This window comes from Aeromonas sp. 102P (genome assembly GCF_051920345.1).
In the GTDB taxonomy this organism is placed as follows: Bacteria; Pseudomonadota; Gammaproteobacteria; order Enterobacterales; family Aeromonadaceae; genus Aeromonas; species Aeromonas veronii.
The window spans coordinates 737,501-795,171 of the sequence record NZ_JBQBCZ010000001.1 but is presented as its reverse complement, the minus strand read 5'-3'; the positions used below and the strand labels follow the sequence as shown (position 1 = coordinate 795,171).

Here is a 57,671-nt window from a genome sequence, read left to right as displayed (position 1 = left end):
ATGCGCTGGCCCGCCAGCTTGAACAGTTGCTCGCGGTCGCTGTGGGTAGCCAGCATGGAGCCGTTGCCCGGCTGGGAGAGGCCGAGCGCCTCGGTCAGACAGTTCATGGAGTTGGCGGTAAACATGCCGGAGCAGGAGCCGCAGGTGGGGCAGGCACTGCGCTCGATCTGATCGCTCTGGGCATCGGAGACCTTGGGGTCGGCGCCCTGGATCATGGCATCCACCAGATCCAGTTTGATGATCTGGTCGGAGAGCTTGGTCTTGCCCGCTTCCATCGGGCCGCCGGAGACGAAGATCACCGGGATGTTGATGCGCAGGGCGGCCATCAGCATCCCCGGGGTGATCTTGTCGCAGTTGGAGATGCAGACCATGGCATCGGCGCAGTGGGCATTGACCATGTACTCCACCGAGTCGGCGATCAGCTCCCGCGACGGCAGGGAGTAGAGCATGCCGCCGTGGCCCATGGCGATGCCGTCATCCACGGCGATGGTGTTGAACTCTTTGGCGACGCCACCCGCAGCTTCGATTTCGCGCGCCACCAGCTGGCCCAGATCCTTGAGGTGGACGTGACCCGGCACAAACTGGGTAAAGGAGTTGACCACGGCGATGATGGGTTTGCCGAAATCCTGATCGGTCATTCCGGTGGCGCGCCACAGGGCGCGGGCCCCGGCCATGTTACGTCCGTGGGTGGTGGTGGCGGATCTCAACTTCGGCATTGTCTCTACTCCCTGAATGCCCATATGGGCTCGATGCGTTATGCGGTGATGATACGAGTGGATCGGAATCGATCCTGGTGAAGGCTCCTCTGGGAAGCTCTCACCGGAAGCGACTCGGGGAGGCACAGCGCCTCCCCTCTCTCATCAGTCGTTGACGGGCGTCAGCCAACCCCACTTGTCCTCGGTCTTGCCATTGAACAGGCCGAAGAAGGCGTTCTGCAGCTGCTCGGTCACCGGGCCACGGCTGCCAGCGCCCACCTTCATCCGATCAACGGAGCGCACCGGGGTCACTTCGGCGGCGGTGCCGGTCATAAAGATCTCGTCGGCGACATAGAGCGCCTCGCGGGGCAGCGCCTGCTCACGCACCTCGTAACCCAGATCGCGGGCCAGCGTCATGATGGTGTCGCGGGTGATGCCGGGCAGGATGGCAGCGGTAGCAGGCGGGGTGAACAGCACGCCGTTCTTCACCAGAAACAGGTTCTCCCCCGCCCCTTCACTCAGATAGCCGTTCACGTCCAGCGCCAGCCCCTCGGCAAAGCCGTTGCGCTTGGCCTCGCGGCTGATCAGCTGGGATGACAAATAGTTGCCGCCCGCCTTGGCGCCAGTGGGAATGGTGTTGGGAGCGAGCCGGTTCCATGAGGTGACGCACACATCCACCCCGTTTTTCAGCCCCTCTTCCCCGAGGTAGGCGCCCCACGGCAGGGCAGCTACCATCAGGTCAGCCTTGGCATCCAGCGGCGGATGCAGCCCCAGCCCCACGTTGCCGACAAAGGCCAGCGGGCGCAGGTAGCCGCTTTTCAGGCCGTTCTCGCGCACCACGGTGCGGCAGGCTTCATTCACTTCGGACTCGCTGTAGGGGACGTCCATCCAGTAGATCTTGGCGGAATCGAACAGGCGGCGGGTGTGCTCCTGCAGACGGAAAATGCAGGTGCCTTTGGGGGTATCGTAGGCGCGTACCCCCTCGAACACCGAGGAGCCGTAGTGCAGGGCGTGGCTCATCACGTGCACCTGGGCATCCTGCCAGGGCACCAGTTTGCCGTTGAACCAGATGTATTGGGGGTGAGTGGCGGATTGGGAAGGCTGCGACATTGGCTTGGCTCCTTAAGCTCTGATCCGGGGTTGCTGTTCCAGTGCATCGACCCGGGAAACGTCCACCAACTTCACCAGCTGGCTCCACAACTGCTGGATGGGACGCACCGACTCGACAGTAACCGTGATCCGCAGCTGTTGGCAATCCTGCTCCATATTCAAGGCGCAGAGATTGAAGCCGCGGTGGCGCACCACCCGCAGAACCCGCTCCATCACTTCGGGTCTGGGCTGGGCGTGGATATGCAGGGTGTGTTGTGCAAATGCTGGCTGGGCAAGGGTGTGCGGGTTCATGGGCGTTGCTCCATCATCTTGTGGTTGGCGACTCCCGGCGGAACCAGGGGCCAGACGTTTTCTTCCTCTGAAATAGCCACATGCAGCAGGTAGGCACTCTCGCTTGCCAGCAGGCGATCGAGGGCTCCGGCTATCTGCTGCTTGCATGTGATGGTCTCACCCGGAATGCCGAAAGCGGCAGCCAGGGCGACGAAATCGGGGTTGTCGGAGAGGATGGTCTCGCTGTAGCGGCCGTCGAAGAACAGCTCCTGCCACTGGCGCACCATGCCGAGGCGCTGGTTATCCAGCAGCACCATCTTCACCTTGAGCTGGGCGCGGCGGATGGTGCCGAGCTCCTGCACGTTCATCATGAAAGAGCCGTCACCGCTTACCAGCACCACTTCATCCTCCGGGCGCGACATCTTGGCGCCGATGGCGGCGGGCAGACCGAAACCCATGGTGCCGAGACCGGCGCTGGAGAGGTGGTTGCGCGGGCTGGTGAAGCGCATGTGCTGGGCCACCCACATCTGATGCTGACCCACGTCGCAGGCCACCACGCTGCTCTCCGGCAACTTGGCAGAGAGCTGCTTGAGCAGGGCTGGAGCGTAGATGGCCTGACCCGGGTGGTCGTAGCGAAACGCATACTCGCAAGCCATGGCGGCACAGTGTTCACGCCAGGGGTCGATCGCAAGGGACATGGCGAGGCGCGGCAGCACCTGTTTGAGATCCGTGGAGATCCCCACCTCGGCGGCGCGGCGCTTGCCGAACTCGGCGGCATCTACATCGAGATGGATCACCTTGGCTTCGGGGGCGAACTCCTCCAGCTTGCCGGTCACCCTGTCGTCGAAACGGGCACCCACCACCAGCAGCAAGTCGCACTGCTGCACCGCATAGTTGGCCGCCTTGGTGCCGTGCATGCCGAGCATGCCCAGATAAACAGGGCTGTCAGGATCGAGCGCACCGATCCCCTTGAGAGTGGTGACCGCAGGCATGCCGGTGGCGGCAGCAAAGTCGCGCAATTGCTGCTCGGCATTGGCCATGCCCACCCCGCCACCGACGTAGAGCACCGGACGCTCGGCAGCGGCCAGCAGGGTGCGGGCTGCGGTCAGCTCCGAGGGGTTGAGCGCTTCCGGCTCTTCCACCGCAAACAGCGGGCTCTGAGTAGGCACTGCGGCCAGCTGCACATCCTTGGGGAGATCGATCAGCACAGGGCCGGGGCGCCCTTCGGTGGCGATGGCGAAAGCCTCTGCCAGCACCCGCCCCAGATCGGCAGCATCGGTCACCATGAAGGAGTGCTTGGTGCAGGAGAGGGACATGCCGAGCACGTCGACCTCCTGAAACGCATCGGTGCCTATGGCGGAACAGGGCACCTGACCGCTGATGGCCACCAGCGGCACCGAATCGAGCAGCGCCTCCGCCAGACCGGTCACCAGATTGGTGGCGCCGGGGCCAGAGGTAGCGATACAGACCCCCACCTGACCGGAGGCGCGGGCATAACCCACCGCCGCCATGGCAGCGCCCTGCTCGTGGCGGCAGAGCTGATGGGCCAGACCACCGTCATACAGGGCATCGTAGACCGGCATGATGGCTCCGCCCGGGTAACCAAACACCTGGGTCACACCCTGTTTCTTGAGAGCCTGTACCAAAAACTGCGCGCCGTTCATGTGGAAAATCCTGTCCTTTGGTCGAAAAAAAAACCCCCGAGCTGTGAGGCTCGGGGGTCGCTTGTTTCGTTCTGTCCGGTGGTGGGTCTATCCCTTGTTCCGTGCAGCTAAACGAGCCCCGAGCGGTGAGATAATAATCACCACTAGGACCACAATAATGCTGACGAAACGGGAGGCCATGTTCATAGTTACAACCGGAAATCCTGTGAAATTGGGGCGGTTTCTACCGCGAATGGCTATTAGAACTAGCACGGTGATTTTTATTGGGCAAGCCTTTTTTCTGTGACAACCCACTGATTTTGGCTATTCCTCAGCCGGAACTCTGGAATAAAAAACCAACAACAAGCAGTTAGTCAGAACATATATCAACTCAAGGACGGGATTTATGTCATTAGCTGTGGTTTATAGCCGTGCCAGCCTCGGGATCGCGGCCCCGCAAGTTACAGTGGAAGTTCACCTCTCCAACGGCCTGCCCGCCTTCAACATGGTCGGCCTGCCGGAGACCTCGGTGAAGGAGTCACGAGATCGGGTGCGCAGCGCCCTGCTCAACGGCAATTTCGAGTTCCCGAGCAAACACATCACCGTCAATCTGGCCCCCGCCGACCTGCCCAAGGAGGGGGGCCGCTTCGATCTGGCCATCGCCATCGGCATTCTCGCTGCTTCCAAGCAGATACCGGCAAAATACTTGCTCGATCATGAATTTTTGGGGGAGTTGGCCCTGACCGGCGAAATTCGCCCCGTGCTCGGGGTGCTGCCCGCCGTGCTCGCCTGCCGGGATGCGGGGCGCACTCTGCTGGTACCGCGGGAGAACGGCCCCGAAGCGTCCCTCATTCAGGATGCCGAAGTGCGCACCGCCCACCAACTGCTGGCCGTCACCGCCTGGCTGGCGGGTCAGTACGAACTGCCGCTGCCGGATCCCCAGAGCACGGAGAGCCTGCCAGATGTGCCGGACCTGCAGGATGTGATCGGCCAGTCACAGGCCAAGCGGGCGCTGGAGATCGCCGCCGCCGGCAGCCACAACCTGCTGTTCATCGGCCCGCCCGGCACCGGCAAGAGCATGCTGGCGAGCCGATTGCCCGGCATCTTGCCGCCGCTGAGCGAGCAGGAGGCGCAGCAGACCGCCGCCATCCACTCCATCGGTGGCCTCACCCCGCGCGCCGGTCACTGGCACCACAGGCCATACCGCACGCCCCACCACAGTGCCTCGGCAGTGGCGCTGGTGGGCGGTGGCAGCCACCCGCGGCCCGGCGAAATATCGTTGGCCCACAACGGGGTGCTGTTTCTGGATGAATTGCCCGAGTTCGAGCGCAAGGTGCTCGACTCCCTGCGCGAGCCGCTGGAGACGGGCCACATCACCATCAGCCGGGCCGCCCGTCAGGTAGATTTCCCCGCCTGCTTCCAGTTGGTCGGCGCCATGAATCCCAGCCCCTGCGGCCATTATGGCGATGGCCAGACCCGCTCCAGCCCGGATCAGATCCTGCGCTACCTCGGCAAGCTCTCCGGCCCCTTTCTCGACCGCTTCGACCTGACGGTGGAGGTGCCGCTGCTGCCCAAGGGGAGCCTCACCGGCAAGGCGGAGCGGGGGGAGTCGAGCCAGCAGATCCGCGCTCGGGTACTGGCGGCGCGAGAGCGCATGCTGAGTCGTAACGGCAAGCTCAACAACCTGCTGGATAGCCGTGAGATAGAGGATATTTGCCGCTTATCACCGCAAGATGCCGAATTTTTGGAGAACGCCATCCAGAAGCTGGGGCTCAGCATCCGGGCCTGGCATCGCATCCTGCGGGTGTCACGCACCATCGCCGATCTGGCCGGGCAACCCGCCATCGGCAAGGAGCATCTTATCGAGGCACTCGGTTACAGGGCCATGGACCGGCTGCTGTCGCGACTGCGCAGCAGCTGACAGGAGGGAAAAGGGTGAGTCCAACCCAGTAACGGCTCTGAATGGTCTCACGGGCAATCGGCTGATATTATGGCCACAGATCTGACCACTTGATGGCCCTTTATCGACAGCAAGACGGACCCGACTCATGCCCAACAAGCTGACAGAGCGACTGCGCGGCAGCCTCTCCACCCTGCTCTATTTTTTCAACACCCTCTTCTGGTTTGTCCCCATCTTCTCGCTGGGTCTGCTCAAGCTCCTGCTCCCCCTCAAGGGGTGGCGCACCCTCTGCAACTGGCTGCTGGATGGCTGTGCCAGCTGCTGGATCGGTTTCAACAATCTGATCCAGAAAACCATCATCAAAACCCCTTTCGAGGTGGTCGGAGTGGACAAAGGGCGCCGGAATGAGTGGTATATGGTGATTGCCAACCATCAATCCTGGGTCGACATACTGGTACTGCAGCGGGTTTTTAACCAAAAAATCCCCTTCCTGAAGTTTTTCCTCAAGAAAGAGCTGATTTGGGTACCTTTTCTCGGTCTGGCATGGTGGGCGCTCGACTTCCCCTTCATGCGGCGATATTCCAGAAAATTTCTGGAAAAACATCCCCATCTGAAGGGAAAAGACATAGAGACAACCCGTAAGGCCTGCGCCAGGTTCCGCCACATTCCGGTGAGTGTGATGAACTTCGTCGAAGGCACCCGCTTCACCGGCAGCAAGCATCAGAAACAGGGCTCGCCCTATCGTCATCTGCTGCTCCCGAAAGCGGGGGGCATCGCCTTTACTCTGGCCGCCATGGGTGATCAGTTGCATCAACTGGTGGATGTCACCATCGCCTATCCGGACGGCATCCCCAGCTACTGGGACTTCATGTGTGGCCGGGTCAGGCAAATCAAGGTTCAGGTCCGCTATTTGCCGATCGACCGCAAGCTGGTGGGGGATTACTTCAATGACCCCGAGTTCCAACAAGAGTTTCAACAGTGGTTGAACGGGATCTGGCACGAAAAGGACCAGACCCTGAGCCAACTGCTGGCAACCAAGGCGCAGTAAACATTCATGCTATCCCTGCTTCCCGGCCCGCTGGTGCTGATCATCAGCGCAGGCCTGACCATCCTTTTCACCGCCTTGTGCGCCAGCCTGATCCTGCTGGTGTCGCTGGCCAAACTAGTACTGCCGCTCCCGGCATTTGGCCGCGCCTGCAGCCGCCTCAACAACCGCTTCATGCGTCTGTGGCTGGCCTGCAATGCGCTGGTGATCCACCTCACCACCCGTATTGACTGGCAGGTGGAGGACAATACCAAGCTGCGCAAGGATGGCTGGTATCTCATCATCAGCAACCATATGAGCTGGACTGATATCGTGGTGCTCGGCCACCTGTTCCGGGATCGGTTGCCGGTGCCCAAGTTCTTTATGAAGCACGAGCTGATCTATATCCCGCTGCTGGGGCTCGCCTGCTGGGGGCTCGATATGCCCTTTATGCGCCGCTATTCACGGGAATTCCTGCTGCGCAACCCGCACCTGCGCGGCAAGGATATCGAGACCACCCGCAATGCCTGCGAGAAGTTTCGCCACACCCCTACTACCGTCATCAACTTCGTGGAAGGGACCCGCTTCACCGAGCAGAAACGGGACGCATCACGCTCCCGCTATCGTCACCTGATGCCCCCCAAGGCGGCGGGGCTGGCCTTCACGCTGGCCGCCATGGGCGAACAGTTCGACAGTCTGATCAACGTCACCATCCGCTATCCGGACAACGCCGAGACCCCGTTCAAGGACTTCCTGATGGGACGGGTAAAACGCATTCAGGTGCGGATTGAGGAGCTGCCGGTGAATGAACAGCTGATAGGAGATTACTTCAACGACAAGCAGTTCAAGCGCGGTTTTCAGGAGTGGCTAAACCAGCGCTGGCAGGAGAAGGACGAGGTGCTGGAGGGGTGGCAGAGCGGTCAGGTGCCGCTGCCGGTTGCCGCCAAATCCGGGGAGGAATCCAAAGAGAGCGCAGAAGCCAACTCGGCCAACTGATCTTCGGAAAAGACTGCAATCCCGTGGCGGCGCAGCAGGGCAGTGGTCTTGCCCTCGCCCGCTACAGAAACACCTTCGAAGCGGCCGTTATAGATACGGCCGCTGCCACATGAGGGGCTCCCCTCTTTCAGCAGGGCGAAGCGAATGCCCTGCGCCTGACAAATAGCCAACGCCAGCTCGGCGCCGCGATCAAACTCGGCAGTCACATCCAGCCCGCTCGCCGTCACTACCCGCTCGCCCTGCCGCTCGGCAGGAGGGCGCGGGGTCGGCAGACCGCCCGCCACTTCGGGGCAGAAGGCCAGCACCCGCCCCTCGGCACCCAGCGCACTCAGCCAGTCGCTGACAATCCCCTTGCTCTGGCCATCGTAACGCACCGGCTGACCCAGCAGGCAGGCACTCACCAGCACCTTGTGCACGCTGGTCTTACTCATGCTTCCGCTCCATGCATCACCTGATCGAACATCACGCAGCAGGGACTCTCCAGCCGATAGAGAATGGCGGGGCGCTGTTTGCCGGTGCGCTTGCGGCCGGTATCCACCAGAATGTCGGCGCGATGGATCCGCTTGCGAAAGGCGGCCGTATTCATGGGTGTTTGCAGGATGATTTCGAAGGCGCGCTGCACCTCGGAGAGGGTGAACTCGGGCCCCAGCAGTTGCAGCGGCAGGGTGCTGTAGCGGCTCTTGATCCGCAGCCGCTCCAACCCCTTGGCGATGAGCTGAACATGGTCGAAGGCGAGGCTCAGCCCCGGCAGGTTGGCGAGCGGATGCCAGCAACCGTGGATCGCTTCCACTTCCGGATCCACCAGACAGAGATAGACCAGGGTCGTGGACCAGCCGCGGGGATCCCGCTCCAGATTGCCGAGGGTGCAGACCTGCTCGCTGTAGCAGTGACCGAGCCCCCACTCCGCCAGCAGGCGGCGCTGGGCGGCATCCAGATCCCGATCCCGGGTCTCGTCGATGCGCAGCGCCGGCAGTTGCCAGCAGTGGGCAAAGGGGGGGCGATCGCGGGTCTCGAGGAGCAGCTCGAGCCGCTCCTCATGCAACCGCAGCACCACCATATCCAGACTCATTCTCAGCATGCCGATCGCCCTGCTCGCCTTCCATTAATGTTTGGTAGATAATATCACACGAATAGTATGTGCAGGAGCCAATCATGGGAACCGTCGCCAGCCTGGATATTGATGCGCAGAAGGGCTTTACTCCCCTCTGCCCGAACGAACTGCCCGTCGCGGGCGGTGATGATATTGTGGCTGCGCTCAACGCTCAGGCCACCCTCGCCACGCTGCGGATCGGCAGCAAGGACTCTCACCCCGCCAATGCCGATTGGGCCGTCTCTGACCCCGCAGGCATGCTGTTGCCGCTGGATCTGCCCAACGCCGACCTCACCTGGCCGGTGCACTGCGTTCCGGGTAGCAAAGGCTTCGAGCTGCTCGACGGCCTGCCCGCTCCCATCGACTATGACTTCTTCGTCTGGAAGGGGGTCGAGCCTGATCTGCATCCCTACGGCACCTGCTTCCACGACCTGGCCGAACGGCGCAGCACCGGACTCATCGAATTTCTGCAAGCCCGCCAGGTCGATACCGTACTGGTCGGCGGCCTCGCCACCGACTACTGTGTCAAAACCAGCGTGCTGCAACTGCGCCGCGCCGGTTTCCGGGTGATCGTCCATCTCGATGCCTGCCGTGGCATCGCCCCCGCGACGGTTGCCAGCGCCCACACCCAGATGATCGAGGCTGGCGCCGAACTGGCCCAGACCCTGATCGATGTACAACGCCTGCTGGACGCCTGATATGCCACCGATTCTTACCAGCCTGCTCGACACCGACGCCTGCACGTTACATATGCGGCAGGGGAGCTCCATCGTGCTCACCAGTCTGCGAGGAGCCTGATATGCCCCCAATCCTCACCAGCCTGCTCGACACCGACGCCTACAAGCTGCATATGCAGCAGGCGGTGTTCCATCGCTATCCGGATGCCGAGGTGGTGGCCGAGTTTCACAGCCGCAATGAAGAGGATCTGCTGCCCATGATGGGGCAGATCGAGGAGCAACTGCGCCTCGCCGGATCCCTGCGACTGATCAAGCCAGAGCTCGATTTTCTGGCCGAGCGTCCCTTCTTCACCCCTGACTACCTCGACCACCTGCGCCGCAAGCCGCTCGACGCCTCGCTACTCAAAGTGTTCGAGCAGGATGGCCGCATCAATGTGCGGGTCGAGGGCCCCTGGCAGGATGTGATCCTGTGGGAAATCCCGGTGCTCGCCATCATCAGCGAGATGCGCAACCGCTTCCGCTATCCCCAGTTCGGCGTCAGCCACGCACTGGAGCGGCTCGATCAGAAGATCGACAAGCTGGAGAAGGAGCTGAGCAGCGATGAGATGAGCGAGTTCAACCTCATCGACTTCGGCACCCGCCGCCGCTTCTCTCACGCGGTACAGGATGCGGTAGTGGGTCGCCTCAAGGAGCGGCTGCCGGCGTTTCGCGGCACCAGCAACTACATGCTGGCCCAGAAGTACAAGCTGCCCGCGGTCGGCACCCAGGCCCATGAGTGGTTCCAGGCGCACCAGCAGCTCGGCTTCCCGCTGGAGCACAGCCAACGCGCTGCCCTCACCAGCTGGCTGGACGAGTTCACCGACCATCTCGGTATCGCCCTGACCGACTGCATCACCATGGATGCCTTCCTGCGGGACTTCGACTTCGAGCTGGCCAGCAGCTATCAGGGCTTGCGTCACGACTCCGGCGATCCCGTGGTGTGGGGCGAGAAGGCGATCAGCCACTATCAGCGCCTTGGCATCGACCCCACCGACAAGACCCTGGTCTTCTCCGACGGGCTCAACCTCGACAAGGCGGTGCAGCTGTTCCGTCACTTCCGTGGCCGCATCAACACCAGTTTCGGCATCGGCACCAAGCTCACCTGCGATCTGCCCGGTGTCAACCCGATGAACATCGTCTTCAAGCTGATCGAGTGCAATGGCGGCCCGGTCGCCAAGATCTCCGACAGCCCGGGCAAGACCCTCTGTCGGGATGCGGAGTTTATCCGCAACCTCAAACAGGCGTTCCACGTCGGGGTCTGATCTTCCCGAACACCAGAAAACAAAAAGCCCGCCGGTTCGCACCGGCGGGCTTTTTTATCGACTCAAGGGGTATCAGTCTTTCTTGGCCAGCAGGAACTGCACCAGCTTGTTGAACTGCTCTTGAGAGGTGATGGATTCAATCTTCACCATGTACTTGCCGTTCACCAGGAAGGCCGGTACACCGCGAATGTTGTAGCTCTCGGTGTTGCGATCGAACTGGGAGACCATGCCGGAGACGGCGAAGCTGTCGACGGCACCGTCGAACTCTTCAGCCGGCACGCCGTTGTCCACGAAGATCTTCTTTACATCGTCACGGCTCATCGGCGGCTGACGCTGGGTGTGGATCTTGTTGAAGATGGCCGGAGTCAGCTTGGCTTCGGCGTTGAGCAGGCTGGCAACGGCATAGGCACGCTGCATCTCGGGGCCCATTTCGCGGCCGAGGAAGGCAACCGGGTTCTTCTTGAGGGGCACACCCTCTGGCAACCCGGCCTTCAACTGTTCAACGATCGGTTCGAAGGTGGCGCAGTGCGGGCAGTAGTAGGAGAAAAACTCCATCACTTCCGGCTGGGCACTGCCAGTCTGTTTGACCACATCGTAGTTGACGCCTTCCTTGAACTCGGGGGCGGCGTGAACCATGGGGATCATCAGCATGGCAGCAAGGAAAAATAGAACTTTTTTCATGATGTTTCCTGTTAAGGGATCACTGTGAGGCACGCCCGGCGAACCGAAGCAGTGCCAAGCCTATTGTTTCGCCATGCTGACGTCAATGGTCAGGGCCGGAGATCGAGTCCCGCTTTCCTCGCAAGATCCCTTCTATTTCACCAGTTTGGCATCAGGCTCAACGGTGGCGCCTTGAGTGCCTCCAGCTGATCGTGCAGGGTCGCTATCTGTTGACGCCAGTAGTGATCGGTATTGAACCAGGGGAAGTGACGGGGGAAGGCGGGATCTTCCCAACGCCGTGCCAGCCAGGCCATGTAGTGGACGATGCGCATCGCCCGCAGCGGCTCGATCAGCGCCAGCTCCCGCGAGTCGAACTCCATAAACTCCTCGTAGCCCGCCAGCAGGGTGTCGAGCTGGATCTGCTGCTCATGGCGCTCGCCGCTCAGCATCATCCAGAGATCCTGAATCGCGGGGCCGGTGCGGCAATCATCGAGATCGACAAACATGGGGCCATCGCGCCAGAGGATGTTGCCCGGGTGGCAGTCGCCATGCAGGGAGATCTGCGCCACATCCAGGGTCATGGCGTCGCTCACATGCTTGATCAGCTCGTCCAGCACCCCGAAGAATTGCTTAGCCAGCCCGCTTGGCAGCCACTCGCCAGACGCCAGCAGCTGACGCGGTTCGTGCAGCATGCTCTCCACATCGAGTCGCACCCGATGGTGGAACGGCTTGCTGGCGCCGATCTGATGAATGCGACCGAGGAAACGCCCCACCCACTCCAGCTGATCGAGGTTATCCACCTCGAACTGGCGACCACCGACGCTCTGCCAGATGGCAAAGGGGTAGCCCTCGTGCTCCAGCAGGGTCTCGCCCGCGCAGGCGAGCGGCGCGGCGACCGGGATCTCCGCCTCTGCGAGACGGATGGCAAACTCGTGCTCCTCGAGGATCTGGGCCCGACTCCAGCGGCCGGGACGGTAGAACTTCACCACATAGCGGCGACGATCCTCATCCTGAAACTGGTAGACCCGGTTTTCGTAGCTGTTGAGCTCGATAAGACCGGAGTCGAGCCGCAAGCCACTGAGATCGAGCGCATCCATGATGAGGTCGGGATTGAGGTCGGAATAGTTGAAACGCATGTCATCCACCATAAGAAAGGGGCGCCGTTGCGCCCCATTCTATCACTACTACCCGGCATTGCCGTGCTCGCTGGTGACCGGACTGGTGTCACGCCCCGCCCGTAGCCACACGCAGCTACAACCGGCTGATAAACTTACTGCCCTGGCGCAGGTTGCCCTTGCTGTCATCGGGCGCCGCCCCCTCCCGTTTCAGCACGAACTGGATATCCAGCGCCGGCCGTTTCAGGTTGTAGGGATCGACCGCCAGACTGACCGGCAGGGTGTAGATCTCGCCCGCCTTCAGGGTCACTTCACGGGGGCCGAACCACTGATACTCGGGCAAGCCCTCCACATCCAGCTGGTAGGTCTGGGACTGCAGGGTCTTGTTGAGGATCTTGAGGGTGTAGGTGTTCTCAATCAGCCCCTCGCTGTTTTCGCGGAACAGCTGGTTGCGATCCCGCAGGATATCGAGCCCCATCGGCATGATGGACATGGCGTTGTAGACAAATACCCCCAGCATCACCGCCATCACCAGCCCGTAACCAATCAGCTTGGGCCGCGCCACATGGGTGGAGTCGTTGGCCAGCTTGTGCTCGGTGGTGTAGCTGATGAGCCCTTTCGGGTAGCCCATCCGCTCCATGGTCTGGTCGCAGGCATCGACGCAGGCGCCGCAGTTGATGCACTCGTACTGCAGGCCATCGCGGATATCGATACCGGTCGGGCAGACCTGCACGCAAAGATCGCAGTCGATACAGTCGCCCAGCCCCATCGCCTTGGGATCCGCCTTGCGGGAGCGGGCGCCACGGGTCTCGCCACGCTTGGTGTCATAGCCGACGATGAAGGTGTCCTTGTCGAACATGGCGGACTGGAAGCGGGCATAGGGGCACATGTGGATACACATGATGGCACGCATCCAGCCAGCGTTGCCGTAGGTAATGATGGTGAAGAAGAGCACCCAGAACAGCACCCATCCGCTGGCCTGCAGGGTGAAGAGATCCGGCACCAGTTCAGTTACATCCTGGAAGTAGGCGACGAAAGTCAGGCCGGTCACCAGCGAGATCGCCAGCCAGGCCAGATGCTTGGCTCCCTTGCGGGCCAGCTTCTCGCCGCTCCAGGGCGCCTCGTCCAGCTTGCGCCGCTTGTTGGCGGGCCCTTCCAGCTTCTCTTCAAACCAGATGAACATGAAGGTCCAGACTGTCTGCGGGCAGAGATAGCCACACCAGACCCGACCGAGGAAGGTGGTAATAAAGAAGAGTCCGAAGGCGGCGATCATGAAGAGCCAGGCGAGCAGGGTCAGATCCTGCGGCCAGATGGTGGCGCCAAAGATATGGAACTGCTGGTGACCGAGGTCGAACAGCACCGCCTGTCGCCCGTCGTAACGCAGCCAGGGCAGCAGCACGAACAGCGCCACAAAGAACCAGCCCATGGCCTTGCGCATCCGCTGCCAATACCCTTTCTGGGCCCGCACATAGATGCGGTTACCCGGGTTGAATCTGTCGTCGCTGGCTTTGAACGTATTGGGGTTGAAGGTCCCGGTTACGCCCTTGTCGGTGACGTCCTTGATATCGATTTTATCGTGGTCGGCCATTGCAAGACATCGCTCCCTTATTTGTTATGGAGCGGATTATATCTTAAACAGCATGCTAATTGTGTGGATTAGATGTATCTAATATTGGGGTTGGATCGCAATTTTCGGCAACAAAAAAGCGCATCACCCCGAGGTGATGCGCTTCCGCTAAAGATTCACTTGATTCCACGTGCCTTGAGCAGTGCCTCTTTGAAATCGGGCACATGATCCTTGGCCAGACCGGGGATCATCGCCTGCTTGTCGGATTCCCGCATTTTGAGGTGATAGATCAGCATGTCGTCGGTCAGCTCGGACAGAGGCCCTTCAAATCCCGCTTCTTGGGCCAGTTTGGCAACAAACTGCACCAGGCTGAGATCCTGTTCCTTGATCCAGGCAGGCTGCAACAACTCCAGCAGCTCTTCGATACGATGACATTGCATAGACAACCTCTTTAATCTGTCACGTTAAATTCAGGCAACCTTACCCATCAAGGCTACTTCGATTCGATCCCGCCCATTATGCTTGGCCTGATAGAGTGCCGCATCCGCTTTTTGGATCAAATCGGCGATTTTCATGCTGTTGTCCGGTATCAGTGTCGCAACACCAAAACTACATGTGACCCGACCGGAGACCAGTGACTTCTGGTGCGGGATGGCCAGCTCCTTGAGCGCCTGCCGCACATTGTCCGCCACCTGCAGTGCCCCCTGCATGCCGGTGCAGGGCAGCAGCAATGCAAACTCTTCGCCACCGTAACGGGCCGCCAGATCATCCTCGCGCCGCTCCACCTCGGCCAGCAAGCCAGCCACCTGTTGCAGGCAGTCATCCCCCAGCTGATGGCCGTAGAGATCGTTGAACTGCTTGAAGTAATCCACATCCACCAGCACCAGCGACAACGGCGCCCGGGCGCGGTGACAGCGCCGCCAGGCCCGCTCCAGAGAGTCGTCGAGATGGGCGCGGTTGGCGATACCGGTCAGGCCGTCGAGGCGGGAGGTGAGACGCAAATGCTCGGAGACCGCCTTCAGTTCGGCAACCAGTTCGGCGTTCGAGAAGCGGTGGTGGAGCGAGGCGATCTGATCCCGCCGCATCCGGCGCAACAGGGTCGGCAGAAAGACAAAAAGATAGCCCGCCAGCATGCAGGAGACGATCCGCTCCTGCTCGTTGCCATTACCCAGCTCGAACAGCATCGCCATGCCCAGCGGCAGGGCGGAACCATAGAGGGTACGGCGGCTGCCAAACAGCATGATGGCGCTGCCGGTAAGAATGAGGCTGGAGAGCATCATCATGGCGGCCCGGTAGGTATCGGGCAGCTTGTCCATGTAGAGCAGCACCCCGAGGGCCCAGATGATGGAGGTGATGGTGGCTCCGATAAAGAGCTCCCGCTCCAGCACCGGCAGCGGTGTCTGGTGCAGGCGGGCTCGACGCCAGCGCAGGTGCCAGCCCCGCCCCAGCAACCACAGGAAAGTGCCTGCCAGCCAACCGAGCGCTTCGATGGCGGGTAGATAGTCGTGAAACAGCAGACTCCAGCCAAATGCCAACACGCCCAAACAGGGGAGACTGAACGATGCATGGGTATAGAGCTGGGCCATGATGGCCTGCTTAACCTGGCGTGTCACACTCTGGGTCAACTGAGTACTCCTGTACAAGAGCAGAGCAGTCTACCATTACCCCCTGACCCGCAACAATAAAGCGCCGCTTATTAAGAAGTTAATCAATCAATAACGATTTCTTCTGCGCTGACAGGTGAGTCCTTGCTCACCCCTTCTCCAATTCGTCGAGGATCGGACACTCGGGATTTTCATCCCCGTGGCAGCAACAGACCAGCCCTTCCAAGGAGGTAAGCATGGCCTGCAAACCGGCAATGCGAGCGCGCAGATCGACGATCTTCTCCTGCGCCAGCTTCTTCACCTGGGCGCTGGTTCTGTGCTCGTCCCGATAGAGTGCCAGCAGCTCCTGACACTCCTCCAGATTGAAGCCGGTCTCCCGCGCCCGCTTGACGAAGCGCAGCTCGCGCAACGCCCCCTCGGTGTAACTGCGGTAGCCGTTGTCGCTGCGCACCGGCGCCGAGATGAGGCCGATGCTCTCGTAGTAACGGATAGTCTTGGCGGTCAGTCCCGTGGCCTTGGCTACCTTGCTGATGTTCATGGATGACTCCTTAACGGTTCGATTGGGTGCTGACATTGTGGCTGACCTGGGCCATTGCCCGCGGCTGCCAGCGTTTCAGTAACAGGGAATTGCTCAAAACTGTGATGCTGCTCAGGGCCATGGCCGCCCCCGCCAGCTCGGGGCTAAGGTAGCCCAGTGCCGCCAACGGAATGCCGATGATATTGAACACGAAGGCCCAGAACAGATTCTGCTGGATGGTGCGCCAGGTCGCCGCCGAGATATCGATGGCATCGGCCACCAGCCGTGGGTCGGATCGCATCAGGGTGATGGCGGCGGTCTCCATCGCCACATCGGAGCCGGAGCCCATGGCGATGCCGACATCCGCCGCCGCCAGCGCGGGGGCGTCGTTCACCCCGTCCCCCACCATGGCCACCAGCCCGCGGGTTTGCGCCCGCAGCGCCGCGACCTTCTCCACCTTGCCGGCCGGCAGTACGGAGTCGAAGGCCCCGTCCAGCCCCAGCTTGGCGGCGATATGGGCCACCGGCGCCGGTGCATCGCCGCTCACCAGCCAGCTGGCGATGCCGCGCTGGCGCAGGGTGGCGATGGCTTCCGGGCTCTCGGGGCGCAGGGTATCAGCCAGCGCCGCGATACCAGCCACCACGCCGTCGATGGCCACCCAAACCCGGGTCGCCCCATCGGCGGCTTGTTCATCCTGTTGCGGCGGTTCAATGCCGAGCTGGGCCAGCAGGGAACCATTACCGATGGCGACCCTGTGACCAGCTACCTGACCGACAATACCGGCACCGACCCGTACTTCCACCGCGTCGGGCTGGGGCAGCGCCATCCCTTTGCCGACCGCCTCGCGCATCGCCAGTGCCAGCGGGTGTTCGCTCACCTGCTGCAGGGCGGCGGCGAGGCGCAGTTGTTCGTCATTGCCGCTCCAGCTCGCCAGCACGGGCTTGCCTTGAGTGAGCGTGCCGGTTTTGTCGAAGATGAGCGCCTTGATGGCGTGAGCCTTCTGCAGGGTATCGACATCCTTGATCAGGATGCCGTGACGGGCCGCCACCCCGGTGCCGGTGACGATGGCGGCAGGGGTCGCCAACCCCAGCGCGCAGGGACAGGCGATCACCAGCACCGCCACAGCCGCCAGCAGCGCCTGGCCGAAGTCGTTGCTGATGGCGTACCACACCAGCAGGGTGAACAGGGCGATGGCCATCACCACTGGCACGAACACGGCAGAGACCTTGTCCACCAGCTGCTGCAGCGGGGCCTTGCCCATCTGGGCGCTCTCCACCAGTGCGATGATCTTGTTGAGGCTGGAGTCCTCCCCCACGGTAGTGGCCTCGATCTCCAGCACGCCGGAGCGGTTGATGGCACCGCCCAGCACCTTGCCGCCCTCACTGCGCGGCACTGGCAGGCTCTCGCCGGTGAGGATCGACTCGTCCAGTTCGCTGGCGCCGCTCACGATTTTGCCATCCACCGGCACCCGCTCACCCACCAGCACCCGCAGCCGATCGCCACGCAGCACCTCGTCGATAGCGACGCTCTGCCAGCTCTCGCCACGCCAGACGGTGGCAGTTTCCGGTCGCAGCGCCATCAGTTCGCGAATGGCGGACTGGGTGCTGCGGCGGGCTCTCGCCTCCAGCAGTTTTCCCAACGAAATCAGGGTGATGATGATGGCACTCGCTTCGAAATAGAGCTTGCCGCTGGCTGCCATCCCCAGCGTCAACAACAGATAGAGGCTGTAGAAGTAGGCGGCGCTGGTGCCGGTTGCCACCAGCACATCCATATTGGCTGCGCGGTTCTTGATGGCGAGCCAGGCGCCGCGATAAAAACGGGCCCCGATCCAGAACTGCACCGGGGTGGCGAGCAGCAGCTCGAGCCAGGCGGGCAGATGCCAGGGAAACAACCCAGCCATGGCCAGCATCCCCACCAGCAGCGGCAAGGTCAGCAAAGCCGAGACGATGACCCGGGTCTGCGCCTGATGGGCAGTGGCGGCTTCCTGCGCTTCCCGCTCCAGCAACTGCTGGCGGCGGCCGCTGGCCGAGCCTTGTGCCAGCTGGGCGCCAAAGCCGAGTGCCTCGATCTGCTCGCGCAAAGCGGCGGGCGTCTGCATCCCGGGGACCAGTACGATGCGGGCCTGCTCGATGGAAAAGTTGACGTCAGCAGAGATAACGCCGGGCAGCGCCGCCAGCATCTTGTTCAGTCGAGCTGAACAACCGGCACAAGTCATACCGGTAATTTGGAACAAAAAGGTCTCGCTACCGTAGTCATAACCCTGACTCTTGATGCTGTCGAGCACCGCAGGCAGGCGGTCAGGGCTGGCCAGCTCGATGGCCGCCTGCTCCAGCGCGAAGTTGACGGTGGCCGATACCCCGTCGAGTTTGTTGAGGCTGGTCGCGATGCGGCCTGCACAGTTGGCGCAGCTCATGCCGCTGAGCGGCAACTGCAGATGAATGGGTGATTGAAGATGAGTGGTCATGTTGTTCCTCCCCGGAACCCGTCGGCACCACAAAACGCTGACTGGCAAACCCTAACCTTTACTGTAAGGGTAAGCTCAAGCCACATGATCCACTTTTTGCAGATGAAAAAACGGCGCCCGTTTGCTGCCAGAGAGCAAACGGGCGCCGCATTCAGCTATTGCTCGGTGTGAGCAGTGACTCAGATGCCGTACTGGGCGCGATAAGCCTTCATGGCCGCCAGTTGCTCGGCCAGCTCCGGCTGCTCGGCCTGCTTCTCTTCCAGATACTGGATCAAGTCGCTCATCTGGATGATGGCGATGATGTGGGCGCCGTAGTCACGCTCCACTTCCTGAATGGCGGAGAGTTCGCCCTTGCCCTTCTCCTGACGGTCCAGTGCGATCAGCACGCCCGCCAGCGAGGCGCCGTTGGCCTGGATCAGATCCATGGATTCGCGGATAGCGGTGCCGGCGGTGATGACATCGTCCACCAACATGATACGCCCCTTGAGCGGGCTGCCCACCAGATTGCCACCCTCGCCGTGATCCTTGGCCTCCTTGCGGTTGAAGCACCAGGGCACGTCCACATCGTGCTGCTCCACCAGCTGCACGGCGGTGGCGGAGGCGATGGGGATCCCCTTGTAGGCCGGGCCAAACAGCACATCGAACTCGATGCCGGCATCCATCAGGGCTGCGGCATAGAAGCGGCCGAGACGGGCCAGATCGCGGCCGCTGTTGAACAGACCGGCGTTGAAGAAGTAGGGGCTTTTACGACCGGATTTCAGGGTAAATTCACCGAATTTGAGGACCTGCTTCTCCAGGGCGAACTCGATAAATTGACGCTGGTAGGCTTTCATTCTGGCTCCTTGCTTGGCTTGTCGTTGTCTTGTGTGGGGGTATAAAAAAACGCGGTCAATGCCGCGTTTTTCAAAACAGAAATTAGGAGAGCGACTGCTTCTGCAGCGCAATGATGTCAGCGATGCCGCCCTTGGCGAGCGCCAGCATCTCCAGCAGCTCTTCATGGGTGAAGGGTTCGGCCTCCGCGGTACCCTGCACCTCGATGATGCGACCATCTTCGGTCATCACCACGTTCATGTCGGTCTCGGCGGCGGAGTCTTCGATGTACTCCAGATCGCAGATGGCTTCGCCCTGATACATGCCGACGGAAACGGCGGCGATCATCTGCTTGAGCGGGCTCTGCTTGATCATGCCCTTCTCGACCATCCAGTTCAGCGCATCCACCAGCGCCACACAGGCACCGGTAATGGAGGCTGTGCGGGTGCCGCCATCGGCTTGCAGCACGTCACAGTCAACTGTGATGGAGTGCTCGCCCAGCGCAGTCAGGTCTACCGCGGCGCGCAGGGAGCGGGCGATCAGACGAGAGATCTCCAGAGTGCGGCCACTCTGCTTGCCGGAGGCCGCTTCGCGGTTCATCCGGGAGTGGGTGGAGCGCGGCAGCATGCCGTACTCGGCGGTGACCCAGCCCTGGTTCTTCCCTTTCAGGAAGCGCGGCACGCTGGTGTCGACGCTGGCGGTGCAAAGCACGCGGGTGTTACCGAACTCCACCAGCACTGAGCCTTCTGCATGTTTGGTGAAATTGCGGGTAATGGTAACCGGGCGAAGTTGCGCGGCACTGCGATCGCTTGGACGTGACATGAAACGGACCTCTGGGCTGGCTCAAATTGGCGGGGGATTATAAGTGATCCCGCCCCAAATATCAGCCGCTAAAACCACGGCATCGGCTGACGAGCAGGGCCGGGCTGAGTATACTGGCCGCACACTTCATCAAGCCCGGAACAATCAATGATTCACAGCATGACCGCCTACGCCCGCAAGGAACTCAAGGGCGACTGGGGCACAGCCGTTTGGGAAATTCGTTCGGTCAACCAGCGTTATCTGGAGACCTACATTCGCCTGCCGGAGCAACTGCGCAGCCTGGAGCCGGTTCTGCGTGAGCGTTTCCGCGCCAAACTGCAGCGCGGCAAGGTGGAGTGCAACCTGCGCTTCGAGGCCGCTCAGGCCGCAGCCAGCCAGCTCCATATCAATGAAGAGCTGGCCAAGCTGATTATCGACAGCGCCAGCTGGGTAATGAAAGAGGCGGGTCAGGGCCAGCTCAATCCGGTCGACGTGCTGCGCTGGCCGGGCGTCATGGCTGCCGCCGAGCAGGACATGGACGCGGTCGCCACCGAGCTGCTCGGCGGTTTTGACCAGACCATGGAAGATTTCCTCGCCTCCCGCGCCAGCGAAGGGGCCAACCTCAAGGCGCTGATCGAACAGCGTCTGGCCGGCATTCAGGTTGAAGTGAAGAAGGTGCGCGTCCACCTGCCGCAGATCATCGAGTGGCAGCGCCAGAAGCTCACCGACCGGCTGGCCGAAGCCAAGGTGGAGCTGGATCCGGCCCGCATCGAGCAGGAGATCGTGCTGCTGGCCCAGAAGATCGACGTAGCCGAAGAGCTGGATCGTCTGGAGATGCACATCAGCGAGACCAACAAGATCATGAAGAAGGGTGGCGCCTGCGGTCGCCGTCTCGACTTCATGATGCAGGAGTTCAACCGCGAGTCGAACACGCTCGGTTCAAAATCGATCAACGCCGAAGTGACCCAGTCCGCCGTCGAGCTGAAGGTCCTTATCGAGCAGATGCGCGAGCAGATCCAAAACATCGAATAGTTTTTTTACCCGTCCAAGAATGTCTTAAAAGCCCTGTTATTTGCTTGTAAATACAGGGCTTTTTTATTTTCCCCGTCCAAATTGGTTTGCAGATGTCCGTTACCAACTACCTGTTTAGTGGTGGGCAGAATGGTGGGCAGCCCCCTCATTTTGGCTCAATAAGCGTTTTGCGGTGAGCAAATTGGTGAGCAGTAAGTTGCCCAATTTTCGCATTTAACTCGCCACCACAACAGGTTAGCTGCTGATTCAATAAGCAAATCGGTGGTGGGCAGCCATTATTGCCCCCTCCATTATTTCAGCAACTATGGAGTAAACATGGGAAAACTCACAGCAAAACAGGTTATTGCATACAGCAAAGCCGAACCAAAAAAATATTCAGACGGTGAAGGCCTATACTTTTGCGTCCGCAAACAGGGCTCGCCTTATTGGATGATCCGCTACACCACAGCCAAAGGAAGACGAGAAGCGACCTTGGGGCAATTTCCTTTAATGTCGTTGGCAGACGCTCGAATTGCCGCCGCATACTTTCGAAAGGAAGTACGTGACGGCATCGATCCTCTTCTAGAAAAACAGAAAATCGAGTTACCTGAGATTGAAACCGTGGATCAACTGTTCCATGACTGGTATCGAACCGATCTGAGTCGACGACTAAAGCACCCCAAGATCCCGTATCGGGTTTACACCAAAGAGATAAGCCCAGTCATTGGCATTAAGTGTATTTCTGAGGTGACCGCACGCGATGTGCGCGAAGTATTGGAACGCATTCGAGAAAGTAACCGCCCTACCATTGCCAACGACACCTTGATGTACATGAAGCAGTTATTTCGACATGCAATTAAGCTCGACTTAACGCTGAATAACCCAGCCGCAGCATTTACCGTGGACGATGCCGGTGGCGTGGAGTCCAGTAAAGACAGGATGCTCAGCAAAGAGGAAATTCACTACGCCTTTAGCGTGTTTCATACTCATATCAATAGCTTTGGCCGCGATAACTACCTCGCTTGCTGCCTGTTTTTGGTGTTGGGTGTGCGCAAAAGCGAATTGTGCGAAGCCATGTGGCGTGAAATGGATTTAACCACAGGCGTGTGGGATCTACCCAAAGAGCGCAGCAAAACCGGCGTGCCAATCAGCATCCCCTTACCGCGCCAAGCCATTACCTGGTTTAATGAGCTGCAAATCCGCGCTTGTGGCTCGCCTTATGTTTTCCCAGCCAGACGAGCAAGCCACCGTCCGCATATGGGGCCAGATACGCTGAATCGTGCAATTTCTAAGCTGTTTGGTCGCGAGCCTGGGCGCAAAAAGCAGCCACCCAATAAAATGGGCAAACTCGAACACTTTACCGTACACGATTTACGCCGCACCTTTCGCAGCCTTGCCGCCTCTTTAGGTATTGCAGGCAACGTGGCAGAACGCTGTCTTAACCATAAGCTAAAAGGCGTTGAGGGCATCTACGACCGCCACGATTACTTTGAAGAGCGCCGTATTGCCCATCAAACCGTGGCTGATGTGATCGAACCGCTGGTGAACTTTGAGCACCCTTCACAACACAAAACAGGAGGGCGTTAACATGCAATTTATGATGCGACTCGCCCCCATTACCTTTCCAATGGCCATACTGGCAAGCCTTGGCTGGTGTATTGGCATTTCCCTACTCGAACAGCCTCATGGCATAGGTTATGCAGTTACTCGATATTGCCTGACGACATTGGTGGTTCTCGCCCCGTGGCTGACGCTAAAACTCACGTTCTACGTGATTGTCAGCCTAGGACGTAAACTTGGACTCATCCCGCCTGCACGCCCAACGTATAGCCTTAGTTATGAAGAATCACTCTATTGGTTCAGAGTATTGGCGTTCTTCGATGGCAAACGCAGTCGTATGCCAAAAAAGCCAATCAGGTGAAATTAGCAAGCCCCCATTTGCTCACTTACTGTGGGCAGTTGGGACAATGGGGTAACACTAGATATAGCAAGCTTTAGAAGGTGAATAAAAGGGATTTGAACCGCCCCAAGGAATGGGGCTATTGGGGCTTTGATTGACAAAATAAGCCACCAAACATAATCTTCAAGCCAATATGACTGACGCCTCTACATTTTTGTACGCGTTGGTTCTCATGTTAGCGTAGCGGTATACTTCGTAAGTGTGTTTCGATGGCTTCAATCATCGACTTGGTAAGTGGTAAATGCGCTTTTTCTTTCGCCCAAATTTCGTAGAAGCCTGCCACAGTTTGCTTGGCAGTATCTAACACCAATTTTTCTGGCAACATGGCTTTAGCGGCTAAGTGTGATAGCTCATCCAGCGTGAAATCGCTGAATTTTTTGCTACGGCTAACCTTCAGCGATGCACTATCATCGGGGATATAAGGAATGGTTGAAACAAAGTCATAAGCAGGCGCAATAGACGCAGTGCGCTTATCTTTGTAAATCACAGACCAATTCTTCAAATGCATATCCGCATTGCCAATTAGGGTATTGAACACCAGTCGGCGAGTAAATTCAGCAATGTCTTCGTCTTGCCCTTCAATACCGATAACCTGAGCAATATTTCGCATACTGGCTTTTTTGTACTTATCTTGAGGATAAACTCCAAACACTTGCGCAAAGTCCTCAATGTGAACAGCTTGACCATCTGCACGGTCAAAACGCTTGATCACAAAAGCGCTATCGCCAAATTTACCAATACCATCTGGGATATTAGCAATCAGGTTAACCGGGAGTAGCTGCGTTTCTGGCACATCCATCCCCAACATGCGAGCCAATTCCATCATCGAATATTCATTTTCTGGCACAGCGTCAAAGCGAGACGATGGCAATTTCACAATCCAAGAGCCACCTTGACCGGTTGCTGGAATAGTCAAACCACCGTTTGCCTGTTGTACAGCTGAAAACTTCAACTGTACACCCGCTAATGAAAAACGCATTGGAACATCTATTTTCGTTTCTTCGTCAATGTCTTGATGCACATTAGGCGGCAGCGCTTCGCCATCAGCAGGTTCAACCGTGATCGCACCTGCTAAATCTTGTCCTAACACCCACAATAGAAAAAACTCCCGCGCTGGATTCACTCCGGCACGCTCTGCCAGGTAATGACGCATGGTTTCTTCTGGCAAAAGGTTAGAGAAAAACGGAGTTAACTTGGTTTGGGTCGGTTTAAAATTAGTCAGTAAGCCACCCAGAGCATCTTTGAAACCCAGCCCTAACACAGGCCGCGATTCGTCATTAATGTACGAATCCATAAAGGCAAAAAGCGTTCTGTCATTGCCCACGTTGGTGATCGTTGCTATGGGTTCACCATAGAGCAACACGTTGAGCGTAGAAACATGATTAGTCATCGTCGTCTTCCCCTAACTGATATGCGGGTGACATTGCCTCACCTTCATCGCTGATCCCTTGGCTGCTTCGAATGATCGACTTGATGGCAGGAACTGACTTTTTAGGCGCAACCAATAGCTCTAGGTCGAGTACACGGGCAAGTGCAATTAAACTGGATATTCTTAAATCAACGCCGCCAGACTCGATTTTCGAAATGTGACTTTGCGGCACCCCCGAACGCGCGCTTAACTCTCTTTGGCTAAACCCCTTGCGTACCCGAGCTTCTCGAAGACTTTCTAGTATCTGCTCTGTTACATAGCTCATTTCGATACGCCTTAATGCATCAATTAAGAATAATTATATACAAAAACATATCACCCTAATCCCGCAAACACAAGAATGATTAGCTATTATGTATCATCAAGCAATTTTTGATATGTAATTATACATTAACCGTAACGCACGAGCTCACTTACTGTGGGCAGGTGGACAATGGGGCAACACTTGCTATGACGAGCATTAGAGGGTGAATAAGAAGAAATTACATTGCCCCAAGGAATGGGGCAATTGGGGCTATGCAAAGTTTATAATTGGGTTAAACGCTGCTTTGCAAGCGCCCAAGGTAAGCGACGACCAGCTTTTGCCATTTTATCGTAGGCAGCTTGAGCTTCTTCAACTGACAATACACCATGGGTGACGAGCTGCTCAACAACCCATAGCGTACCTTGAACTAATATCGCTTCTTTTTCAGCCGCCTTCCTAAGCGCCATATCCCCAGTTAGCAATGGACACTGTTCTTGTTTCGCCAACGCAAGTGCAAAGCAATCGTTCATGCTAGGGCCAGCATACTTTTGCCTCAGTTCAAATGAGTACATCATAGACTCAGGGCTTAACTCTCCCAACAACAACCCTAACTCGAGTAAATAGCCATGTTGATCGCTTAGCTCCTCGTGGAATAACACATCTGGAACTTTGAACTGGTAAGGCAAATTGAAAAAGACGCCTAATAATTGGCCTTCTTCGAGATCAATGAGGATATTGGCATCACTGATCAACAAATACATTTAAACAGCCTCAGCCAACATTTGGCGTTGCTTATGCAATGCCATCACTGACATCTGTAACAGCTCAGCGGCTTTCGATTCACTAACAATTCCCTCTGCCAATGCACGATAAACCAACTGCTCAAACAATAATGTTTGTTCTTGTGGATAAGGATTCCCAGGCTCTTGCTTACGCCAACCGTTTTTTGAGAACTGTATAAATATTTGGCGTTTTTTCTCTTCGGTGATCACACCAAGGTCGGCACTGCGATACAAACAAGCTGCCATGCTTAAGCCATATTCGTGTTTCAGGAAATATAGCTCTTTGGGGTCTACGTTTGAACGTCGCTCTCCTAGATGCTGAAAAAGGCCTACTTCGGGCAGTAAAAACGCAGAAGCAAAGCGGTTGCAGGCCATCTCTTCGTCAAGGGATTCATCGAGTAAGTCATGTAAAACAAGGTGGCCAAGCTCATGCGCCAATGTGAACCGCTGGCGACAACCAGGCCAATGAGAAGACACAACAACAATTGGCTGCCCTGATATTTTGGCTTGTAACCCATCAAATTTATCGGCTTGGGGTACGTTACTGACAATCACCAAAATACCTTTAGACTCAAGCAAGTCGATTAAGTCTGGCAATGGATTCATACCTAACTGCCAATCAGTACGGACTTTGGCGGCAACCTGCTCTACTGCGTCTAAAGTACTTACAACAGGAACGTCGGGGTGGTAGTTAAAACTCGCTATCGGGAAGTTTGGCCATACATTTTTAAGCGCTAACCAGCGCTCTGCTTGGTCAACCACATCAGACTCAATCTTCTTTAGCAACTTAGCTGAAGCTGAGGCTTTTTTACGATACTCCACCTTACCCAAAGTCACCTGTGCTGGGCGAAAGAAGTATTCGGTACGAACCGACAAAGCCGACGCTAATTTAAGTAAAACTCCCGACGAAGGCATACTCTGGTCGTGCTCGTATTTTTTAACCATGTTGGCACTAATACCAACTTGCTCACCCAAGGCCTGCATCGACAGGCCAGCGGCTGCACGGGCTCGTTTTATGCGCTCTCCAATCATACAGACCTCTGGTTTATGAAAACTAAAATTATTTTAAAAATATAAACCAAGTTGGCGTTTTTGTCGATTGGTTTTACAGGGCAATCATTCGCGTGTTCGCGCGCGCACTTCCCCATGCCTTTACCCCCATACGCCAAAACCACTATCCGTTTGGCTTTTGGATCGAAACGCCAAACAGGGAAATCAGCCCATTTACTGTTTGGCTTCTCGATTGAAATCCAACGCTGCTAAGCCTTGCCATTACTGACTCAAAGCAAGGTTTGGCACTTTTTTCGCCCTAAACCAACCTCGAATCCAAAGTACAAACCGTTTGATTTTTTAAACCCAGAATGCAAACGATCGTTTGGCGTCTCGATTTTTTTGCATGGGCTAAATGCCGTCAAACAGCGCTGTATTGGACTATGTATATCAAACAGTTAGCCGCGCACAGGTCATCATAAAAAACCGATTTGACTGGTTAGTTTGATGGCCATTTCTTTCATCTAATTCACCACTGAGTCTGCACCCGACCACTGAAAATAGACGGCATGACGAACCAACAAGGTGATAAGTGAAGTGTTATGGGCAAGTGCTAACGATTGGGATAGAGAATGGATACAGCAGGTGGTCGCTTTACTGGTTGGGCATGGCGCGTTTACCCTCTACCCAGCATTAAGCCAGTGCGATAATGCCGCCGAACGTTTAACCCGCTGGTTGACCTATCAGTTACCGCGCGTTAAACAAGCGCATCCAGGCTGCCCCATTCACCAATGGCTGAATAGCATTGGCGCGCAAGTGATCGTAGAAAAATGGCAGAGCCCCGAGCAATGGCCAAACCTGTATTGGCTACCTTTACCTGAGGTTGAAGGCCACGCGCAAGGCGGGTTGGTTTTGTTACCGGCACATTTGTTACCGGTATATGCGGATTACACGAGCAAAACCAACACATTGAAAGCAAACACACCGGCCAACGCCTGTATCTTTTGGTGCGCTGCGCCTTTGTCTAAAACAGGAAAGCGCGCTACCTTGCACCCCAAACAGCAAAACCGCGGCTTTTGCCTGCCCTGCTCGCCAGAGCAAGTGGGCAAATCATGTACGGGGTTATTACTGAGAGGTTTTAGAAAGGAGAGCCAAAAACGAAACGGCAACGTGATCAGCCACAAGATAAACCTAGCTCTACTGCACCACCTTTGTGGGCCGGAGAGTGATGTGTGGTTGAAAGCGAATTTTGGTGCCATAACTCATTACGGTACCAAAAATTAGAAGCCTGAAAAAAGAGTAACCCCTCACAGGGCGCTGATCTAACGGGTAGCGAGAGGGGTGTTGTTGGTGCAATTTTAATATCAAAAGCGCCAAATAGCTCGATATCATTTGATGTCGCTTTTTAATTGGCAGTATGTATCAGACTGTTTTAAACACCTGCTTTTTAAAGGCATTCATGGCGAGCTTGTTAAAACGAGCTTCATCTGCACCTACCTGTTCACTGTTACAATAATCACACATTGAATACTGGCTTTCAATTTGGCCTTGTTGCCCCAAATGCACAACCGTAATCTTTTCAGTATACAGGATGAGTTGACCCATCTCACAAATTGAACAGGTTCGAGTATTCATCACATATCCTCCCACTGCATTGGCTAACAGCTAGAAAACGAGGCTGTCATTCTCTTAACCTTCTGCATAATTAATAACACTCGCTCACACCATTGCCGCTTCGTACACTTTTTCAACCTCGGTAAACTTAGTGACGCTCTCTAGGCGAGTTAAGGTTGTGAGTTTCATCGAGTTTTTCATTGGGCGATGTGGCACATTGGTCACTGGCGTTTGCAGTGATAGCGGTTTGCCAAGCTCAAATAAATAATACAAATCAGCAGAACCTGACTTCTTACCCGCTTGATCTTCGGTAATGGCGTAGCGTGGTAATACGGTGACTCGTTTAACCGGCCAAAGTTTGTCAATTTGCTTGGATGAACTTTGAGTGTCTGAGGTAGACGCCAACGCTAAATAGCGAATTTCCTCGGCAATATGCTGCTTAAATTTCTGTAAAAACGTGCTTTGCGGCAGGTGATACCACCGCGCTGTGCCTTGCTCAAATTGTTCAAAGTAGCCATTATCACGGCCACGCTGCCCACCTAATGCCACTGTCATCGTCAAATCAGGGTACAGTACTTGACGCATGCCGTAATACGGTATGCGTGCGGCTTCTTGTACGTAAAGCCTTTCCGCCATGCCAGCCACAGGATACATGGCCTCATTGCCTTGCCCTGTTTGTGCATTCGGCGCTGTGCCAATTTGCGTTTGCAAAAACTCTAACAACCACTGGTGACCGGAATAACGGCTCTTAGTCTGGGTTGATTCAGTTTGACTAAGTTCGTTTTGGCTAGGCCCATTTTGGCTAGGTAAGAGGGCAAATGCGCCAATACCCACTTCTTCTATCGCAGCTGCGTAGGGGTTGGGTGTTGTGGCTTGATCAAAAAAACCTGGGTATAAAGCAAACGCACCAAAAACTGGGCGGCTTTTTTTAGCAGGTTGTCCTTCGATTTTACTGGATGGTGACTCAGACAAGCGCGGCTCTGATAGACGAATCAAGGCATCCCGATAACGGTGCATTTGGTTAATGGCATCGTCTGGTACGTAATCGGTACTTTCGATATCTTCATTGCTGTCATCAAAGCGGTTTTTCTCGGTTTTAATACGGTACTTGGCATCAAATAGCCAAATAAACTGCTTTTCTTCTGATGAGTCTGCTTTTGTTAAATGGGCGCTTTTGGGCAGTGTCACTTCCAACACAATATCCGGCTTTTGGTTAACCAAATAAGACCGAATTACACCGTCTTTATTGAATACAGGCTCGTGTGCTAGCCTTGCAGTTACACCATCGCTACGTTTAAAACGAAAGGCGCCTTTCAAGCCATCTTCTTTAAATCTGTACTCAAAAAAATCATTTTGTTTTAGCTCTGCCGCCCCGTTTTCAACCAATTCAAAGCCGAGATCCTGCTCTAAAATCTGCTTCAAACACAAAAAGCACCATACTTCGTAAATCTCGGCCACTGATTTCATTGAAATGCTCGACTGATTGCCAAACATATCTAAATAAAATTTCAGCTCCTGCCAAATACGATATACCGCGCTGTAACCGGTTTTTTGCTGTAGCACTAACGACTCACGGTTTAACCCTGTGTATGCACCCACCTCTTTTAAAAAACTTTGGCCCAACACTTTTTGCAGCGGTTGTTGCCAACTATGCAGCTCATTTAAAAATGAATCCGACAACCGTTGCCGCTCTGGTGCTTGGTTACTTTGTCTAAGCTTTTGTTCAAACTCCGCTAATTGCCGCTTGCTTTTACTCACCGCCATTTTAATAAAGCGGTTTTCTGGGGTATCGACACTCAGTTGCTTTTTTTCGACTGCATAGCGCTTATCGTACTGGCCATTCGCAAAGTCTTGCTTAACTTTCTCGGCTAACTTATTTGGCAGGCGGCCTTTTAATTTGGCCGCTTTAATATTGGCTACCGTCGGTTGCAAACGGCTATGAGGGGCTGCACAAATCACTTTTAAGCCTTGCTCAAAACGCTCCCGTAACGCGGCAAAATTAGCCAACCACATCAGTGGAAAATGCCCGCGTTGCTGGCTGGTCGCTGCATCTTGCTCGGTTTTTTCGACCAAACTAAAGCGCCAAAGAGGGTAAACTTTGTCGATGGCTTGGTACATGGCGGGCAAGTCTTGGTGAAGTGCCATTTTGGTTGGCAGCACTTCAAAGGCTATGTGCTGAGTCTGTGTTTTACCATTGTGCTCAAAGGTAAGTGGCAAACGTAACCAGCCCACATCATTACCGGTATTAATGGTGCCGGTTAAACGTGCGGGCACCACGCCCCTTGCGGTTTTTACTTCGGGAGCAAAACGAAATGCCTCATTCACGTTTTGGCTTCGGTGAGTTAGCCGCGCATGGGTTACTTCACTAAAAAATACCCACTCAAACTGGTACTGAGTATTCTCAAAAAACAAGGGAGAATTTAATGTCAGCTCAGCGTGTTTCGCTAAGCCATTGGCAACAAGGTCACTTTCGGCTAAGTCACTTTCATCTAACCCACTTTGTACTAAACTACTTTGTACTAAACTACTTTGTACGAAAGCATCTGCAACAAGCCCTTGCGGTTCAATCGCATTGCTCAGCTGCGCTGCTGGCGCAAAGCGCAATTCGTAGCTAGGTTGTGCATGATTAGCGCTCGCCCTATGCGCCATTGTATTCTGGTACACACGCAACCGCTGGCTAATATCATTCGCCCAGACCGAAAACTCAAAGTCAGGGGTTTGTAATCGTATTAACTCCGGCATTCCCTACCACTCCTTACACCATCACTGTACGGGTTCTGCTTATAGGTTTCATTCATTGCAGAAGGCATCAAACAGCACCGACTCATTAAGGCCAGAAACTGGTAAAGGTCGCACTGGCTAATCGCTCGCTCATCCACTGCAACTTCGCTTTTGAACGGCAAGGTATACGCAGTACTTTTTCCTCTTCAGTAGCACCATCGGCCACGATTTTCTCGCGATACAAGTCAGGGCGTTGATTGGCTTCGTCTGCGTCAGACGCTAACCAAATAGGGGCAAACTGGTCTGCCAACACAGTATCAAGTTCAACCAACAAAGCCTTTCCATCAGATGTAGTCAGTTTGTCGGTATCGCCTTCGATACGCGGCAGAACCTTACACATCATAAAGTCGTCCCATACAGCTTTTAGAGTTAGGTCATCTTGTGGTTGGCTGCTAGCAACCGCGAGAAGAAGTTCATTGAGCGCACGAAATGCCAATTCAAACGGGGTATTTTTTAGCACGGCATTAACGGCCGATAAAAACGCAACGGTTTTTGTGCCATCCGCATCAAAGGTATTGTCTAAGTCTGCTTTGCTGGCGTTTGACCAAATAGGATAGCTAAGGCGTTTATTGCAACTTGTCGGAGTTCCAAAATCAGCAAACTCATCAAAGTTATTCGGGAAAAACGCACCAAAATCAAAGCTCAGCGCTCGGTCAATCACTTTGCGCGAAAAGCCGTGAGTGGTTTCATCCATATTCACTGTGCCTGCAACAAGCAGGTTAAACGGAATACCTAAACCATATTGGCAAATATGTGCCCACAGCTCATCGTATTGCGCGTCATCAAAACCTAGCGCTTCGCGCAGCTTTTCTTTATCAGCGACTTCTTTAATGGTGGCGGGTTTTAATAGGGCATCACAGCTGTAGGTAAAGCTATTACCTGTCCAACACCATTCGCGGGTTTCCAGTACCGATAAATAATCAGCAAAATATTGCTCAACAGGGGCTAGGTTCATTTCATCCAAACACAGCCAGTAAGGCAGCACCTTATCTAACGCATCACGTTCACCGGCCACAACTAAGCGCTTGCCTTGGTCTTCGTTCTCTTGCACTTCAACGGTTAAGTCGCTATCAGCAATGGCACGCCAAGCTGTGGCGATAAACTGCAATACATCGGTAGTGATGTATTCAGCAGCACCATTTAGGCGTGAAATATAACCCAGCAAATCGCTCGGCTCATGCCAATCGGGGCGTACTGAGGTTAAACAATAGGTTTCAGCAAACTGCTTTGATGTTTTTGCTTGCTCACGCACAAAGCGGGTTTTACCTGTGCCTGAGATACCTGCGAGAAGGAGGAAGGGTTTGGACAATCCCGTTTTAACTAAACTAAAAGGCTGACCAGATTTATTACTCAAATACAGCTTTATTGATATAGGTTTCTGGCTAGGCTTAACGATGAGAGCTGTTACACCATATGATTTTAAAATATCTACGACAGCCCCAAGCTCATCTTGCTGTTTCTCTATACCACCACAAGTCAAAAAAGCAAATCTAGTTTTTCCGCTTCTTCTTTTTCCGAATCGTTTTAAAACTGTTTGCCATTCGTTAATACTTGAACTAGTACACTCAAACTCCTCATTTGAATATGAAATTTTAAAAATACCATTCTCAAGATCTTTTTTGGCACCTAAAACAGAAATATCACTCAACTCAACGAAAACACTAAGCACATCATCTTCTGATATATATCTTTGCTTCTTACTATAATTGTTTAAAACGGTATCCTTGATGTAATTTCTTGAAAGTTTTTCCCCAGCAATTCTAATTAGTTCAGGATCATTTTCCAATTCATCTTGGAATTTACCAGACCTGGCTGAATCAAGCCCCATATAACCAACTTCATCGGCTTTCGAAAAAATATAAGAAAAAACCTCATCCCTATTTCCTTTCATATATTGATCAATCCTGTTTTAATAAAAATTCTTTGATTGATGTTGCCACCTCATATGACAACATAGGTGGGACTGCATTACCTATTTGCATAACATTTGAAGTAGCAGAATGAGGAAAAACAAAAGAGTCGGGGAACGTCTGTAGACGAGCACACTCCCTGATCGTTAGCCTTCTATCTAATTCATAATGAAATTGGACTCTAGACTTAGCGTTTGCCCTAATTGTGTATGATGGTTCATCTGCTTTGCAGTGCTCATCACCTTGCCCATTGCCTTTCTTGGCTTTTGATGCCTTGAAATACTGGCTTTGATTAGGAATGGTCTCATCAATAACTTTTTCCAAATCTTCGATTGCCCATTTTGTTCCGCGATGCATACCAACAAATTTTGGTTCTGGTTTTAGTGGCTCGCCTTCAAGATCATTTCTGGTACAAACAAAAAACAGCCTTCTACGGCTTTGCGGCACACCATAATCCGGAGCAAAAAGATCCCAAACTTGGACTTTATAACCTTGCTCGCTAAAATCATTAACTATAGTTTCTAGCACAGCACCTTTTTGCATTCGAGCTAAATTAGGAACATTTTCAGCGCATACAATTTTAGGTTTGTGATGTTGCATATATTTAACTAGAACTTTGTATAGCTGCCCCCTGTCAGAACTAAGACCTCTTTTAGGGCCACAAGAACTAAAGTCTTGGCATGGAAAACCACCTATTAACACATCAGCACTTGGAAAATCATTAACAAGCTCTTCAGATAACTCCACTTGGCTAATAGGTATATCTAAATTCTTCTTTATTGTTTCTACGCACTTTTCATCTTTCTCATAAGCAGCCAGGGTTGAGAATGGTTGACTTTCAAAGTATTTATCTTTGTATTTAAAGCCTCCTTCAAATCCCATATCTAGCCCACCAACACCTGTAAACATTGAGACCAAAGTAAATTTATTTTCTAACAAATCTTTTTTTCCACCACTAAAACTCAAATCACATAATATATTGAAATTACTATACTTAATCTTCGGCCTAATACTTTTCCCAAAGCTCTCAATATTAATGAGCCCATGTTTCTCCAACGTTTTAATAGTTCGAGAAAGATTACTTACTGCTCGCCCAGTTAATTCAGATAGCTCTGTAATATTTTCTGGTTTTTTATCTGCAATAATCTTTAGCAAATGCTGATTTTCTTCAGATAGAACCGATGCAATTGATTTAAGGGAGTCAAACCAAACATCTACTTGGTTTGTGGAACTTGGAGTTTGACCTTTAATACCAATAATACAGCTAGTCACGTCTATACCCACCTCTGACACAAAACACCCTTAATACTAGATAAATAAACAAATCGTATGTTATCAGTTAATGATAAGACGTCAACTGTAATTCTGGCGCTAATCATCTAAGATACTGCCTTTTACGCAGTACATTCGTGGGCGAGTGTTGTCAGGTAGGCTGACTTTTCGCTGTGGCCGGTTGCCATCGGGGATTAGGTAACCTGCGGCCATCAGTGCTTTGGCGGCGCGATCTGGGCTGAGGCCTTCGGTGGCTTCACGCCAGCCAGTTGGGTAAAACAGGTAGAGGGTTTGTGGGCCGCTGGTGTCTATCCACCCTGCGCGTTGGCGTACTTGGCTGCTGTAACCGGTTTGTTTAGGCGTAAAGCGGCTTTCGCCATGCTGCTCAATAAAGCTGCGCACCTGGCGAATGGCTTGTTGGTCTTCATTGGCGGCCACGCCACCGCGGGCAAGTATCCATTGGTTAAGCTGGCTTAAACAGGCTGCCTCGACACTTTGGGTTGGCCAATCGAGTACTTTGGCTTGAATGGCTAACAACCCAGCGCTGGCCAGTAAGGCAAACTTTTCGGCGACCCGGCGCACTTGGCCGTCAGCCTCGGTTGGTAAGCTGGTTAAAAAGCGTTGGCGTACGTTTTGGAAAACGGGTCGCACCTGTGCGCCGTGCTGCGTTAAATACCGTAACCAGTCCAAGGCCAAGCAGCCGTAATGTTGGCGACTTTGCTGTTTTAGATGATCGGCTAAATCGGCAGCGTTCATACCATGACTCTGGTTAAACACGCCCATTTGCGCTCCAGCATCGGCACTGAGATCAATCACGCGCACTTGCTGCCCTGCTTTTACACGCTTGCCGATACTGGCGAGGTGGCTTTCGAGCGTCACTTCGCCAGTGGATAAAAACACCAAGCGCCAACGGGCGGGTAAGCGCATTTCACCGTATTTGCCTGCTCGTGTTTTACCTTGGCCATTGGCAAGCATATAAGCGACATCACCCGCCTCTTTTGGATCAACTTCGCCCATTTCGTCTAGCGCCAGTAAGGCATCGTTATGCGCTAATGCTGTGCCTTCTAAACCGTTGGCCGTGGCACGCCAACTGTGGCGCAGCTGATTAGGTTCGCCCCACACCGATAATGCCGGATACAGCGCTGCGGTTTTACCAGTACTGCTGGCACCGTAGAGGTGTAAACCAAAACCATCCACCCCACACAAGTGCAACAAAGGCGCAGCCAGTGCAGCGCAGACACCAACAATTAATAGCGGGTTATCCAGACAATAGCGGCCAACGTGCTGCCGCCAACTGTCGCTACTGCCTTGTTGAATAAAGCCTTCTATCGGGTGCATGGTTTGCAGCACCATGCGCGGGTTGTTGCTGTGTTCGCTTGGGTAAAAGGTGAGGCGCGGATGCACATAAGCGTGGTGATGCCAGCCAATACAGTTCACGCTGATGGCCTTTTGCGTGGCCAGCTCGCCCATTTGTTGAATAAACAGGGAGAGCAACTGCCGCGCTTTGACACTGTTGCTTAGCCGCATGCCTCGGCTGAGTAGGATTCGGCGGTACTCGCTGCCGTCTCCGGCCAATAGTTCTGCGGGCATAGCCCAATAGCGATGGCGATTGTCATCGTCTAGCCAGTGCAATAAATAGCCGTAGTTGTCCCCTTGCGGATCGCGGGTGCGGGCGGCCACTTGCAGCCAAGAGCAGATTTTGACTGGGCTATCTTGCCCTGCCGGTTGCATCACCAGCCAGTTTTGCGCGTTATAGGCAAAACCAGCCGGTAATGTTGGCATGTTGTTATTTATCTCATTGGCAGGTAACGGGGTTGATGCTGATGGTTTATCCACGGCCATAAGCAGCACCGATACGGCGGGTTTCAATCCACTGGTCGATATCGCTTTCTAACCAGCCCACGGCACGCGCACCAATACGAATGGATCGCGGAAATTCACCATTGGCCATCAAGGCATAAATGGTGCTGCGGCCAAAGCCTGTTTTGGCCTTTACCTCGGGCAAGCGCAAAATCCGCTGCTGACGCGCTGGGTGTACTGAGTTTGTGGGTGATTGTGTGGTTGGGTTCATCGTTTGCTTCCTCACTGATCTGTTAAGTTCAGTTAGGAGTTTGCCAGTACTAAACGGACGCAGTAGGTAGATAAATGCCCGGATCGTGCAGCTTTCTGAGGGTACAAGTAGCTACTTGCCCCAGAATTTACATAATGCCCCAAGTCATAAATACCCTGTGGGCAGGGCTAGTGTGTGCCTAAGTGGCGTGAACTAAGGCTTTGCCCAGACTGCCCCAGATGCCCAAGGGATGAGTGCGAAAAGCTTTCTCAAAAAGGGAGAGTCTTGCTCAATTAGAACGCCACAACACTTTTACGCGCATAAAAATGTAAAATATCACACTTTTCTGCGCGTAAAAGTGTAGACTGAGTTATACTACAGGCAGTTAACAGTCTAAATTGGCGGGAAATGACAATGCAGCGCAACTTACTCAACGCCCTAATAGCATGGAAAAGTCAACCTGTGCGCAAGCCATTATTGATCGATGGCGCAAGACAAACAGGTAAAACCTATCTACTGCAAGAGTTGTTTGGGAATACCTTTGCCAACATCCTTCGTATCGACTTCCTTGAAAACCCAGCTTACAAAGAAGCGTTCGATGGCTCGTTGTCACCTGACGAGCTAGTAATGAACATTGAGTTGTTAACCAACCAAGCGTTCAATCCAGACACCGACTTGCTGATATTAGATGAAATTGGCGAATGTGAACGAGCCGTAACTTCGCTGAAGTATTTTGCCGAAAAAGCACCGTCCTATTTTGTCGCAGCCAGCGGTTCAAATATTGGTTTGCTCAACACCTTCCCTGTGGGCAAGGTAGAACAATACAATTTACGACCACTGACCTTCCAAGAATTTATTTACGCATCCAACGAGCAAGCACTGATCAAAGCATTTGATAGTCAAGCAAGCACACCGGCGGTGCACACTAAATTGATGGATAAACTAACCGACTATTTTTTTACCGGTGGTATGCCGGAAGCCGTTTCTGCTTGGTATCAGTTTAAGGATTCAAGCATTCTAGAGCGTGTTGAAAAAGTCACAAAAATTCATGCCGATTTAGTTGAAGGTTATCGCCGCGATTTCGGTAAGTACGCGGGCAAGGTCGATGCCACACTGATTGAATCGGTGTTTAATAGCATTCCAGCCCAGCTATCACTTGTCAGCGATGAGTCAGTTAAACGCTTTAAATTTAAGCATGTGCATGAGCGTAAATCTCGTTATAGCGATTTTGAAACCGCGATCCATTGGCTTAACTGCTGCCGCTTAGCTTTGCCAAACTACCCTATTGAAGGATTGCCGAAATCTCCGTTAGCGGCCTATAAAAAAGAAAATATGGTGAAACTGTTTCTGTTTGATGTGGGCCTGCTTAATCATATGCTCGGCAGCAGTTATAAAGAAATTAAGCAACAAAACTATGACCTCTCTGTTTATAGCTACAAAGGCTATGTGGCTGAAAACTTTGTGCAACAAGAGCTCACTGCCATTGGCGTTGACCCAAGCTATTCATGGAATGACGCACGCGCCGAAATCGAATTTATTTTGGCGACCGATGAAGGCGATATCGTCCCTGTTGAAGTCAAAAGTGGTAAACGTACAAGAGCAAAATCGTTGGCATCCTACGTTAAAAAATGTGCACCCAGTAAAACCTTTAAGTTAACGGGTACACAAGGCTCATCCGCATTAGAGCAAACCAATATCGTGATGCCTTTGTATTTTACGCAGTATTTACCACAAAGATGGTAAAAGCGCGTTGCTTAGACCCCGAGGTCTACACAAAGTGACTTCATAGGTAACAATTTGTAGACCTGAATGCCTACCATTCGACACTCTGATTTATCACTATTGGATATCATAGTATCCATATTGAGCTTATTTATATTAAAATGGACACCATAATATCCATTTTTGGTTAGGTGAGTTTCCTACTGACTCACCACTATCGCATAGAGCCAGTAAAAAAATGGCAAATCTATGTTGACAGAAATCGTGCTCGATAAAGCCTTTCAAAACTGCTATTTTTAAGTACTAACAGCAGCATAAAAACGGTACTGTTTTTCCATTGCTAACCACTAAGATTTGGTAAAAGCCAGAGGCAAGTGGTGGGCAGTTTGGTGGGCAAACAGGCATTTTTGAACAGTTTCTTTTCGATAAGCTATTGAGTTTATTAAGGTATAGGCCGCTACTCCATGAGCAGATCCAGAACATCGAGTGATGAGTCACTGACTATCCGGTTGTTACCTGCAAAAGAGCCCTTGATTCCTCAAGGGCTCTTTTATTTTCCGGCCATCGCACCTGTCGCCCGCCGCCAGTGAGTCAACGGGCAAGGAGCACCCTAGCCTATCGGCATCACCAGCGCCGGTTGGTGAGGGTCGCTCAGCCGCTCGGCGAGGTAGTCCACCAGCAGCCGCACCTTGGGGGAGAGGTGGCGGTTGTGGGGATAGAGGGCCCAGATCCCCTCCGCCGGCGCCCGCAGTTCGGGCAGCAGCTCGATCAGCTCCCCTCGGGCCAGATGGTCGCTCACGTAGTAGTCCGGCAGTTGGATGATGCCGATCCCCTTGAGCGCCGCATCCAGCAGGGCGTGGCCACTGTTGCACTGCAACAAGCCGCGCACCCGTACGCTGTGGGGGCGGCCATCCAGGGTGAAGTGCCACTCGTCGCTGTTGCCCACCAGACAGGTGTGGCGGGTCAGCTCGGAGAGGCTGTTGGGCATGCCGTGGCGGGCGGTGTAAGCCGGTGAGGCGCAGACATAGGGCACCCGCTGCGCCAGCTTGCGCGCCACCAGCGTCGAATCCTTGAGATGGCCGAGCCGCAGCGCCAGATCGTAACCCTCATGCACCAGATCCAGCAGCTGGTTGGTGAGGTTGAGAGTGACCTCCAGCTGGGGGAAACGCACCATGAAGTCGTTTACCAGCGGGGCGATGCGGCTTTCACCGTAAGAGACGGGCGCCGTGATGCGCAGCGACCCTTGCGGCACCGCCTGATGGCGCCCCACCGCCAGCTCCGCCTCGTAGAGGTTGTCCAGCAGCTGACGGCAGTGGCGATAGTAGATCTCGCCAAGCTCGGTGAGCCGCACCTGACGGGTGGTGCGCAGCAGCAGCTTGGCCTGCAGCCTGTCCTCCAGCTGCGCCACCTGACGGCTGACCTGCGCCACCGACACCCCCAGCTTGCGTGCCGCCGAAGTAAAGCCCCCCTGCTCCGCCACGCTGACAAATTCACAGATCCCTTCCCAGCCGAACATTATTACCTGTGTGTAAAAGTGATTTGAGATTTGCCCTCATTATCACCAAATCGGCGGGAAACTACACTGAATGCCCGAACTCATCTCTGTTCACCCTGCTCAACAAGAAGGATGTCATTCATGGCACAGGTTCAAAGCATCAAGTGTAAAGCCGCCATCGCCTGGGGCCCGGGTCAGCCCCTCTCCATCGAAGAGGTGGAAGTCATGCCACCGCAAGCGGGCGAGGTGCGGGTGCGCATCGTCGCGACCGGCGTCTGCCACACCGATGCCTTCACCCTCTCCGGTGAGGATCCGGAAGGGGTCTTCCCCTGCATTCTCGGCCACGAGGGGGGCGGCATCGTCGAATCCATCGGCGAAGGGGTCACCAGCGTCAAAGTCGGCGATCACGTGATCCCGCTCTACACCCCCGAATGCGGCGAGTGCAAATTCTGCAAATCCGGCAAGACCAACCTGTGCCAGAAGATCCGCGCCACCCAGGGCAAGGGGCTGATGCCGGACGGTACCACCCGCTTCTCGAAAGATGGCCAGCCCATCTATCACTACATGGGCACCTCCACCTTCAGCGAATACACGGTGCTGCCCGAGATCTCCATCGCCAAGGTCGACCCGGCCGCCCCGCTGGAAGAGGTCTGTCTGCTCGGTTGTGGCGTCACCACCGGCATCGGCGCCGTGATGAACACCGCCAAGGTGAAAGAGGGTGAGAGCGTCGCCATCTTCGGGCTGGGGGGCATCGGCCTCTCGGCGGTGATCGGTGCCCGTCTGGCCAAGGCCGGTCGCATCATCGCCATCGACATCAACGAGAGCAAGTTCGAACTGGCCCGCAAGCTGGGTGCCACCGACTGCATCAACCCGAACGATTACGACAAACCGATTCAGGAGGTGATCGTCGAACTGACCGACGGCGGCGTCGACTTCTCCTTCGAGTGCATCGGCAACGTCAAGGTAATGCGTGCGGCGCTGGAGTGCTGCCACAAGGGGTGGGGTGAATCGGTCATTATCGGCGTCGCCGGAGCGGGTCAGGAGATCAGTACCCGTCCGTTCCAGCTGGTGACCGGTCGGGTCTGGCGCGGCAGCGCCTTCGGCGGGGTTCGCGGTCGCAGCGAACTGCCGAGCTATGTGCAGCGCTACATGCAGGGTGAGTTCCGTCTCGATGACTTCATCACTCACACCATGGGGCTTGAGCAGATCAACGAGGCGTTCGAGTTGATGCACCAAGGCAAGAGCATCCGCACCGTCATCCACTACTGAGCATGATCACCCCGCCCGCCATCGTGGGCGGGGTGCAGGAGTCCTTCGATGAATCTGGAGATTATCAGCAGCAACAAGAGCTTCGACGGCTGGCACAAGCGCTATCGCCACCACGCCAGCGTGCTCGGCTGCGAGATGAATTTTGCCATCTATCTGCCGCCTCAGGCCCTCACCGGCCAGAAAGTCCCAGTACTCTACTGGCTCAGCGGCCTCACCTGCACCGATGAGAACTTTATGCAGAAGGCGGGTGCCCAGCGTATCGCCGCCGAGCTTGGCATCGCCCTGGTGGCGCCGGACACCAGCCCCCGCGGCGACGGCGTAGCGGACGATCCCGGTTATGACCTCGGCATGGGCGCGGGCTTTTACGTCAATGCCAGCCAGAGCCCCTGGCAGGCGCACTACCAGATGTATGACTACGTCACCCGCGAACTGCCTGACTTGATAGAGACCCACTTCCCGGTCTCGACCCGCCGCGCCATCAGTGGCCACTCCATGGGCGGTCACGGTGCGCTGATCGCCGCGCTGCGGGAGCCGGGTCGCTACCGCTCGGTCTCGGCCTTCAGCCCGATCTGCCACCCGAGCCGCTGCCCTTGGGGCCAGAAGGCGCTCGGCGCCTATCTCGGCAGCAATCCTCTGCTGTGGCAGGAGTGGGATGCCTGCCAGCTGCTGCGCCACCAGCCGGTCACGCCGCTACCAACCCTGGTGGATGTGGGGCTGGATGATCCCTTCCTCGCCGAGCAGCTGCATATCGATGCGCTGGCCGAGGTGGCGGCCAGCAAGGAGTGGCCACTGGAGCTCAACCGCCACGAGGGCTATGACCACAGCTACTACTTCGTGGCGAGCTTTATCGAGGCGCACCTGCGCTTTCACGCCCGCCACCTCTGATCAAAACAGGCCCGTTGCGGGCCTGTTTCAGTTGTGGTGATCGGTTGATATCAGCTGCCCGCTCGGGTCACGCCGCCGGAGCCTGCGATCTGCTGCTCTACCTTGGGATCGCCCCAGTAGGCGATGTTGCCTGAACCGGCGATGCCGACTTTCAGCGTCTCCTGCGCCCGTACCGTCACATCACCGCTGCCGGTGATATTGACCTCTACCTCGTTGCCGCGCATCTCGCTCCCGAGCACGTCGCCAGATCCGGCAATGTTCAGCTCGATGGCCTGCGCCGAACCGCTGCCCAGCTCCAGACTGCCGGTGCCAGCGATATTCCCTTCCAGCCGTTTCAGCTCCAGCTGACTGGCGACGATGTCACCGGTACCGGCCACCGACAGCACCAGCTCATCGCCCTTGAAGCCGCTCAGATCGCCGTTGCCGGTCCCGGCCAATGCCAGTTCGTTCAGCACAGGCAAGGTGATGGTCAGCTCCAGCGGCTCGGTAGGCTCGAGCCGGTAGCCCTCCTTCACCTCGATCTCCAGCTTGTCACCGCTCTCGGTCAGCACCAGATAGGGCAGCAGGTTCTCCTGCCCCTTGATCAGGATACCGCGCGGCTCCCCCGCAACCAGATGGAGGGTGGCAGGCACCCCCGCCAGCACCCGGGTCACCCCGTCACCAAGCGCCTGCTGGCGCTCGACCACAGCTCCCGTTCCGGTCACTCTGGTCTGATCCAGCCAGTGACAACCACTGAGCCCTGCCATCAACATGACAACCATCATCCATTTCATCGCTACTCTCCTCCTTATGTGTTGGCCATCCAGGGCCAATTGGTTTTCATGCTCTGCAAAGCGTGAGCCAAAAATTAACCTAATGATTCAAAAGGAAATAACCATTTCAACCAGAACAGACAGAAGAATCAAGAGAGCCATTTAGACCATATTTTGGTGAAAATAACCATTCTCGAACGGATATGATTGTGGCTGATTGGCGGGTCGTCCTGCCGGTCACTATGCTGACAGCCCGTGGAAGTTTTTAATTGCCCTGCCGGTCTGTTGAGCCAATAGTGGTACTTCGTGCGTACCAAGCTCTCTATTGCGGTAATGTCATTACCACTGTCTTGTCAGTCTTCACTGCCAACAAGGAGTCAGAGCGTGACCCAAGCAAGCCCTCTCTATTCCACTGCCACCGGTCTGCCGGAACCGACTCGCACCCCGTTGCTGACCGGCAATGATCCCGAGCAGAAACGGCGCGAGCTGCTCACCTACTTCTGCCAGACCTTCGATCTCTACGACTCACTGTTCGACTGTCTGGCCGATGAGCGGGCCTGGTTCAACAAGGCGATCCCGCTGCGCCACCCACTCATCTTCTACTACGGCCACACCGCCGCCTTCTTCATCAATAAACTGCTGGCGGCGCGCCTGATCGACCAGCGGCTGGATGCCCGCATCGAGGCCATGGTCGCCATCGGGGTGGACGAAATGAGCTGGGACGATCTGGACGAGACCCACTACGACTGGCCCAAAGTCAGCGAGCTACGCAGCTATCGGGCCAAAGTCCGTTCGCTGGTGTGCGATTTTATTCGCCAGATGCCGCTCACTCTGCCCATCGACTGGCAGAGCCCGGCCTGGGTGATCCTGATGGGGATAGAGCACGAGCGCATCCACCTCGAGACCTCCAGCGTGCTCATCCGCCAGTTGCCACTCGCCTGGGTGCGGCCACAGCCTTATTGGCCCACCTGTACCGAAGCCCGCCACCGCATTGATCAGGTGCCCGCCAACAGCCTGCTGCCGGTGGCCGGCGGCAAGGTGCGCCTTGGCAAGCAGGACGCCACCTACGGCTGGGACAACGAATATGGCGAGCGCCATATCGAGCTGGCCCCGTTTCAGGCCAGCCGCATGCTGGTGAGCAATGCCGAGTACCTCGCCTTCGTACAGGCGGGGGGCTACGGCCAGCAACAGTGGTGGGATGAGGAGGGATGGGGCTGGTGCCAGTACGCCAAGGCGCAGATGCCCACCTTCTGGGTCGGCGACCCCGCCGAACCCGGGCAGTTGCAGCTGCGGCTGATGACCGAGCAGGTCGCCATGCCATGGGACTGGCCGGTCGAGGTGAATCAGCTGGAGGCGGCAGCCTTCTGTCGCTGGAAGGCGGCCCGGACCGGACTCCCCATCCAGCTGCCGAGCGAGGCGGAGTGGATGCTGCTGCGCGAGCAGCTACCCGGCGATCAGCCGGACTGGACGGAGGCCCCCGGCAATATCAATCTGGCCCGTTTCGCCTCCTCCTGCCCGGTGGATGCCTGCCCGCAAGGGGAGTTCTTTGATCTGGTGGGCAATGTCTGGCAGTGGACCAGCACCGCCATCGATGGCTTCGACGGCTTTAAAATCCACCCGCTCTACGACGACTTCTCCACCCCCACCTTTGATGGCAAGCACACCCTGATCAAGGGTGGCAGCTGGATCAGCACGGGCAACGAAGCGCTCAAATCATCCCGTTACGCCTTCCGGCGTCACTTCTTCCAGCATGCGGGTTTCCGCTATCTGGTCTCCCGTTATCAGGAACCCGTTATCGTGAATCCCTATGAAACCGACACGCTCGTCGCTCAGTACCTCGACTTCCAGTACGGCCCGAGCCACTTCGGGGTAGCCAACTACGCCAAGACGCTTGCTGATCTTGCTGGCGAGCTCTGCAGCAACCACCAGCGGGCACTGGATATCGGCTGTGCCACCGGCCGCGCCAGCTTCGAACTGGCCCGCCACTTCCAGCATGTGGACGGGGTGGACTACTCGGCCCGCTTCATCGATGTGGCGCTGGCCCTCGCCAGTCAGGACAGTTTCCGCTACGCCATTCCGCTGGAGGGTGAACTGGTGGAGTATTGCGAGGCGCGCCTGTCGAGCCACGGGCTGGGGGCGAGTCAGGCTGAGCGCATCCACTTCAGTCAGGGGGATGCCTGCAACCTCAAGCCCAAATATGACCACTACGATCTGGTGCTCGCCTCCAACCTCATCGATCGGCTGCGGGAGCCCGCCCGCTTCCTGCGGGACATCGCCCCCCGGCTGCGCAGCGGTGGCCTGCTGGTGCTCACCAGCCCCTATACCTGGCTGGCGGATTATACCCCGCCCGCCAACTGGCTCGGCGGCATTCGCGAAAACGGCGAGGCGCTCACCACCTATCAGGCGCTGCAACGGCTGTTGGCGGCTGAGTTCGAGGAGCACTGCCCGCCGCGGGATGTGCCCTTCGTCATCCGCGAGACCGCCCGCAAATACCAGCACACGGTGGCGCAGCTCACCGTCTGGCGCAAACGCTAGCACGCCGGTCGACATGCAGATGAGAAGAGGGAGGCCAACGGGCCTCCCTCTTGTTATGGCAATAAAAACGGCGCGAGTATCAATGCCCCTGCTCGTGATAGCGGCGGGCCAGCACGGCGCAGACCATCAGCTGGATCTGGTGGAAGATCATCAGCGGCAGCACCATCACCCCGACGCTGGCGGCGGGGAACATGACGTTGGCCATCGGCACCCCGTTGGCGAGACTCTTCTTGGAGCCGCAGAAGACGATGGTGATCTCGTCCGCCTTGTCGAAGCCGAGGCGGCGGCTGATCCAGACGTTCCAGCAGAGCACCAGCGCCAGCAAGATGCAGCTCAGCAGCACGATACTGGCCAGATCGTACCAGCCTACCTGATGCCAAATCCCCTGCACCACCGCCTCGCTGAAGGCGACGTAGACCACCAGCAGGATGGAACTCTGATCCAGCTTGCCGATAAGCGGACGGTGGCTATCGACCCAGCGACCGATCAGCGGACGCGACAGGTGGCCCACCACGAACGGCAGCATCAGCTGCATCATGATGGACTGGATGGAGTGCCAGGTGTCGATCCCCTCCCCCTGCACGTGGATCATCATCCCCACCAGCACCGGCGAGAAAAAGATACCGAGGATGCTGGAGGCCGAGGCGCTGCACACCGCCGCCGACACATTGCCGCCAGCCATGGAGGTAAAGGCGATAGCCGACTGCACGGTGGCAGGCAGAGCGCAGAGATAGAGGAAGCCGAGGTAGATGGCCGGGCTCAGCCAGCTCGGCACCAGCGGGGTGAGCAGCAGCCCGAGCAGCGGAAAGAGCACGAAGGTGCTGAGCATCACCACCAGATGAAGCCGCCAGTGACCGAGGCCCGCCAACAGGTTCTGGCGCGACAGCTTGGCGCCATGCATGAAGAACAAGAGCGCCACCGCCAGCTTGGTCAGCAGACCGAACCAGACGGCCACCTGCCCCTCGCAGGGAAAGAGGGAGGCCAGGGTGACCACCGCAATCAGCACAACAGTAAAGGGATCCAGACGCACGAAAGGTCTCCATCAGAAGGGCATCCTGCTGCCGTGGCGACAGTCAGGATTGGGGAGGACAAGAAACAGAGCGGGAGATGTCTGGCACCTCCCGCTAAAACGAACCTCCAGCTTACCCCGATAACAGAGAGGCGCAACGTTGTGCAGCGGTTAATTGTTCATCAATGCTTAACGCCTTTGCTTTGTCGAATAGCGGAAGTTGATGAGCCGCGGCCAGATAGCGCCAAACCGGCGCGAAATGGATAAAAAAACGGGCGACCCAGGCCGCCCGTCTCGCTTTTTCGTTCTGCCGATCAGCGCTGGCTGGCCAGCTTGCCGTTGCCGGTTTTCTTCTCATTGCCGGCGAGCTTGCGAGCCTGCCGCTTCTCGAAGCGGGAGATCCACCAGTAGGCCAGCGCCGAGAAGACCGCGGTCATAAAGACGTTGATGAAGAAGGCGCGCACCAGATCCACCCCGGCCGGGAAGGCGGAGGCACTCATGCTCACCACGAAGATGGCGATCAGCACCGACACCACGCCCATCCCGAACTTGCGCGACCCCATACGGAAGTCACGGGGGGTATCGTCATGTTTCCAGCGGAACACGAAGTAGGCCACCATGATGAAGATCGGCGGCAACATGGCGGTGCCGGCGGTAAGGTTGATGGCGGTGTTCATCATCTGCTGCACCGACTCGGAACCGAAGCCGTTGACCACCAGCATCACGAATACAAAGGCAAACTGCCACCAAGCGGCGCGCACCGGCACGCCGTGCTCGTTGAGCTGGGTGGTCTTCTCGCCGTAAACCCCCTGCGGGATCTCGGAGAAGTGGATCTTCACCGGCGCCGAGGTCCACATCATCATGGAGCCGAACATGGCGATGAACAGCACCACGCCGACGAAGCGGCCCACCAGCGCCTCGGAGAGCCCGAAATACTGCGCCATACCGGTGAAGATCTCCACCATGCCGCCGGCATAGGTGAGGCTCTCCCGCGCCACGAACACGTTCACCAGCAGGGAACCGACCGCATACATGGCACCGATGACGATGCCCGCACTGATGATCACCTTGATGAAGGACTTCTGGCCCCCCTTCACGTCATTGAGGTAGGCCGCCGCCGTCTCGGCACCGCCCGCCGCCTGGAAGATCCAGCACATGATGCCGAGGGTCGCCCAATTGACGGTGGGAGTCATCGCCTCCAGCGTGATGGGCTGGGCCGGCACATGATCGCCACTCAGAGCCATCAGGGCACCCAGCACATAGATGGCGAACAGGGCAAACACCCCATAGGCCACTATTTCGGCAATCTTGCCAAGCCAGCTCGCCCCCTTGGTGGAGATATGGGTCGCCGCCGCAAACAGCACGATGGAGATGATCGAAGTGACCATGGGCGAGAAGCTGTACTCATAGCCCAGCATGGCGTAGGAGGCGTAGGCGATGACGTTGGGTAGCAGAGAGACGAACCAGAACAGGTTTACGAACCAGTAGAGAAACGAACCCAGATAGGCCATCCGGGTGCCGAGCGGCTTTTTCAGCCAGTCGTACATCCCCGACTCGGAGTTTTTATTGGCCGAAACGAACTCGGCGATGATGAAGACGAACGGAATGAAGTAGACGATGGTCGCCAGCAGGAAAATGGGGGCGGAGCTGAGCCCCAGCTCGATGTTGTTGTTGACGATGTTGCGCACGTTGAACACGGCGGCAAAGGTCATCGACAACAGGGCAAACTTGCCTATGGTGCCGCGTACGGATTCAGACATGGTGTCCTCCTGTGGACTAGCGCTCCCTGCGGGTAACGCGGTGACTCTGTGATGTGTTCGGCAAGGGTCTGTCGGCCCCGCGCTTTACTCTCTTGTTATGATCGGGCCGCGTGGACGGCCTCGTTGGTGAACCGGTGCCGTCTCCCGCACCGGCTCGCAATACCATTCAGACGATCGGGGTGCCCGGAGCCATCGGCACCCGCGGCTGCAACAGCACGCTCTGGCTCTCGTCCGGGGTCTCGGCGCAGAGCAACATGCACTCGGAGCGCTCGCCGCGCATCCTGGTGGGCTTGAGGTTGGTCAGTACCACCACTTCGCTGCCCATCAGCTCCGCTTCGCTGTAGTAAGGCACCAGACTGGTGACGGTCTGCAGCGGCCGCTCGCCACCCACGTCGATCTGGACGATGTAGAGTTTGTCGGCCCCGGGGTGGCGCACCACCTCCAGCACCTTGCCCACCTTCATCTCGACCCGTTTGAATTCGGCAAACTCGATCGTCTCGCTCATGCTCTTTTCCTTTTCTGGTTCAACGGTTTGCGGGTGGCCAACGGCCACCCGGTTTGATTGGAATTCAATGCAGTGGCTATGGCGTCTGCATGGCAACCTGCGCTGTCGGCTGGGCCTCTTTGGCACGCGCTTCGGCACTGAGGGAAGCCTCGTACCTGTTGTATTTCCACCAGGCGAAGCCGAGGAAGATCACGATCCCGCCGACGTTGTAGAAGATGATGGTCATGATGTCGGCGCCGGTCGGGAAGGTGGAGGCGAGGAAGCCCACCGAGAAGATGGCGATCAGCACCGAGACCACGGCGATGCCGGTGGTGCGCGAGCCCATCTTGAACTCCCGCGGCAGGTGGTCGAGCTTCAGCCGCAGATTGAGGTAGGCCAGCATGATGAACAGCGGCGGCAGCATGGAGGCGGCAGCGGTCATGTTGATGACGGTGTTCATCAGATCCTGCGCGGTGTTGGAGCCCAGGGTCGGGATCACCATCAGCGGCAGCACGATGAGGTACTGGATCCAGGCTGCACGGGCAGGCACGCCGTTCTCGTTCAGCTCGACCGTCTTCTTGCCGAAGATGCCGGCCGGGATCTCGGAGAAGAAGATCTTCACCGGGGTCGCCGTCCACATCAGCAGGGAGCCGAACATGGCGGTGAAGGAGACCAGCCCAACGAAGCGGTTCATCAGGATCTCCGGCAGGCCGAAGTAGGCCGCCAGCCCCTCGAACACCTGCACCGAGCCGCCGGTATATTTCAGGGTACCGCTCGGTACGAACACGTTGATCAACAGCGATGCGATGGAGTAGAGCACCCCGATAAAGATCCCGGCGATGATGATCACCTTCACGAATGACTTGGAGCCACCCTTCACGTCATTGACGTAGACCGCCACCGACTCGGCGCCACCGGCTGCCATAAAGATCCAGGTGGTGATACCGAGGAAGGCCCAGCTGAAATCGGGGATCATGGCCTCTACCGTGATGGGGTCGGCCGGTTGCACACCGCCCACCAGTGCCGCACCCGCCAGCAGGATGTAGGAGAGGGTCAGCAGCAGCATCAGGGACGAGGTCACCGAGGTGATGGGGCCGAGCATCTTGGCGCCGTTGGTGGAGACATAGGTGGCAAAGGCAAACAGCACCATGCTCAATGCCGTGGTCGCCACCGGGGTGAGAATGTACTCGTAACCGAGGAAAGCATAGGAGGCGTAGGCGATAACCCGCGGCAGCAGCGAGGTGAAGAAGAAGAGGTTCACGAACCAGTAGGTGTAGGCCGAGATAAAGGCCCAGCGACCGCCAAGGGAACTCTTCACCCAGGCATAAACCCCCGCTTCGGAGTTCTTATTCAGCGACACAAATTCAGCAATGATCAGGCAGAACGGAATGAAGTAAAAAATGGTGGCCAGAAAGAACATCGGGGCGGAGGCCAGACCGATCTCGATGTTGTTGTTGATGACGTTGTTGAAGCTGAATACCGCCGCGAAGGTGAGCGACAGCAGACCAAACTTGCCTATCGTATTGCGTTTGGAATCAGACATGGTGCATCTCCAGACCTGTAGTTATTGCTGCGAAAGAGCGGGGCATGATTTGTAGGGTGAGCCCCGCCCTTCCGGCTTTGTCAGTGCAGAACCGGCGGCTTGTTATTTGTTCTTGAAGTAGCCGCCTTCGACGGTGACCTTGATGATCACCTTTCGTACCGACCCGTCGCCGACGAACCGGTAGGCTTCATCGTTCTCGAAGATCACCACCTGACCGTTGCCGACTTTCTGGCACTCACGCACCTCACCGGCCAGCCACTCGCGGTCGGTGGTGTCGTCATAGCCCTGCTCGACCGCCAGCTCGCTCTTGGCTGCCCACTCCACCGTCTCTTCCCCTTCCAGGTAGTAGTGAACGTCGAAGTAGCGGCGCTGCCCCTCAAACAGGGAGGTGGCCGGGCTGGCCCCCTCCTGCAAGCGATAGGTGAGGGAGTCACCGATGGAGTGGCAGATGCCGGGCTTGAGGTTGGCCAGGTTGTTGATGGCCTCCACGCAGCGGCCCCACTTCTTGCCCTCCCGGTAGATGTTTTTGAACAGGGTCAGGTTGTCCAGAGTGATCATGCGAGGTTCCTCCCGCCGTTGATGGTGAGATCGAGCCCGGCCAGCGCAGCCGGATTGAGGTTGCCACGGGCGATGGGCAGCAGGGTCAGGCCGAAGCTGAACGGCTCGAAGCGCACCCGCCAGGAGTCCAGCACCTCGGAGCCCCAGGAGTTGGAGCCGAGCCCCAGCACCTTGTGATCCAGATTAAGGGTGAGATAACCGCTCGGTTCCAGCTCGTTGATGTGCTGCGCCGCGTGGATATGCTCCCAGCTGTAGGGCCAGACGCTCAGGTTGATGGGGGCATCGGGCCGCACGTAGAGGCCGGCGCCGTGACGGTTGGTCAGGGTCGCCCAGCGCACCTGCTGGCGGTTGCCGTTGTCCTGCGGGAACGGGTAGTGCTCCCACATCTCGCGGACTGTGCTCTGGAAACTGTCGATCCAGTTGCTCTGGCGGCTGTCCTGATAGTTTTCACCCGGCCCCATGCCGTAGTAGTGCACCCGGTCGAGATCCTGACGAATGCCCAGCTCGAAGCCGATCTTGGGGATGATGTCGTCATAACCGCCGTAGGGCTGACCGGACAGTGCCACGTGCAGTTGGCCGTTCGGGCTCAGGGTGTAGACGTAGCGGCAGCGCATGCCGAAGTCGAACACCGGCGGCGCGATCAGACTCTCGACCGTCACCTCGACCGCCTCGCCCAGCTGACGCCAGCTCAGAGTGCGGAAGTGCTCCTGCATGATCTGCAGGTGGTTCGGGTGCCACAGGCTCTCGTACTCCTGCTTGTGGTTGTCGATCATCGGCTTGAAGAAGGTGAGGCGTGGCGCCCGCTCAATCAGCTCATTGCCATCCTGCTGCCAGCTCACCAGCTTGCCGTCGAGGCGTGAGAAACGCAGGGCAAAGCCGCTGCCACTCAGGGTCAGATCAAGCCTCTCATCGGCAATCTGCAGCGCAGTAGCGTTGGGATTGGCAAAGGGCAGCAGCTGGCGAGTCGACTCTTTCAGCCGGAACTGGTACTGGCCCAGCTCGTGCTCCGCCGCGCTGTAGCGGGTGGCACTGGCCTTGATGACCCGCAGCTGGACGAAGGTTTCCCGCCCATCGAGCGTGGGCAGCTCGAGTTGCAACTCGGTGATGGCACCGGGAGCCACCCCTTCCAGCCGGATTTGCTGGCTGGCCAGCAGCTCGCCCTCGGCCTTCACCTCGACCAGCAGGCGGATATCGTCGAGAGTGGAGAACCAGTAGCGGTTTTCCACCGCCAGCTTGCCGCAGGCCAGATCCAGAGCGCGCACCTTGACCGGGCAGATCACCTGCTTGTATTCGCGCAGGCCAGGCCCCGGGGTCTGATCCGGATAGATGAGGCCATCCATGCAGAAGTTGTAGTTGTTGGGGTAGTCACCGTAGTCGCCGCCGTACTTGTAGACCGGGCGGCCCTGCTCGTCCTGATCCAGAATGCCGTGATCGCACCACTCCCAGATGTAGTGGCCCTGAATGTGGGGATGGCGGTCGAACACCTGCTGGTATTCACTCAGGCCACCCGGGCCGTTGCCCATGGCGTGGGCGTATTCGCAGAGAATGCGCGGCTTCGCCATCGGGAACTCGCCGAAGCAGTTCATCTGGGAGACGCGGGAATACATGGTGCTCACCACATCCACCACCTCGGCATCGCGATCCTCTTCGTAATGCACCAGCCGGGTCGGGTCGATCGCCTTGCAGCGCTGGTACATGGCCCTGATGTTGCAGCCGTAGCCGGACTCGTTGCCGAGCGACCAGATGATGATGGAGGGGTGGTTCTTCTGGGCGTGCACGTGGCGCTCGATGCGATCCACGAACACCGGCTCCCAGAAGGGGTCATCGGTGATGCGGCTGAGATCGCCGACGTTGGCAAAGCCGTGGGTCTCCACGTCGCTCTCCGCCATCACGAACAGACCGTACTGGTCGCACAGCTCATAGAAGCGCGGGTCATTCGGGTAGTGGGCGGTGCGCACCGAGTTGAGGTTGTGCTGCTTCATCAGCACAATATCGCGCTCCACCCGATCCATGCCGACCGCGCGGCTCTTGAGGTGGTCGTTGTCGTGGCGGTTCACCCCGTGCAGCTTGAGGTAGTGGCCGTTGACGTAGAAGAGGCCATCCTTGACCTTGATTTCACGCACCCCGACCCGCTGCGGGATCACCTCCAGCAGCTCACCCTGACCGTTGTAGAGGGAGAGTTGCAGCTGATAGAGGTAAGGATCTTCGGCGCTCCACAGATGGGGGTTGGCCAGATCCAGCGTGAAGCGGCAATCACACTTGCCATCGATGGCGAGATGGTCGAGCGAGCCGCTGGCGATCTCGCGGCCCTGATCCAGCAGCGACCAGACCAGACGGTGATCTCGGGCAGCAGCCCCCAGATTTTCCAGCTGGATATCGCAGCTCAGGGTAGCGCTTTGATTGTCATCCGCCAGCGCGGTGCGGATGAAAAAATCCTGCACGTGGGCGGCCGGTTTGCCCACCAGATAGACGTCGCGGAAGATCCCCGCCATCCACCACATGTCCTGATCTTCGATATAGGTGGAGTCGGCCCACTGCATCACCCGCACTGACAGCAGGTTCTCGCCAACCTTGGCGTAGGCGCTGATATCGAACTCGGCGGTGAGACGGCTCCCCTTGCTGAAGCCGACATAGTGGCCGTTTACATAGACCTCAAAGTAGGTCTCCACCCCGTCAAACTTGATGATCACCTGCTCGCCGTCCCAGGCCGGGCTCAGCGTGAAGCTGCGCTGATAGGCGCCGGTGGGGTTGTTGGTCGGCACGAAGGGCACGTCGATGGGGAAGGGAAAACCTTCGTCGGTGTACTGCAAGTTGCCATGTCCTTCCATCTGCCACATGTTGGGCACTGTGATCTGGCCCCATTCGTTCATGGGGCTGTAATAGAAGGCCTCCGGTACCTGCAGGGGGTGGTCGAAGTAGTGGAACTGCCACTGGCCGCTAAGGCTCAGAAAACGGCGACTCAGCTCGCGCTGCATGGTGGCCGCCAGCCCGTGGTCGGCATAAGAGAAGAAGTAGGCGCGCGGAGCCAGCCTGTTTTCACCAACGAATTGGACGTTTTCCCAGTTATTCACATGTCCTCCCGGAACAAGGCAACGTTAACTGGGTAAACTCTAGATAAACATTTACTAAATATCAGCTTTGGATTGGTAAAGTTTTAACCTGATCACAATGAACAGATGGTTTTGTGAGCGAGATCAGAAGCGGGAGATAAAGGAGGGCAAGATATGGATGAGTGGCATGGATGTTGATAAGAGTTGGCTGATTAGCAATAAAATCAACTATAAAACAATATGATATGACGTAATGGGATGATGTAGGAAAGAGGTTTACTTGGGAGAGGTGTCGCACCACCGCAAGATGGTGCGACTAAAAAGCCCTGAGTTTTACTAAAATCAGCGAGTGGTGCCACGCAGGGTCAACTTGCTCGGTACCAGCACCCGAAGGGGAATATCCCGCTCGTCTCGCAGCCGCTCAACCAGCAGATTGACCCCCTGGGAGCCCATCAACTCGGAGTGGATCCGCACCGTAGAGAGCGGCGGGAAGGTGAACTTGGCGGTCGGAATATCGTTGACGCTGATAAGCTCGATCTGCTGGGGAATCGCCAATCCCTTCTCATGAATGGCACGCAGCACACCAATGGCGATGGAATCGGAGGCGACGAACAGCGCCTTGGGCCAATCCCCTGCCAGCATCTCCTTCGCCAACTGGTAGCCGGAGGCGCTGGAGAAATCGCCGCGATAGAGATCGCTCTCCTGCACCACCCCCAGCCGCTGGCCATAATCCCGGAAGGCCAGTTCGCGCAGATCCGGACTCTCATCCTGGCCACCGATATAACCGATACGCTGGTGCCCCTGCGCGATGAAGTAATCGACAACCTGCTGGCTGATCAGGGCAAGATCCACATCGACCGAGTCGAACTCTCCCTGTGAACGGCAGTCGACAAACACCAGCTGGCTGGAACAAGCCCTTAGCTGGACGAGACGTTCTGCTGTGAGTGTGCCGACCACCAGAATGCCATCCACGGCGCTAAGCTCGCGCCCTTCACCACAGTTGTAGAGATGAGTCAGCTCGATATTGAGGCGGGCACTCTGGGTCTCGATGCCATAACGGATAGCGAGATAGTAAGGGTCGTTGACCTCGGTACTCTGGGGATAGGCATAGACCACCAGAAAGTGCAGCTTGCTCTTGTGCACCCCCTTGCGGGCGCTGCTGGTCTTGTACTCCAGCCGTTCGGCAATCTCGAAGATCCGCTGCTTGGTCTCTTCCTTGACGCTCAGGCTGGGATCCTCGTTCAGTACCCGGGATACCGTGGCGAGAGAAACCCCCGCTTCCTGTGCAATTTCCTTCAACGTAGCCATCAATACCTCGCTGGCAGCATCACGTGTTAATCGGCAACGGCTAAAGAGTAACGGGCAATCCCTTGATAGCCCAGCACTTTTACTAAAATGCCGGCGGCATGACAGATTTTTGGAACGCAGAAATGCAAAAAGGCCTCCCGAATGGGAGGCCTCTTCTAAATAGGTGCCTGACAGTGTCCTACTCTCGCATGGCGAATGCCACACTACCATCGGCGCTACCGCGTTTCACTTCTGAGTTCGGCATGGGATCAGGTGGTTCCACGGCGCTATTGCCGTCAGGCAAAAGCTTTTAAAACTAACTTGAAAATGGTGCTGATACCCAGAATCGAACTGGGGACCTCATCCTTACCAAGGATGCGCTCTACCGACTGAGCCATATCAGCACACTAACCGGTAAAGACCACGCTGGGCGTAATCTTGAAATTGGGTGCCTGGCAGTGTCCTACTCTCGCATGGCGAATGCCACACTACCATCGGCGCTACCGCGTTTCACTTCTGAGTTCGGCATGGGATCAGGTGGTTCCACGGCGCTATGGCCGCCAGGCAAATTCTTAATCTGAAAAGCTGACGTGAATAACAACTTGGCTAGTTTGCTTTGTCATTACCACTGAATTTTGAGTAGTTCGCTTGGTATCTGTTACAAGCCTTAGAACACTTCTTGGGTGTTGTATGGTTAAGCCTCACGGGTAATTAGTATGGGTTAGCTCAACACGTCGCCGCGCTTACACACCCCACCTATCAACGTTGTGGTCTCCAACGGCCCTTTAGGACCCTCAAGGGGTCAGGGATGACTCATCTCAGGGCTCGCTTCCCGCTTAGATGCTTTCAGCGGTTATCGATTCCGAACTTAGCTACCGGGCAGTGCCACTGGCGTGACAACCCGAACACCAGAGGTTCGTTCACTCCGGTCCTCTCGTACTAGGAGCAACTCCCTTCAATCATCCAACGCCCACGGCAGATAGGGACCGAACTGTCTCACGACGTTCTGAACCCAGCTCGCGTACCACTTTAAATGGCGAACAGCCATACCCTTGGGACCGACTTCAGCCCCAGGATGTGATGAGCCGACATCGAGGTGCCAAACACCGCCGTCGATATGAACTCTTGGGCGGTATCAGCCTGTTATCCCCGGAGTACCTTTTATCCGTTGAGCGATGGCCCTTCCATTCAGAACCACCGGATCACTATGACCTACTTTCGTACCTGCTCGACCTGTCCGTCTCGCAGTTAAGCTGGCTTATGCCATTGCACTAACCTCCTGATGTCCGACCAGGATTAGCCAACCTTCGTGCTCCTCCGTTACTCTTTGGGAGGAGACCGCCCCAGTCAAACTACCCACCAGGCACTGTCCGCGAGCCCGATTCAGGGCCCTGCGTTAGAACATCAAACATACAAGGGTGGTATTTCAAGGACGGCTCCAGCGCAACTGGCGTCACGCCTTCAAAGCCTCCCACCTATCCTACACATGTAGGTTCAATGTTCAGTGCCAAGCTGTAGTAAAGGTTCACGGGGTCTTTCCGTCTAGCCGCGGGTACACCGCATCTTCACGGCGAATTCGATTTCACTGAGTCTCGGGTGGAGACAGCATGGCCATGGTTACACCATTCGTGCAGGTCGGAACTTACCCGACAAGGAATTTCGCTACCTTAGGACCGTTATAGTTACGGCCGCCGTTTACCGGGGCTTCGATCAAGAGCTTCGCTTGCGCTAACCCCATCAATTAACCTTCCGGCACCGGGCAGGTGTCACACCCTATACGTCCACTTTCGTGTTTGCAGAGTGCTGTGTTTTTGATAAACAGTCCCAGCCATCTGGTCACTGCGACTCCCGACAGCTCCATCCGCAAGGGACTTCACCATCAAGAGCGAACCTTCTCCCGAAGTTACGGTTCTATTTTGCCTAGTTCCTTCACCCGAGTTCTCTCAAGCGCCTTGGTATTCTCTACCCGACCACCTGTGTCGGTTTGGGGTACGATGACTTGTAATCTGAAGCTTAGAGGCTTTTCCTGGAAGCAGGGCATCAATGGCTTCCACACCGTAGTGTGTTCGTCTCGTGTCTCAGTGTTGTATCAGCGGATTTGCCTACCGATACCACCTACGCACTTTCACCAGGACAACCGTCGCCTGGCCCACCTAGCCTTCTCCGTCCCCCCATCGCAATTACAAGTCGTGCAGGAATATTAACCTGCTTCCCATCGACTACGCCTTTCGGCCTCGCCTTAGGGGTCGACTCACCCTGCCCCGATTAACGTTGGACAGGAACCCTTGGTCTTCCGGCGAGGAGGCTTTTCACCCCCTTTATCGTTACTTACGTCAGCATTCGCACTTCTGATATCTCCAGCATACCTCTCGATACACCTTCGCAGACTTACAGAACGCTCCCCTACCACTCACACATAAGTGTGAATCCGCGGCTTCGGTGCCTGGTTTGAGCCCCGTTACATCTTCCGCGCAGGCCGACTCGACTAGTGAGCTATTACGCTTTCTTTAAATGATGGCTGCTTCTAAGCCAACATCCTAGCTGTCTGAGCCTTCCCACATCGTTTCCCACTTAACCAGAACTTTGGGACCTTAGCCGGCGGTCTGGGTTGTTTCCCTCTTCACGACGGACGTTAGCACCCGCCGTGTGTCTCCCGGATATTACTTACTGGTATTCGGAGTTTGCATGGGGTTGGTAAGTCGGGATGACCCCCTAGCCCAAACAGTGCTCTACCCCCAGTAGTATTCGTCCGAGGCGCTACCTAAATAGCTTTCGGGGAGAACCAGCTATCTCCGAGTTTGATTGGCCTTTCACCCCCAGCCACAGGTCATCCCCTAACTTTGCAACGTTAGTGGGTTCGGTCCTCCAGTTGATGTTACTCAACCTTCAACCTGCCCATGGCTAGATCACCCGGTTTCGGGTCTACACCTTGCAACTAGACGCCCAGTTAAGACTCGGTTTCCCTACGGCTCCCCTATACGGTTAACCTCGCTACAAAATGTAAGTCGCTGACCCATTATACAAAAGGTACGCAG

At 56.2% G+C, this 57,671-nt stretch carries 47 protein-coding genes, 1 tRNA gene and 3 rRNA genes (2 of these 51 running past the window's edge); 13 read left to right on the top strand and 38 right to left on the bottom strand.

The features are described 5' to 3' along the window. From ilvD to ilvG, 4 genes are all read right to left on the bottom strand, one after another. Positions 1 to 716, bottom strand: the 5' end (the start) of a protein-coding gene (gene ilvD / locus ACTG1K_RS03805) for a dihydroxy-acid dehydratase (RefSeq protein ID WP_440004840.1). Its footprint begins 1,126 nt before the window's first position; only the first 716 of its 1,842 coding nucleotides appear in the window; it begins with the start codon at positions 714 to 716; its stop codon lies beyond the left edge, outside the window. A gap of 144 nt (positions 717 to 860) precedes the next feature. Then, positions 861 to 1,805 (bottom strand): branched-chain amino acid transaminase, encoded by a 945-nt coding sequence (locus ACTG1K_RS03800; protein WP_040067634.1) that lies wholly within the window; start codon positions 1,803 to 1,805, stop codon positions 861 to 863. 12 nt (positions 1,806 to 1,817) lie between these two features. Next, the gene (ilvM, locus tag ACTG1K_RS03795) at positions 1,818 to 2,096 is read right to left on the bottom strand and encodes an acetolactate synthase 2 small subunit (RefSeq protein WP_005342011.1); all 279 of its coding nucleotides are present in this window, start codon (positions 2,094 to 2,096) and stop codon (positions 1,818 to 1,820) included. Next, entirely contained in the window at positions 2,093 to 3,739 is a 1,647-nt protein-coding gene (gene ilvG, locus ACTG1K_RS03790; protein WP_440004839.1) for an acetolactate synthase 2 catalytic subunit, read from the bottom strand. Before ilvG ends, ilvM begins: the two co-directional genes overlap by 4 nt. A 385-nt stretch (positions 3,740 to 4,124) precedes the next feature. Here ilvG and ACTG1K_RS03785 point away from each other — a divergent pair, with 385 nt between their 5' ends. From ACTG1K_RS03785 to ACTG1K_RS03775, 3 genes are all read left to right on the top strand, one after another. Further along, positions 4,125 to 5,639, top strand: a complete 1,515-nt coding sequence (locus tag ACTG1K_RS03785; RefSeq protein ID WP_440004838.1) for a YifB family Mg chelatase-like AAA ATPase — start codon at positions 4,125 to 4,127, stop codon at positions 5,637 to 5,639. 127 nt (positions 5,640 to 5,766) lie between these two features. Continuing rightward, the gene (locus tag ACTG1K_RS03780; protein WP_236347820.1) at positions 5,767 to 6,666 is read left to right on the top strand and encodes an acyltransferase; all 900 of its coding nucleotides are present in this window, start codon (positions 5,767 to 5,769) and stop codon (positions 6,664 to 6,666) included. Positions 6,667 to 6,672: 6 nt separating this feature from the next. Next, entirely contained in the window at positions 6,673 to 7,638 is a 966-nt protein-coding gene (locus tag ACTG1K_RS03775; protein ID WP_440004837.1) for an acyltransferase, read from the top strand. On the opposite strand, the gene ACTG1K_RS03770 is transcribed toward ACTG1K_RS03775, so the two are convergent. Next, positions 7,563 to 8,069, bottom strand: a complete 507-nt coding sequence (locus ACTG1K_RS03770; RefSeq protein WP_440004836.1) for a DUF523 domain-containing protein — start codon at positions 8,067 to 8,069, stop codon at positions 7,563 to 7,565. The two genes, ACTG1K_RS03775 and ACTG1K_RS03770, sit on opposite strands and share 76 nt — an antisense overlap. Further along, positions 8,066 to 8,716, bottom strand: coding sequence for an NUDIX hydrolase (locus tag ACTG1K_RS03765; protein ID WP_005339607.1), 651 nt, complete (start codon positions 8,714 to 8,716; stop codon positions 8,066 to 8,068). The genes ACTG1K_RS03770 and ACTG1K_RS03765 overlap by 4 nt, the downstream gene beginning before the upstream one ends. A 74-nt stretch (positions 8,717 to 8,790) precedes the next feature. On the opposite strand from ACTG1K_RS03765, the gene ACTG1K_RS03760 reads away from it, so the two are divergent. Further along, positions 8,791 to 9,426 carry a nicotinamidase gene (locus ACTG1K_RS03760; RefSeq protein ID WP_005356142.1) on the top strand — a complete coding sequence of 212 codons (636 nt, stop codon included), beginning with the start codon at positions 8,791 to 8,793 and terminating at the stop codon, positions 9,424 to 9,426. A gap of 101 nt (positions 9,427 to 9,527) precedes the next feature. Further along, the gene (gene pncB / locus ACTG1K_RS03755) at positions 9,528 to 10,706 is read left to right on the top strand and encodes a nicotinate phosphoribosyltransferase (RefSeq protein WP_440004835.1); all 1,179 of its coding nucleotides are present in this window, start codon (positions 9,528 to 9,530) and stop codon (positions 10,704 to 10,706) included. A 72-nt stretch (positions 10,707 to 10,778) separates the two neighbouring features. Here the strand turns inward: pncB and ACTG1K_RS03750 are convergent, their stop codons facing one another. The 9 genes from ACTG1K_RS03750 to rph all read right to left on the bottom strand — a co-directional run bounded on the left by ACTG1K_RS03750 (position 10,779) and on the right by rph (position 20,265). After that, positions 10,779 to 11,387, bottom strand: a complete 609-nt coding sequence (locus tag ACTG1K_RS03750) for a thiol:disulfide interchange protein DsbA/DsbL (protein WP_005356138.1) — start codon at positions 11,385 to 11,387, stop codon at positions 10,779 to 10,781. Between the two features lie 137 nt (positions 11,388 to 11,524). Further along, on the bottom strand, positions 11,525 to 12,514 hold the full coding sequence (locus tag ACTG1K_RS03745; RefSeq protein ID WP_440004834.1) for a serine/threonine protein kinase: 990 nt from the start codon (positions 12,512 to 12,514) through the stop codon (positions 11,525 to 11,527). Between the two features lie 103 nt (positions 12,515 to 12,617). Continuing rightward, entirely contained in the window at positions 12,618 to 14,069 is a 1,452-nt protein-coding gene (gene ccoG / locus ACTG1K_RS03740; RefSeq protein WP_005356121.1) for a cytochrome c oxidase accessory protein CcoG, read from the bottom strand. Positions 14,070 to 14,224: 155 nt separating this feature from the next. Then, positions 14,225 to 14,488 carry a YihD family protein gene (locus ACTG1K_RS03735; RefSeq protein WP_005339598.1) on the bottom strand — a complete coding sequence of 88 codons (264 nt, stop codon included), beginning with the start codon at positions 14,486 to 14,488 and terminating at the stop codon, positions 14,225 to 14,227. Between the two features lie 30 nt (positions 14,489 to 14,518). Further along, on the bottom strand, positions 14,519 to 15,673 hold the full coding sequence (locus ACTG1K_RS03730) for a GGDEF domain-containing protein (RefSeq protein WP_005339596.1): 1,155 nt from the start codon (positions 15,671 to 15,673) through the stop codon (positions 14,519 to 14,521). 127 nt (positions 15,674 to 15,800) lie between these two features. After that, positions 15,801 to 16,190, bottom strand: a complete 390-nt coding sequence (cueR, locus tag ACTG1K_RS03725; RefSeq protein ID WP_127007195.1) for a Cu(I)-responsive transcriptional regulator — start codon at positions 16,188 to 16,190, stop codon at positions 15,801 to 15,803. A 10-nt stretch (positions 16,191 to 16,200) separates the two neighbouring features. After that, positions 16,201 to 18,633, bottom strand: a complete 2,433-nt coding sequence (locus ACTG1K_RS03720; RefSeq protein WP_440004833.1) for a heavy metal translocating P-type ATPase — start codon at positions 18,631 to 18,633, stop codon at positions 16,201 to 16,203. A 179-nt stretch (positions 18,634 to 18,812) separates the two neighbouring features. Next, the gene (gene pyrE, locus ACTG1K_RS03715; RefSeq protein WP_106551461.1) at positions 18,813 to 19,466 is read right to left on the bottom strand and encodes an orotate phosphoribosyltransferase; all 654 of its coding nucleotides are present in this window, start codon (positions 19,464 to 19,466) and stop codon (positions 18,813 to 18,815) included. 82 nt (positions 19,467 to 19,548) lie between these two features. Further along, positions 19,549 to 20,265: a ribonuclease PH gene (gene rph / locus ACTG1K_RS03710; protein ID WP_005339589.1), complete on the bottom strand. Its 717-nt coding sequence runs from the start codon at positions 20,263 to 20,265 to the stop codon at positions 19,549 to 19,551. Positions 20,266 to 20,412: 147 nt separating this feature from the next. Here rph and ACTG1K_RS03705 point away from each other — a divergent pair, with 147 nt between their 5' ends. The 3 genes from ACTG1K_RS03705 (at position 20,413) to ACTG1K_RS03695 (ending at position 23,176) form a co-directional block, all read left to right on the top strand. Further along, positions 20,413 to 21,276: a YicC/YloC family endoribonuclease gene (locus ACTG1K_RS03705; protein ID WP_042031958.1), complete on the top strand. Its 864-nt coding sequence runs from the start codon at positions 20,413 to 20,415 to the stop codon at positions 21,274 to 21,276. A 315-nt stretch (positions 21,277 to 21,591) separates the two neighbouring features. Beyond that, positions 21,592 to 22,842, top strand: coding sequence for a tyrosine-type recombinase/integrase (locus tag ACTG1K_RS03700; RefSeq protein ID WP_440004832.1), 1,251 nt, complete (start codon positions 21,592 to 21,594; stop codon positions 22,840 to 22,842). A gap of 1 nt (position 22,843) precedes the next feature. Next, positions 22,844 to 23,176, top strand: a complete 333-nt coding sequence (locus tag ACTG1K_RS03695) for a hypothetical protein (RefSeq protein ID WP_440004831.1) — start codon at positions 22,844 to 22,846, stop codon at positions 23,174 to 23,176. A gap of 214 nt (positions 23,177 to 23,390) precedes the next feature. Here the strand turns inward: ACTG1K_RS03695 and ACTG1K_RS03690 are convergent, their stop codons facing one another. From ACTG1K_RS03690 to ACTG1K_RS03675, 4 genes are all read right to left on the bottom strand, one after another. Further along, positions 23,391 to 24,605 carry a type II toxin-antitoxin system HipA family toxin gene (locus ACTG1K_RS03690; protein WP_440004830.1) on the bottom strand — a complete coding sequence of 405 codons (1,215 nt, stop codon included), beginning with the start codon at positions 24,603 to 24,605 and terminating at the stop codon, positions 23,391 to 23,393. Beyond that, positions 24,598 to 24,909: a helix-turn-helix domain-containing protein gene (locus ACTG1K_RS03685; protein WP_440004829.1), complete on the bottom strand. Its 312-nt coding sequence runs from the start codon at positions 24,907 to 24,909 to the stop codon at positions 24,598 to 24,600. The genes ACTG1K_RS03690 and ACTG1K_RS03685 overlap by 8 nt, the downstream gene beginning before the upstream one ends. Positions 24,910 to 25,169: 260 nt before the next feature. Then, entirely contained in the window at positions 25,170 to 25,649 is a 480-nt protein-coding gene (locus ACTG1K_RS03680) for a PIN domain-containing protein (protein WP_095500538.1), read from the bottom strand. Next, positions 25,650 to 26,702 carry a helix-turn-helix domain-containing protein gene (locus ACTG1K_RS03675; RefSeq protein ID WP_440004828.1) on the bottom strand — a complete coding sequence of 351 codons (1,053 nt, stop codon included), beginning with the start codon at positions 26,700 to 26,702 and terminating at the stop codon, positions 25,650 to 25,652. Between the two features lie 603 nt (positions 26,703 to 27,305). Here ACTG1K_RS03675 and ACTG1K_RS03670 point away from each other — a divergent pair. After that, the gene (locus ACTG1K_RS03670; RefSeq protein WP_231517047.1) at positions 27,306 to 27,944 is read left to right on the top strand and encodes a hypothetical protein; all 639 of its coding nucleotides are present in this window, start codon (positions 27,306 to 27,308) and stop codon (positions 27,942 to 27,944) included. A 138-nt stretch (positions 27,945 to 28,082) separates the two neighbouring features. Here the strand turns inward: ACTG1K_RS03670 and ACTG1K_RS03665 are convergent, their stop codons facing one another. From ACTG1K_RS03665 to ACTG1K_RS03640, 6 genes are all read right to left on the bottom strand, one after another. Then, entirely contained in the window at positions 28,083 to 28,295 is a 213-nt protein-coding gene (locus tag ACTG1K_RS03665; protein WP_051498221.1) for a hypothetical protein, read from the bottom strand. Between the two features lie 84 nt (positions 28,296 to 28,379). Next, a complete protein-coding gene (locus ACTG1K_RS03660; RefSeq protein WP_036188608.1) occupies positions 28,380 to 31,016 on the bottom strand; it encodes a restriction endonuclease-like protein in 2,637 nt (878 codons plus the stop codon). Positions 31,017 to 31,101: 85 nt separating this feature from the next. Further along, positions 31,102 to 32,946, bottom strand: coding sequence for an McrB family protein (locus ACTG1K_RS03655; RefSeq protein WP_197027531.1), 1,845 nt, complete (start codon positions 32,944 to 32,946; stop codon positions 31,102 to 31,104). Positions 32,947 to 32,953: 7 nt separating this feature from the next. After that, positions 32,954 to 34,237, bottom strand: a complete 1,284-nt coding sequence (gene dcm, locus ACTG1K_RS03650) for a DNA (cytosine-5-)-methyltransferase (RefSeq protein WP_197027532.1) — start codon at positions 34,235 to 34,237, stop codon at positions 32,954 to 32,956. 99 nt (positions 34,238 to 34,336) lie between these two features. Further along, positions 34,337 to 36,079 (bottom strand): DUF927 domain-containing protein, encoded by a 1,743-nt coding sequence (locus ACTG1K_RS03645; protein ID WP_440004827.1) that lies wholly within the window; start codon positions 36,077 to 36,079, stop codon positions 34,337 to 34,339. Further along, positions 36,066 to 36,308 (bottom strand): helix-turn-helix transcriptional regulator, encoded by a 243-nt coding sequence (locus ACTG1K_RS03640; RefSeq protein ID WP_017043889.1) that lies wholly within the window; start codon positions 36,306 to 36,308, stop codon positions 36,066 to 36,068. Before ACTG1K_RS03640 ends, ACTG1K_RS03645 begins: the two co-directional genes overlap by 14 nt. Positions 36,309 to 36,701: 393 nt before the next feature. Between ACTG1K_RS03640 and ACTG1K_RS03635 the strand changes: the two genes are divergently transcribed. After that, positions 36,702 to 38,030: an ATP-binding protein gene (locus ACTG1K_RS03635; protein ID WP_440004826.1), complete on the top strand. Its 1,329-nt coding sequence runs from the start codon at positions 36,702 to 36,704 to the stop codon at positions 38,028 to 38,030. Between the two features lie 589 nt (positions 38,031 to 38,619). Here ACTG1K_RS03635 and ACTG1K_RS03630 read toward each other — a convergent pair. After that, a complete protein-coding gene (locus ACTG1K_RS03630; protein ID WP_158113482.1) occupies positions 38,620 to 39,525 on the bottom strand; it encodes a LysR substrate-binding domain-containing protein in 906 nt (301 codons plus the stop codon). Between the two features lie 120 nt (positions 39,526 to 39,645). On the opposite strand from ACTG1K_RS03630, the gene ACTG1K_RS03625 reads away from it, so the two are divergent. Then, a complete protein-coding gene (locus ACTG1K_RS03625) occupies positions 39,646 to 40,773 on the top strand; it encodes an S-(hydroxymethyl)glutathione dehydrogenase/class III alcohol dehydrogenase (RefSeq protein ID WP_100647110.1) in 1,128 nt (375 codons plus the stop codon). A 48-nt stretch (positions 40,774 to 40,821) separates the two neighbouring features. Beyond that, positions 40,822 to 41,658 carry an S-formylglutathione hydrolase gene (gene fghA, locus ACTG1K_RS03620; protein WP_440004825.1) on the top strand — a complete coding sequence of 279 codons (837 nt, stop codon included), beginning with the start codon at positions 40,822 to 40,824 and terminating at the stop codon, positions 41,656 to 41,658. Between the two features lie 50 nt (positions 41,659 to 41,708). Here fghA and ACTG1K_RS03615 read toward each other — a convergent pair whose 3' ends face one another. Next, on the bottom strand, positions 41,709 to 42,431 hold the full coding sequence (locus ACTG1K_RS03615) for a head GIN domain-containing protein (RefSeq protein WP_440004824.1): 723 nt from the start codon (positions 42,429 to 42,431) through the stop codon (positions 41,709 to 41,711). Between the two features lie 363 nt (positions 42,432 to 42,794). On the opposite strand from ACTG1K_RS03615, the gene ovoA reads away from it, so the two are divergent. Beyond that, positions 42,795 to 44,945 carry a 5-histidylcysteine sulfoxide synthase gene (ovoA, locus tag ACTG1K_RS03610; protein ID WP_440004823.1) on the top strand — a complete coding sequence of 717 codons (2,151 nt, stop codon included), beginning with the start codon at positions 42,795 to 42,797 and terminating at the stop codon, positions 44,943 to 44,945. Between the two features lie 79 nt (positions 44,946 to 45,024). On the opposite strand, the gene ACTG1K_RS03605 is transcribed toward ovoA, so the two are convergent. The 11 genes from ACTG1K_RS03605 to ACTG1K_RS03555 form a co-directional block, all read right to left on the bottom strand. Then, entirely contained in the window at positions 45,025 to 45,975 is a 951-nt protein-coding gene (locus ACTG1K_RS03605; RefSeq protein ID WP_440004822.1) for a bile acid:sodium symporter family protein, read from the bottom strand. Positions 45,976 to 46,268: 293 nt separating this feature from the next. Continuing rightward, positions 46,269 to 47,714 carry an amino acid permease gene (locus ACTG1K_RS03600; protein ID WP_440004821.1) on the bottom strand — a complete coding sequence of 482 codons (1,446 nt, stop codon included), beginning with the start codon at positions 47,712 to 47,714 and terminating at the stop codon, positions 46,269 to 46,271. 166 nt (positions 47,715 to 47,880) lie between these two features. Next, positions 47,881 to 48,219, bottom strand: a complete 339-nt coding sequence (locus tag ACTG1K_RS03595; protein ID WP_005339569.1) for a tRNA-binding protein — start codon at positions 48,217 to 48,219, stop codon at positions 47,881 to 47,883. Between the two features lie 76 nt (positions 48,220 to 48,295). Beyond that, positions 48,296 to 49,741 carry an amino acid permease gene (locus ACTG1K_RS03590; protein ID WP_005339567.1) on the bottom strand — a complete coding sequence of 482 codons (1,446 nt, stop codon included), beginning with the start codon at positions 49,739 to 49,741 and terminating at the stop codon, positions 48,296 to 48,298. A 102-nt stretch (positions 49,742 to 49,843) separates the two neighbouring features. Beyond that, positions 49,844 to 50,299 (bottom strand): beta-galactosidase subunit beta, encoded by a 456-nt coding sequence (locus tag ACTG1K_RS03585; RefSeq protein WP_440004820.1) that lies wholly within the window; start codon positions 50,297 to 50,299, stop codon positions 49,844 to 49,846. Further along, positions 50,296 to 53,370: a beta-galactosidase subunit alpha gene (gene ebgA / locus ACTG1K_RS03580; protein WP_440004819.1), complete on the bottom strand. Its 3,075-nt coding sequence runs from the start codon at positions 53,368 to 53,370 to the stop codon at positions 50,296 to 50,298. The genes ACTG1K_RS03585 and ebgA overlap by 4 nt, the downstream gene beginning before the upstream one ends. 321 nt (positions 53,371 to 53,691) lie before the next feature. Further along, positions 53,692 to 54,657 carry a transcriptional regulator EbgR gene (gene ebgR, locus ACTG1K_RS03575; protein WP_421274493.1) on the bottom strand — a complete coding sequence of 322 codons (966 nt, stop codon included), beginning with the start codon at positions 54,655 to 54,657 and terminating at the stop codon, positions 53,692 to 53,694. Positions 54,658 to 54,822: 165 nt separating this feature from the next. Further along, positions 54,823 to 54,937, bottom strand: a 5S ribosomal RNA gene (rrf, locus tag ACTG1K_RS03570). Positions 54,938 to 54,964: 27 nt separating this feature from the next. Next, positions 54,965 to 55,040: transfer RNA gene (locus ACTG1K_RS03565), tRNA-Thr, on the bottom strand. 46 nt (positions 55,041 to 55,086) lie between these two features. Then, a 5S ribosomal RNA gene (rrf, locus tag ACTG1K_RS03560) occupies positions 55,087 to 55,201 on the bottom strand. Between the two features lie 125 nt (positions 55,202 to 55,326). Next, a 23S ribosomal RNA gene (locus ACTG1K_RS03555) occupies positions 55,327 to 57,671 on the bottom strand; it runs 545 nt beyond the window's last position.

Bases quoted from the DNA above. Each gene is read 5' to 3' on its own strand.
- ACTG1K_RS03800 (WP_040067634.1), bottom strand. From the start codon at position 1,805: ATGTCGCAGCCTTCCCAATCCGCCACTCACCCCCAATACATCTGGTTC.
- ilvM (WP_005342011.1), bottom strand. From the start codon at position 2,096: ATGAACCCGCACACCCTTGCCCAGCCAGCATTTGCACAACACACCCTG.
- ilvG (WP_440004839.1), bottom strand. From the start codon at position 3,739: ATGAACGGCGCGCAGTTTTTGGTACAGGCTCTCAAGAAACAGGGTGTG.
- ACTG1K_RS03785 (WP_440004838.1), top strand. From the start codon at position 4,125: ATGTCATTAGCTGTGGTTTATAGCCGTGCCAGCCTCGGGATCGCGGCC.
- ACTG1K_RS03780 (WP_236347820.1), top strand. From the start codon at position 5,767: ATGCCCAACAAGCTGACAGAGCGACTGCGCGGCAGCCTCTCCACCCTG.
- ACTG1K_RS03775 (WP_440004837.1), top strand. From the start codon at position 6,673: ATGCTATCCCTGCTTCCCGGCCCGCTGGTGCTGATCATCAGCGCAGGC.
- ACTG1K_RS03770 (WP_440004836.1), bottom strand. From the start codon at position 8,069: ATGAGTAAGACCAGCGTGCACAAGGTGCTGGTGAGTGCCTGCCTGCTG.
- ACTG1K_RS03765 (WP_005339607.1), bottom strand. From the start codon at position 8,716: ATGCTGAGAATGAGTCTGGATATGGTGGTGCTGCGGTTGCATGAGGAG.
- ACTG1K_RS03760 (WP_005356142.1), top strand. From the start codon at position 8,791: ATGGGAACCGTCGCCAGCCTGGATATTGATGCGCAGAAGGGCTTTACT.
- pncB (WP_440004835.1), top strand. From the start codon at position 9,528: ATGCCCCCAATCCTCACCAGCCTGCTCGACACCGACGCCTACAAGCTG.
- ACTG1K_RS03750 (WP_005356138.1), bottom strand. From the start codon at position 11,387: ATGAAAAAAGTTCTATTTTTCCTTGCTGCCATGCTGATGATCCCCATG.
- ACTG1K_RS03745 (WP_440004834.1), bottom strand. From the start codon at position 12,514: ATGGTGGATGACATGCGTTTCAACTATTCCGACCTCAATCCCGACCTC.
- ccoG (WP_005356121.1), bottom strand. From the start codon at position 14,069: ATGGCCGACCACGATAAAATCGATATCAAGGACGTCACCGACAAGGGC.
- ACTG1K_RS03735 (WP_005339598.1), bottom strand. From the start codon at position 14,488: ATGCAATGTCATCGTATCGAAGAGCTGCTGGAGTTGTTGCAGCCTGCC.
- cueR (WP_127007195.1), bottom strand. From the start codon at position 16,190: ATGAACATCAGCAAGGTAGCCAAGGCCACGGGACTGACCGCCAAGACT.
- ACTG1K_RS03720 (WP_440004833.1), bottom strand. From the start codon at position 18,633: ATGACCACTCATCTTCAATCACCCATTCATCTGCAGTTGCCGCTCAGC.
- pyrE (WP_106551461.1), bottom strand. From the start codon at position 19,466: ATGAAAGCCTACCAGCGTCAATTTATCGAGTTCGCCCTGGAGAAGCAG.
- rph (WP_005339589.1), bottom strand. From the start codon at position 20,265: ATGTCACGTCCAAGCGATCGCAGTGCCGCGCAACTTCGCCCGGTTACC.
- ACTG1K_RS03705 (WP_042031958.1), top strand. From the start codon at position 20,413: ATGATTCACAGCATGACCGCCTACGCCCGCAAGGAACTCAAGGGCGAC.
- ACTG1K_RS03700 (WP_440004832.1), top strand. From the start codon at position 21,592: ATGGGAAAACTCACAGCAAAACAGGTTATTGCATACAGCAAAGCCGAA.
- ACTG1K_RS03695 (WP_440004831.1), top strand. From the start codon at position 22,844: ATGCAATTTATGATGCGACTCGCCCCCATTACCTTTCCAATGGCCATA.
- ACTG1K_RS03690 (WP_440004830.1), bottom strand. From the start codon at position 24,605: ATGACTAATCATGTTTCTACGCTCAACGTGTTGCTCTATGGTGAACCC.
- ACTG1K_RS03685 (WP_440004829.1), bottom strand. From the start codon at position 24,909: ATGAGCTATGTAACAGAGCAGATACTAGAAAGTCTTCGAGAAGCTCGG.
- ACTG1K_RS03680 (WP_095500538.1), bottom strand. From the start codon at position 25,649: ATGTATTTGTTGATCAGTGATGCCAATATCCTCATTGATCTCGAAGAA.
- ACTG1K_RS03675 (WP_440004828.1), bottom strand. From the start codon at position 26,702: ATGATTGGAGAGCGCATAAAACGAGCCCGTGCAGCCGCTGGCCTGTCG.
- ACTG1K_RS03665 (WP_051498221.1), bottom strand. From the start codon at position 28,295: ATGAATACTCGAACCTGTTCAATTTGTGAGATGGGTCAACTCATCCTG.
- ACTG1K_RS03660 (WP_036188608.1), bottom strand. From the start codon at position 31,016: ATGCCGGAGTTAATACGATTACAAACCCCTGACTTTGAGTTTTCGGTC.
- ACTG1K_RS03655 (WP_197027531.1), bottom strand. From the start codon at position 32,946: ATGAAAGGAAATAGGGATGAGGTTTTTTCTTATATTTTTTCGAAAGCC.
- ACTG1K_RS03645 (WP_440004827.1), bottom strand. From the start codon at position 36,079: ATGGCCGTGGATAAACCATCAGCATCAACCCCGTTACCTGCCAATGAG.
- ACTG1K_RS03640 (WP_017043889.1), bottom strand. From the start codon at position 36,308: ATGAACCCAACCACACAATCACCCACAAACTCAGTACACCCAGCGCGT.
- ACTG1K_RS03635 (WP_440004826.1), top strand. From the start codon at position 36,702: ATGCAGCGCAACTTACTCAACGCCCTAATAGCATGGAAAAGTCAACCT.
- ACTG1K_RS03630 (WP_158113482.1), bottom strand. From the start codon at position 39,525: ATGTTCGGCTGGGAAGGGATCTGTGAATTTGTCAGCGTGGCGGAGCAG.
- ACTG1K_RS03625 (WP_100647110.1), top strand. From the start codon at position 39,646: ATGGCACAGGTTCAAAGCATCAAGTGTAAAGCCGCCATCGCCTGGGGC.
- fghA (WP_440004825.1), top strand. From the start codon at position 40,822: ATGAATCTGGAGATTATCAGCAGCAACAAGAGCTTCGACGGCTGGCAC.
- ACTG1K_RS03615 (WP_440004824.1), bottom strand. From the start codon at position 42,431: ATGAAATGGATGATGGTTGTCATGTTGATGGCAGGGCTCAGTGGTTGT.
- ACTG1K_RS03600 (WP_440004821.1), bottom strand. From the start codon at position 47,714: ATGTCTGAATCCGTACGCGGCACCATAGGCAAGTTTGCCCTGTTGTCG.
- ACTG1K_RS03595 (WP_005339569.1), bottom strand. From the start codon at position 48,219: ATGAGCGAGACGATCGAGTTTGCCGAATTCAAACGGGTCGAGATGAAG.
- ACTG1K_RS03590 (WP_005339567.1), bottom strand. From the start codon at position 49,741: ATGTCTGATTCCAAACGCAATACGATAGGCAAGTTTGGTCTGCTGTCG.
- ACTG1K_RS03585 (WP_440004820.1), bottom strand. From the start codon at position 50,299: ATGATCACTCTGGACAACCTGACCCTGTTCAAAAACATCTACCGGGAG.
- ebgR (WP_421274493.1), bottom strand. From the start codon at position 54,657: ATGGCTACGTTGAAGGAAATTGCACAGGAAGCGGGGGTTTCTCTCGCC.